The organism is Aeromonas rivuli (assembly GCF_000820045.1).
GTDB classification, from domain to species: domain Bacteria; phylum Pseudomonadota; class Gammaproteobacteria; order Enterobacterales; family Aeromonadaceae; genus Aeromonas; species Aeromonas rivuli.
Genome location: NZ_CDBJ01000065.1, coordinates 1 through 56,709, shown reverse-complemented (window position 1 = coordinate 56,709; position 56,709 = coordinate 1). Strand labels below are relative to the sequence as shown.

General features: G+C 60.1%; 56 protein-coding genes and 1 tRNA gene (1 of these 57 only partly in view). 18 read left to right on the top strand and 39 right to left on the bottom strand.

The genetic code is table 11. The features are described 5' to 3' along the window. Positions 1-171, top strand: the end of a protein-coding gene (locus BN1130_RS15390) for a GNAT family N-acetyltransferase (RefSeq protein ID WP_042043010.1). It extends 384 nt beyond the left edge of the window; only the last 171 of its 555 coding nucleotides appear in the window; the start codon falls outside the window, past its left edge; it ends in the stop codon at positions 169-171. Then, complete coding sequence (locus BN1130_RS15385) at positions 171-731, top strand: GNAT family N-acetyltransferase (RefSeq protein ID WP_042043009.1); 561 nt, start codon at positions 171-173, stop codon at positions 729-731. The genes BN1130_RS15390 and BN1130_RS15385 overlap by 1 nt, the downstream gene beginning before the upstream one ends. A gap of 80 nt (positions 732-811) precedes the next feature. Here BN1130_RS15385 and BN1130_RS15380 read toward each other — a convergent pair whose 3' ends face one another. Beyond that, entirely contained in the window at positions 812-1,075 is a 264-nt protein-coding gene (locus tag BN1130_RS15380) for a hypothetical protein (RefSeq protein ID WP_042043034.1), read from the bottom strand. Positions 1,076-1,473: 398 nt separating this feature from the next. Beyond that, entirely contained in the window at positions 1,474-2,640 is a 1,167-nt protein-coding gene (locus BN1130_RS15375; protein WP_042043008.1) for a multidrug effflux MFS transporter, read from the bottom strand. A 193-nt stretch (positions 2,641-2,833) separates the two neighbouring features. Here BN1130_RS15375 and BN1130_RS15370 point away from each other — a divergent pair, with 193 nt between their 5' ends. The 3 genes from BN1130_RS15370 to hemW all read left to right on the top strand — a co-directional run bounded on the left by BN1130_RS15370 (position 2,834) and on the right by hemW (position 5,637). Next, the gene (locus tag BN1130_RS15370) at positions 2,834-3,553 is read left to right on the top strand and encodes a metallophosphoesterase (protein ID WP_042043007.1); all 720 of its coding nucleotides are present in this window, start codon (positions 2,834-2,836) and stop codon (positions 3,551-3,553) included. Positions 3,554-3,753: 200 nt separating this feature from the next. Beyond that, positions 3,754-4,347 (top strand): RdgB/HAM1 family non-canonical purine NTP pyrophosphatase, encoded by a 594-nt coding sequence (rdgB, locus tag BN1130_RS15365; protein WP_042043006.1) that lies wholly within the window; start codon positions 3,754-3,756, stop codon positions 4,345-4,347. Positions 4,348-4,491: 144 nt separating this feature from the next. Continuing rightward, complete coding sequence (hemW, locus tag BN1130_RS15360; RefSeq protein WP_042043005.1) at positions 4,492-5,637, top strand: radical SAM family heme chaperone HemW; 1,146 nt, start codon at positions 4,492-4,494, stop codon at positions 5,635-5,637. Positions 5,638-5,727: 90 nt separating this feature from the next. On the opposite strand, the gene BN1130_RS15355 is transcribed toward hemW, so the two are convergent. Together BN1130_RS15355 and zntR are read right to left on the bottom strand one after the other, a co-directional pair. After that, a complete protein-coding gene (locus BN1130_RS15355; protein ID WP_042043004.1) occupies positions 5,728-5,967 on the bottom strand; it encodes an alternative ribosome-rescue factor A in 240 nt (79 codons plus the stop codon). Positions 5,968-6,113: 146 nt separating this feature from the next. Next, positions 6,114-6,548 carry a Zn(2+)-responsive transcriptional regulator gene (gene zntR / locus BN1130_RS15350; protein ID WP_042043003.1) on the bottom strand — a complete coding sequence of 145 codons (435 nt, stop codon included), beginning with the start codon at positions 6,546-6,548 and terminating at the stop codon, positions 6,114-6,116. A gap of 465 nt (positions 6,549-7,013) precedes the next feature. Here zntR and purH point away from each other — a divergent pair, with 465 nt between their 5' ends. Both purH and purD read left to right on the top strand, forming a co-directional pair. After that, positions 7,014-8,606, top strand: coding sequence for a bifunctional phosphoribosylaminoimidazolecarboxamide formyltransferase/IMP cyclohydrolase (gene purH / locus BN1130_RS15345; protein WP_042043002.1), 1,593 nt, complete (start codon positions 7,014-7,016; stop codon positions 8,604-8,606). A gap of 72 nt (positions 8,607-8,678) precedes the next feature. Continuing rightward, on the top strand, positions 8,679-9,968 hold the full coding sequence (gene purD / locus BN1130_RS15340; protein ID WP_042043001.1) for a phosphoribosylamine--glycine ligase: 1,290 nt from the start codon (positions 8,679-8,681) through the stop codon (positions 9,966-9,968). 82 nt (positions 9,969-10,050) lie between these two features. Here the strand turns inward: purD and BN1130_RS15335 are convergent, their stop codons facing one another. After that, the gene (locus BN1130_RS15335; RefSeq protein WP_198135291.1) at positions 10,051-11,259 is read right to left on the bottom strand and encodes an MFS transporter; all 1,209 of its coding nucleotides are present in this window, start codon (positions 11,257-11,259) and stop codon (positions 10,051-10,053) included. Positions 11,260-11,345: 86 nt separating this feature from the next. After that, positions 11,346-11,759 (bottom strand): Spy/CpxP family protein refolding chaperone, encoded by a 414-nt coding sequence (locus BN1130_RS15330; RefSeq protein WP_084218226.1) that lies wholly within the window; start codon positions 11,757-11,759, stop codon positions 11,346-11,348. A gap of 290 nt (positions 11,760-12,049) precedes the next feature. On the opposite strand from BN1130_RS15330, the gene BN1130_RS15325 reads away from it, so the two are divergent. The 4 genes from BN1130_RS15325 (at position 12,050) to BN1130_RS15310 (ending at position 16,158) form a co-directional block, all read left to right on the top strand. After that, positions 12,050-12,418, top strand: coding sequence for a cytochrome b562 (locus tag BN1130_RS15325; RefSeq protein WP_042042999.1), 369 nt, complete (start codon positions 12,050-12,052; stop codon positions 12,416-12,418). Continuing rightward, on the top strand, positions 12,399-12,953 hold the full coding sequence (locus BN1130_RS15320; RefSeq protein ID WP_042042998.1) for a cytochrome b/b6 domain-containing protein: 555 nt from the start codon (positions 12,399-12,401) through the stop codon (positions 12,951-12,953). Before BN1130_RS15325 ends, BN1130_RS15320 begins: the two co-directional genes overlap by 20 nt. Before the next feature lie 287 nt (positions 12,954-13,240). After that, positions 13,241-15,508, top strand: a complete 2,268-nt coding sequence (locus BN1130_RS15315; RefSeq protein ID WP_042042997.1) for an alpha amylase C-terminal domain-containing protein — start codon at positions 13,241-13,243, stop codon at positions 15,506-15,508. A gap of 179 nt (positions 15,509-15,687) precedes the next feature. After that, complete coding sequence (locus tag BN1130_RS15310) at positions 15,688-16,158, top strand: tetratricopeptide repeat protein (RefSeq protein WP_042042996.1); 471 nt, start codon at positions 15,688-15,690, stop codon at positions 16,156-16,158. Positions 16,159-16,207: 49 nt separating this feature from the next. Here BN1130_RS15310 and BN1130_RS15305 read toward each other — a convergent pair. The 5 genes from BN1130_RS15305 to rpsU all read right to left on the bottom strand — a co-directional run bounded on the left by BN1130_RS15305 (position 16,208) and on the right by rpsU (position 21,076). Then, positions 16,208-16,284, bottom strand: a tRNA-Ile gene (locus tag BN1130_RS15305). 166 nt (positions 16,285-16,450) lie between these two features. Further along, positions 16,451-18,346: an RNA polymerase sigma factor RpoD gene (rpoD, locus tag BN1130_RS15300; protein WP_269745814.1), complete on the bottom strand. Its 1,896-nt coding sequence runs from the start codon at positions 18,344-18,346 to the stop codon at positions 16,451-16,453. A gap of 182 nt (positions 18,347-18,528) precedes the next feature. Further along, positions 18,529-20,313, bottom strand: coding sequence for a DNA primase (gene dnaG, locus BN1130_RS15295; protein WP_042042994.1), 1,785 nt, complete (start codon positions 20,311-20,313; stop codon positions 18,529-18,531). Between the two features lie 89 nt (positions 20,314-20,402). Further along, entirely contained in the window at positions 20,403-20,846 is a 444-nt protein-coding gene (locus BN1130_RS15290) for a GatB/YqeY domain-containing protein (protein WP_042042993.1), read from the bottom strand. A 14-nt stretch (positions 20,847-20,860) separates the two neighbouring features. After that, complete coding sequence (rpsU, locus tag BN1130_RS21765) at positions 20,861-21,076, bottom strand: 30S ribosomal protein S21 (protein WP_005309452.1); 216 nt, start codon at positions 21,074-21,076, stop codon at positions 20,861-20,863. Positions 21,077-21,255: 179 nt separating this feature from the next. Here rpsU and tsaD point away from each other — a divergent pair, with 179 nt between their 5' ends. Further along, the gene (tsaD, locus tag BN1130_RS15285) at positions 21,256-22,269 is read left to right on the top strand and encodes a tRNA (adenosine(37)-N6)-threonylcarbamoyltransferase complex transferase subunit TsaD (protein WP_042042992.1); all 1,014 of its coding nucleotides are present in this window, start codon (positions 21,256-21,258) and stop codon (positions 22,267-22,269) included. 84 nt (positions 22,270-22,353) lie between these two features. On the opposite strand, the gene rpoS is transcribed toward tsaD, so the two are convergent. From rpoS to rlmD, 14 genes are all read right to left on the bottom strand, one after another. Continuing rightward, on the bottom strand, positions 22,354-23,331 hold the full coding sequence (gene rpoS, locus BN1130_RS15280; protein ID WP_042042991.1) for an RNA polymerase sigma factor RpoS: 978 nt from the start codon (positions 23,329-23,331) through the stop codon (positions 22,354-22,356). A gap of 46 nt (positions 23,332-23,377) precedes the next feature. Beyond that, complete coding sequence (locus BN1130_RS15275) at positions 23,378-24,451, bottom strand: peptidoglycan DD-metalloendopeptidase family protein (RefSeq protein WP_042042990.1); 1,074 nt, start codon at positions 24,449-24,451, stop codon at positions 23,378-23,380. A 10-nt stretch (positions 24,452-24,461) separates the two neighbouring features. Next, positions 24,462-25,043 (bottom strand): YqaA family protein, encoded by a 582-nt coding sequence (locus BN1130_RS15270; protein ID WP_042042989.1) that lies wholly within the window; start codon positions 25,041-25,043, stop codon positions 24,462-24,464. Continuing rightward, the gene (locus BN1130_RS15265) at positions 25,040-25,657 is read right to left on the bottom strand and encodes a protein-L-isoaspartate(D-aspartate) O-methyltransferase (RefSeq protein WP_042042988.1); all 618 of its coding nucleotides are present in this window, start codon (positions 25,655-25,657) and stop codon (positions 25,040-25,042) included. The genes BN1130_RS15270 and BN1130_RS15265 overlap by 4 nt, the downstream gene beginning before the upstream one ends. Before the next feature lie 4 nt (positions 25,658-25,661). Continuing rightward, a complete protein-coding gene (gene surE, locus BN1130_RS15260; RefSeq protein ID WP_042042987.1) occupies positions 25,662-26,408 on the bottom strand; it encodes a 5'/3'-nucleotidase SurE in 747 nt (248 codons plus the stop codon). A gap of 60 nt (positions 26,409-26,468) precedes the next feature. Beyond that, positions 26,469-27,536 carry a tRNA pseudouridine(13) synthase TruD gene (truD, locus tag BN1130_RS15255; RefSeq protein ID WP_042042986.1) on the bottom strand — a complete coding sequence of 356 codons (1,068 nt, stop codon included), beginning with the start codon at positions 27,534-27,536 and terminating at the stop codon, positions 26,469-26,471. Beyond that, positions 27,536-28,012 (bottom strand): 2-C-methyl-D-erythritol 2,4-cyclodiphosphate synthase, encoded by a 477-nt coding sequence (gene ispF, locus BN1130_RS15250; protein WP_042042985.1) that lies wholly within the window; start codon positions 28,010-28,012, stop codon positions 27,536-27,538. The genes truD and ispF overlap by 1 nt, the downstream gene beginning before the upstream one ends. 150 nt (positions 28,013-28,162) lie before the next feature. Then, positions 28,163-28,894: a 2-C-methyl-D-erythritol 4-phosphate cytidylyltransferase gene (gene ispD, locus BN1130_RS15245; protein WP_198135290.1), complete on the bottom strand. Its 732-nt coding sequence runs from the start codon at positions 28,892-28,894 to the stop codon at positions 28,163-28,165. Next, positions 28,884-29,192 (bottom strand): cell division protein FtsB, encoded by a 309-nt coding sequence (ftsB, locus tag BN1130_RS15240; protein WP_042042983.1) that lies wholly within the window; start codon positions 29,190-29,192, stop codon positions 28,884-28,886. Before ftsB ends, ispD begins: the two co-directional genes overlap by 11 nt. Positions 29,193-29,366: 174 nt before the next feature. Then, positions 29,367-30,665 (bottom strand): phosphopyruvate hydratase, encoded by a 1,299-nt coding sequence (gene eno / locus BN1130_RS15235; protein WP_042042982.1) that lies wholly within the window; start codon positions 30,663-30,665, stop codon positions 29,367-29,369. 91 nt (positions 30,666-30,756) lie between these two features. After that, entirely contained in the window at positions 30,757-32,394 is a 1,638-nt protein-coding gene (gene pyrG, locus BN1130_RS15230; RefSeq protein ID WP_042042981.1) for a glutamine hydrolyzing CTP synthase, read from the bottom strand. 141 nt (positions 32,395-32,535) lie between these two features. Then, on the bottom strand, positions 32,536-33,339 hold the full coding sequence (gene mazG / locus BN1130_RS15225) for a nucleoside triphosphate pyrophosphohydrolase (RefSeq protein WP_042042980.1): 804 nt from the start codon (positions 33,337-33,339) through the stop codon (positions 32,536-32,538). Between the two features lie 60 nt (positions 33,340-33,399). After that, positions 33,400-35,607: a GTP diphosphokinase gene (gene relA, locus BN1130_RS15220; protein WP_042042979.1), complete on the bottom strand. Its 2,208-nt coding sequence runs from the start codon at positions 35,605-35,607 to the stop codon at positions 33,400-33,402. A 153-nt stretch (positions 35,608-35,760) separates the two neighbouring features. Next, entirely contained in the window at positions 35,761-37,083 is a 1,323-nt protein-coding gene (gene rlmD / locus BN1130_RS15215; protein ID WP_042042977.1) for a 23S rRNA (uracil(1939)-C(5))-methyltransferase RlmD, read from the bottom strand. 230 nt (positions 37,084-37,313) lie between these two features. Between rlmD and barA the strand changes: the two genes are divergently transcribed. The 3 genes from barA to BN1130_RS15200 all read left to right on the top strand — a co-directional run bounded on the left by barA (position 37,314) and on the right by BN1130_RS15200 (position 41,504). Next, complete coding sequence (barA, locus tag BN1130_RS15210; RefSeq protein ID WP_042042975.1) at positions 37,314-40,028, top strand: two-component sensor histidine kinase BarA; 2,715 nt, start codon at positions 37,314-37,316, stop codon at positions 40,026-40,028. A gap of 84 nt (positions 40,029-40,112) precedes the next feature. Continuing rightward, positions 40,113-40,592 carry a YehS family protein gene (locus tag BN1130_RS15205; RefSeq protein ID WP_042042974.1) on the top strand — a complete coding sequence of 160 codons (480 nt, stop codon included), beginning with the start codon at positions 40,113-40,115 and terminating at the stop codon, positions 40,590-40,592. A gap of 3 nt (positions 40,593-40,595) precedes the next feature. Next, positions 40,596-41,504 carry an N-acetylmuramoyl-L-alanine amidase gene (locus tag BN1130_RS15200; protein ID WP_084218224.1) on the top strand — a complete coding sequence of 303 codons (909 nt, stop codon included), beginning with the start codon at positions 40,596-40,598 and terminating at the stop codon, positions 41,502-41,504. Positions 41,505-41,576: 72 nt separating this feature from the next. Here the strand turns inward: BN1130_RS15200 and BN1130_RS22335 are convergent, their stop codons facing one another. The 11 genes from BN1130_RS22335 to rpoE form a co-directional block, all read right to left on the bottom strand. After that, positions 41,577-41,729, bottom strand: coding sequence for a hypothetical protein (locus BN1130_RS22335; protein WP_157014043.1), 153 nt, complete (start codon positions 41,727-41,729; stop codon positions 41,577-41,579). Positions 41,730-41,915: 186 nt separating this feature from the next. Continuing rightward, positions 41,916-42,653 carry a pyridoxine 5'-phosphate synthase gene (gene pdxJ, locus BN1130_RS15195; RefSeq protein WP_042042973.1) on the bottom strand — a complete coding sequence of 246 codons (738 nt, stop codon included), beginning with the start codon at positions 42,651-42,653 and terminating at the stop codon, positions 41,916-41,918. Positions 42,654-42,745: 92 nt separating this feature from the next. Further along, entirely contained in the window at positions 42,746-43,456 is a 711-nt protein-coding gene (recO, locus tag BN1130_RS15190; protein WP_042042972.1) for a DNA repair protein RecO, read from the bottom strand. A 14-nt stretch (positions 43,457-43,470) separates the two neighbouring features. Further along, positions 43,471-44,376, bottom strand: coding sequence for a GTPase Era (gene era, locus BN1130_RS15185; protein ID WP_042042970.1), 906 nt, complete (start codon positions 44,374-44,376; stop codon positions 43,471-43,473). 58 nt (positions 44,377-44,434) lie between these two features. Further along, complete coding sequence (rnc, locus tag BN1130_RS15180; RefSeq protein ID WP_042043031.1) at positions 44,435-45,106, bottom strand: ribonuclease III; 672 nt, start codon at positions 45,104-45,106, stop codon at positions 44,435-44,437. A 2-nt stretch (positions 45,107-45,108) separates the two neighbouring features. Further along, entirely contained in the window at positions 45,109-46,032 is a 924-nt protein-coding gene (gene lepB, locus BN1130_RS15175; RefSeq protein WP_042042968.1) for a signal peptidase I, read from the bottom strand. Positions 46,033-46,035: 3 nt separating this feature from the next. Then, complete coding sequence (gene lepA / locus BN1130_RS15170; RefSeq protein WP_042042967.1) at positions 46,036-47,829, bottom strand: translation elongation factor 4; 1,794 nt, start codon at positions 47,827-47,829, stop codon at positions 46,036-46,038. A gap of 116 nt (positions 47,830-47,945) precedes the next feature. Further along, a complete protein-coding gene (locus tag BN1130_RS15165; RefSeq protein ID WP_042043029.1) occupies positions 47,946-48,407 on the bottom strand; it encodes a SoxR reducing system RseC family protein in 462 nt (153 codons plus the stop codon). A gap of 60 nt (positions 48,408-48,467) precedes the next feature. Further along, positions 48,468-49,448 carry a MucB/RseB C-terminal domain-containing protein gene (locus BN1130_RS15160; protein WP_042042965.1) on the bottom strand — a complete coding sequence of 327 codons (981 nt, stop codon included), beginning with the start codon at positions 49,446-49,448 and terminating at the stop codon, positions 48,468-48,470. Positions 49,449-49,489: 41 nt separating this feature from the next. Further along, complete coding sequence (locus BN1130_RS15155) at positions 49,490-50,071, bottom strand: sigma-E factor negative regulatory protein (protein WP_042042963.1); 582 nt, start codon at positions 50,069-50,071, stop codon at positions 49,490-49,492. Positions 50,072-50,093: 22 nt separating this feature from the next. After that, positions 50,094-50,675 carry an RNA polymerase sigma factor RpoE gene (gene rpoE / locus BN1130_RS15150; RefSeq protein ID WP_005898862.1) on the bottom strand — a complete coding sequence of 194 codons (582 nt, stop codon included), beginning with the start codon at positions 50,673-50,675 and terminating at the stop codon, positions 50,094-50,096. Positions 50,676-50,857: 182 nt separating this feature from the next. Here rpoE and nadB point away from each other — a divergent pair, with 182 nt between their 5' ends. Then, positions 50,858-52,465: an L-aspartate oxidase gene (gene nadB / locus BN1130_RS15145; RefSeq protein ID WP_042042961.1), complete on the top strand. Its 1,608-nt coding sequence runs from the start codon at positions 50,858-50,860 to the stop codon at positions 52,463-52,465. A 101-nt stretch (positions 52,466-52,566) separates the two neighbouring features. On the opposite strand, the gene BN1130_RS15140 is transcribed toward nadB, so the two are convergent. Both BN1130_RS15140 and BN1130_RS15135 read right to left on the bottom strand, forming a co-directional pair. Continuing rightward, entirely contained in the window at positions 52,567-52,950 is a 384-nt protein-coding gene (locus BN1130_RS15140; protein WP_042043028.1) for a protein YgfX, read from the bottom strand. Between the two features lie 13 nt (positions 52,951-52,963). Then, positions 52,964-53,233, bottom strand: coding sequence for an FAD assembly factor SdhE (locus tag BN1130_RS15135; protein ID WP_042042960.1), 270 nt, complete (start codon positions 53,231-53,233; stop codon positions 52,964-52,966). A gap of 112 nt (positions 53,234-53,345) precedes the next feature. Between BN1130_RS15135 and ygfZ the strand changes: the two genes are divergently transcribed. Together ygfZ and BN1130_RS15125 are read left to right on the top strand one after the other, a co-directional pair. After that, positions 53,346-54,257 carry a tRNA-modifying protein YgfZ gene (gene ygfZ / locus BN1130_RS15130; protein ID WP_042042959.1) on the top strand — a complete coding sequence of 304 codons (912 nt, stop codon included), beginning with the start codon at positions 53,346-53,348 and terminating at the stop codon, positions 54,255-54,257. A gap of 294 nt (positions 54,258-54,551) precedes the next feature. Continuing rightward, entirely contained in the window at positions 54,552-56,276 is a 1,725-nt protein-coding gene (locus BN1130_RS15125; RefSeq protein WP_052448241.1) for an ABC transporter ATP-binding protein/permease, read from the top strand. A gap of 107 nt (positions 56,277-56,383) precedes the next feature. On the opposite strand, the gene BN1130_RS15120 is transcribed toward BN1130_RS15125, so the two are convergent. Next, positions 56,384-56,709 (bottom strand): LysR substrate-binding domain-containing protein (locus BN1130_RS15120; protein WP_232302011.1); only part of this gene is annotated, 326 nt, incomplete at its 5' end.

Below are 56,709 nucleotides of genomic sequence, written 5' to 3'. Positions count from 1 at the left end.
GCAGAGATCAGCGCCGCCCTCGACAATGAAGCCAGCCGGGCGGTGTGCGAGCGACTCGGCATGCGCCTGGAGGGAATAGTGCGCCGGGCCGAGCGGTTGGGGGACAGGGTCGTGGATCACGCCCTCTACGGCCTGTTGCGGGATGAATGGCTACAGCAGAGGGAACTGTAATGGCGCTGCCTCATCTTGAGACGCCTCGTACCCGGCTCACCATATTGCCGCCGGAGCGGGCAGATCTGATGCTCGATTACCATCAACGAAATCGCCTGCACCTGGCCCCCTGGGAGCCCAAACGGGATCCTGACTTCTATACCCTGGGTTGCTGGTTTGCCCGGCTGCGAGAGAGTTACGGCCAGTTCTTCGCAGGCCAGGCGGTCAACCTGGTGGCACTCGATGCCAGTGGTGAGCGGGTCATCGCCACCTGCAACTTCACCCACATAGTGCAAGGCATGTTTCAGGCCTGCCATCTTGGCTACTCGGTGGATGAGGCCCATCAGGGTCAGGGGCTGATGCAGGAAGTGGTGCAAGGGGGGATAGATTATCTGTTCGGCGAGCTGGGGCTGCATCGCATCATGGCCAGTCACATGCCCGCCAACCTGCGCAGCGCCGCCCTGCTGGCTCGACTTGGCTTCGAGCGAGAGGGGTATGCCCGCGACTACCTGATGATCAACGGCCGCTGGGAGGATCATGTGCTGACCGCCCTGCTTAATCCGGCCTGGGCGCCGCGCTAAGCCCGATGCCCGCACAGATAACCGCAATAAAAACGGGCCCGGGGATGATCCCCGGGCCCGTCTCTTCAATCAAAGCACGCTTAGTTGGCTTTGGCATCGCTCACGGCGGCTTCAACCTTGTCGGCGGCCTTTTCTACGGCAGCGCCTGCATCGGCAGCAGCTTGCTTGGTCACTTCACCGGCTTTGTCAGCGGCTTGCTCAACAGTGGCGCTAGCTTCGCTGGCGGCTTTTTCTACGGTGGCAGCAACGTCAGCGGCAGGAGCAGGAGCAGGAGCAGCTTCTTCTTTCTGACCACAGGCGGTCAACATCAGACCCAGGATACCGGCTACCAGTACTTTGTTCATGTGCATACCCTCAAAAAATGGAGAGATGGCAGCGTTGCCATCACAGAGCACTTTGCCCCCCTTCGTACAGAGATGAATAAGGGAGCCAAGAGACGCGCGAAATATAACCCTAACGCTGGTTAATGGAAACGAGTATCACAATGATATTTTCTCACCCATTGGATGAAAAAACCTAAACAACCTTGATTATTTGATACAAAACATCAACAAAAAACGATTTTGTGAATGATTAATGCACATTCAGGTCGTCCGGCTCCTCTCTCTCGCTACCATTCGCCCCATCATGTGGAGTCTGGAGATCGGACAGCTTCTGACAGGGTGGCGGCTAAATCCGCCTTGAGGACCCGCTATGCAAACGGGGGCCTGAGCCCCCGTCTTGCACATCACCACCATCACACTCAGGCACTGGCGCAGAGGCTACGCCCACGCCGGGTCAGCAGCATCAGCAGAGGCGGCAACAATAACCACATGTGCAACGCCAGCTGGTTGAGGGGATCCGCAACCAGCGCCCCTGTGATACCTACCAGGGCACCCGCTCCGCTCATCTGGAAGAGCCCAAGCAAGGCGGCGGCCGTGCCAGCACAGTGACCAAAGGGAGCCAATGCCATGCCGGCGGCGGCCCCCAACACCATGGCAAAGCCGATGCTGGAGAGGAAGACCGGCCCCATCATGGCCAGAGGATGCTGGACATCTTGCACTAGGGTCAGCACCAGTGCAGACAGGCAGATCACCAGCAGCCCCAGGCGCAGGGTACGTCTGGCCCCGACCCAGGCGATGAAGCGGGGTGCCAGGAAACAGGTCGCGATATTGAGCACCGCATTGGCGGCAAACCAGCGGCTGAAGCCATCCATGTCCAGCCCCAGCTTGACCATCAACTGCACAGGCGCCGCGGTGACATAGGCCAGGATCACCGCCATCGCCAACATGCAGAGGCTGGCATTGAACAAGAAGCTGGGAGAGCGCAGTACCGGACTGTAACGAGCCCAGCTGATCAGGGTGCCCTCACTGCGGGTCTCATCGGGGCGGGTCTCCGGCATGCGCCACATCAGCCATCCCCCCACCAGGGCCGCATAACCGGCCATGAACCAGAAGTTGGCAGACCAACCCGCCTGGGCCGTCAGCCAGCCACCGAGCAGAGGGGCCAGCGCCGGGATGAAGCAGATGGCGCCATTGAGGTAGGAGATCATCTGGCCGCTCTTCTTGGGGCCATAGCTGTCACGCACCACGGAGAAGGCGGCAACTGACGTGGCGCAGGCGCCGAAGCCTTGCAGCACCCGGGCCAGCATCAGCTCACCCAGGCTGGCGGCAAAGCCGGCGGCCAGGGCGCTCAGGCCATAGAGCACGACGCCACACAGGGCGATCGGCTTGCGACCATAACGATCGGCCAGCGGGCCCACCAGCAGTTGGCCCAAGCCCATGCTGAACAGGAACCAGGTGATGGTGCCCTGCATCAGGGTCACCTCGGCCCCCAACTGCTCGGCCATCTGCGGGATAGCGGGCAGATAGATGTCGATGGCCAGGGGGCTGAACAACACCAGCAGCACGAGTAACAGGATCAGGGGCATGACTTACCTCAATACGGACCAGAAAAAGGCCAAAGCTGAACTAGAGTGGGGCGGCAGTCTACTGGCTCAGTGAAATGAACAGAAATGGTATTTACTCACTTATGTTATTCCAAATAGGAAAAAACATCCCCCTTGCCCAGCGTCCCCTGCTGACCGATAGTAACCCAAGCCCCCTTAACCTGCTGGAGGCCTCATGCCCCCCCATATCAGTGTCCCGGGTCGCACCCTGATCGTCGGCGATCTCCATGGTTGCCTGGGGCAGCTGCAGGCGGCGCTGGCCCGGCTCGCCTTCGATCCGGCGGCAGGAGACAGACTCTGCTCCGTGGGGGATCTCATCGACCGAGGACCGGATAGCCCAGGTTGTCTGGCCCTGCTCGACCAGCCCTGGTTTCATGCCGTACTCGGCAACCATGAGGCCATGCTGCTCGACGCCCTCACCCCTGAGGGGCTAGTCGGTGCTGGTCGCGCCAGACACCACGCCCAGGAGCGGGCTCGCTGGCGCCGCAATGGCGGCGACTGGTTTGATGAGTTGAGCCCCGCCGCCCAAGACGAGATAAGGGGGCGGCTGCCGCAGTTGGCCCGATTGCCCCTGGCGCTGACCCTCACCACGGCCCTGGGGCGGCGCATTGGCCTGGTCCATGCCGATCCCGTCAGCCATGACTGGGCCAAGCTCGATGCGACCTTTATGACCCGCCACCGGCGAGACATGCTGTGGGAGCGCAGTCGCCTCCAACGTTTACAGCGCGATCTCAACCAGCCGCCACAGTGGATAGCCAATGTCAGTCTGGTGGTGATGGGCCATACCCCGCTTGAGCATGGCTGGCTGCGTCATGGCAACCTCTGCTGGATAGACACTGGCGCCGTCTATGGCGGTGAGCTCACCCTGCTAGAACCCGATACCCTGACGCTGTAGCTGACCTCATCGATGGCCCCCGGCCCCTTGCCTGGACTCCCATCGGGCATGGGTGATCCGCTCATGGTGCCACTTCCCACCCCCTCTCCCTCCCATCTTGCTCCTTCTTTGCAGCCAGGCGGCGCAAACTCGCTAATTGCCGCTTTGACTGGCGAGGTCCTGCCCGTAGAATGCGCAGGTTATTTTTGCGGAGGTGTACGATGAACAAGCTTGTCCTGGCAACAGGGAATCAGAAGAAGGTCAAGGAATTGGCCGCCATGTTGGCCGATATGAAGATCCAGGTGATCCCCCAGAGCGAGTTTGCCGTGCCAGATGCCGATGAGACCGGCACCACCTTCGTCGAGAACGCCATCATCAAGGCCCGTCATGCCGCTCGCCTCACCGGCTTGCCAGCCGTGGCCGATGACTCAGGCCTGGAAGTGGATCTGTTGCATGGACGCCCCGGCGTCTACTCGGCCCGCTTCGCAGGGGCAGGAGCCAGCGACAGAGCCAATCTGGACAAGCTGTTGGCGGAACTCAACGGTGCCCCCGACTACCTCAAGAGCGCTCGCTTCTGGTGCGTGCTGGTCTATATGCGCCACGCCGATGACCCGACCCCCATCATCTGCCAGGCAAGCTGGGAGGGCCTCATCATTGATGCCCCCCGTGGTGAACACGGCTTTGGCTATGACCCCGTCTTCTTCGTGCCGGATCACGATTGCACCGCCGCCCAGATGCCAAGCGAGCTCAAGAACCAGCTCAGCCATCGTGGTCAGGCGCTCGCCAAGCTCAAAGCTGCCCTCGCCGCACACTGATGCCAGCTGTGTCATGGTCGATACGGGGGCCCAGGCCCCCGTTTCATTGCCCGGCTCGCGTCATTCGCACTGCCAACGCCCCCTTGTCCCCCACCCTGTCATACACTGGGGCTCAGGCCCCTCACTGGATCCCTGGATAATCCCATGCTGCAATTGCCGCCCCTCTCCCTCTATATTCATGTGCCCTGGTGCGTCCAGAAGTGCCCCTATTGCGACTTCAACTCCCACGCCCAGAAGGGTGAGCTGCCCCACATGGAATATGTGGCCGCCCTGCTCGAGGATCTGGATGGGGAGCTGAAGTGGGCCCAGGGCCGGGCGCTGCACTCCATCTTCATCGGTGGCGGCACCCCCAGCCTGCTCTCCGTCGAGGCGATGCACGCCTTGCTGGACGGGGTCCGGGCACGGATTGTGCTGATGGAAAACTGCGAGATCACCATGGAGGCCAACCCGGGCACCGTCGAGGCGGACAAATTCGCGGGTTTCAAGCAGGCTGGCATCAACCGCATCTCCATCGGGGTGCAGAGTTTCCAGCAGGAGAAGCTGACCCGTCTCGGCCGCATTCATGGCCCGGAGGAGGCCCGCAAGGCCGCCGCCCTGGCTCATGCCATCGCGCTGCCCACCTTCAATCTGGACTTGATGCACGGCCTGCCGGATCAGAGCCTGGACGACGCCCTCTATGACGTGCAGCAGGCCATCGACTGCGCGCCGCCGCATCTCTCCTGGTATCAGCTCACCATAGAGCCGAACACGGCCTTCGCCTCCAAGCCGCCGACCCTGCCCGATGACGACATTCTCTGGGACATCTACGAACGGGGCCATGCACTGCTCACCGCCCAGGGTTACCGCCAGTACGAGATCTCGGCTTACGCCAAGGAGGGTTACCAGTGCCACCACAATCTCAACTACTGGCGGTTTGGCGACTATCTGGGCATCGGCTGTGGCGCCCACGGCAAGGTGACCGATCTCGTGGGGCAAAGAGTGCTGCGCAGTGCCAAGGTCAAGCATCCCAAGGGGTATCTTGATCCGGCGCGGGACTACCTCGACAGCCAGTGGCAGGTCGAGGCGGCCGATCTGCCCCTCGAATACTTCATGAACCGCTTCCGTCTGTTCGAACCCGTGCCCAAGTGGGAGTTCGAGGCCTATACCGGCCTGCCCCTTGAGCGGGTCGAGACCATGCTCGACATCGCCCACAGCAAGGAGCTGATCGATGACCATGGGGATCACTGGCAGCTGACGGCGCTGGGTCACCGCTATCTCAATGTGTTGCTCGAACTCTTTATGGACGAGTAGCCACCGGGATGGGCTGATGCCATCTGGTCAGCACCAAAGAGAAGGGCGCCTCGGCGCCCTTCTCTTATCCGTTCGTCGGTAGAAACCCGCTCAGCAGCAGACGCGCATCATCCGCTGTTGGCCGGGCTCCCACCGCTTGCCATATTTGGCCTTGCGCTGGTAACTGCCTTTGCCTTTCTTGTTTTGCTCGACCCGGGCCCGAAACAGCGGATCCCCGAGCAGCGCCTGCAAGTGGTTATCTTTGATCTCGCCACGCTGATGGGCATAGTGCCCACCGCCACCTGACTGCTCCGTTTCCACGTTGAGCAGTGTTACTCTCTTCTTGGCCATCTTTGGCTCCTTCATTACCCCTTGGGGATCGCGAGTGTGAGCTTGGTCTTCCCTCATCGCCATAGGGAGGCAAGGGGGCGCCCGCTCAAAAACCCGGCAATCTTGTCATCAAACAGTGTGCGGCGCCACTCCTTGGGCCTTTTTCGTCAATCGTGGGCATGATGTTCATGCTGACCCGCGGTGCCGGACTCGAGCACCTCCAGGATGGCGCAATGCTCGGCGGAACGGGCCCCGCCGCAGCAGATCTCCGACAGCTCGCTGAGATTGCGGCGAAAACGCATCAGCTCGGCGATTTTCTCCTCCACCTGGGCGAGTTTGGCATCGGCCACCGCCTTGACCTCCTGACAGGTCACCTCGGCCTTGTGGGTATCAAGATCGAGCAGCTCACCAATCTCCGCCAGGGAGAAGCCAACCGACTTGGCGCGGATGATAAACTCCAGCCGCCGTCTGTCTTGCTCACTGTAGAGCCGATAGCCTGACTCGTTGCGGATGCTGGGTGCTATCAGACCACTCTTCTCGTAAAACCTCAGGGTATCCGCCTTGACCTTGCAGGCCTTGGCCAACTCTCCAATCCGGTACATTCATCCTCCTTCTGCCCAACCATCAGCGGCCTGCGCCCTTGAGCCAGGCTCAGCAAGCAAAAGCCATTTGACACCAAATATCGCTACTATCCCGCCTTTGTCCCGCAATTGCCAGCCAAGGCCCGAAAAGCCACGCCAGCGCCCCGACAGACAGCTCTTCCTGGCCTAAACCACTCAAATCACAAACGTTTGCCACCTCGACAGCGGAAAACGTTTAGCCCCTTGCCACATAAGGGGTTGCTGAAATAAAAAATCCACCATGGCTCACAATTTTTGTGTAGAATACGCGCCCACAAGAGAGCATCGCACCAAGCGGGCATTTCCTAAAACACTCTTGGCCAAGATGGCCCCAAAGAGTGATTTGCGAAATACCCCCACATCCATTTATTTGGGGACGCTCTGTGTCATCTTGCGCTTATCGCCTGCCTGCCATGGAAGTCCCCGCACCCTGAGGACGATAGAGTGATGGAACAAGCCAGGCCCATTCGCCGCGCACTGCTGAGTGTTTCTGACAAGACCGGCATATTGGAATTTGCCAAGGCACTCAACGAGCGTGGTGTGGCGCTGCTCTCGACGGGCGGTACCGCCAAGCTGCTGGCCGAGGCTGGCCTGCCGGTGACTGAAGTGTCCGACTATACCGGCTTCCCCGAGATGATGGATGGCCGGGTCAAGACCCTGCATCCCAAGGTGCATGGCGGCGTACTCGGCCGTCGCGGCCAGGATGAGGCCATCATGGCTCAGCACGGCATCTCCCCCATCGACATGGTTGTCGTCAACCTCTATCCCTTCGCCGCCACCGTCGCCAAGCCCGGTTGCACCCTCGCCGATGCGGTCGAAAACATCGACATCGGTGGCCCGACCATGGTGCGCTCCGCCGCCAAGAACCACAAAGATGTCACCATCGTCGTCAAGGCCGCCGACTATGGCCGGGTGATCGCCGAGATGGATGGCAACGACAACAGCCTGACGCTGGCCACCCGCTTCGATCTCGCCATTGCCGCCTTCGAGCACACCGCCGCCTACGATGGCATGATTGCCAACTACTTCGGCACCCTGGTGCCCAGCTACGGCGACAACAAGGAGGGCGACGCTGAGTCCCAGTTCCCGCGCACCTTCAACGCTCAGTTCATCAAGAAGCAGGACATGCGCTACGGCGAGAACAGCCATCAGGCTGCCGCCTTCTACGCCGAAGAGCAGGCCGCCCCCGGTTCGGTGGCCAGCGCCATTCAACTGCAAGGCAAGGCGCTCTCCTACAACAACATCGCCGATACCGATGCGGCCCTGGAGTGCGTGAAGGAGTTCCCGGAGCCCGCCTGCGTCATCGTCAAACATGCCAACCCCTGCGGCGTCGCCATCGGTGACGACCTGTTCGCAGCCTACGATCGCGCCTACCAGACCGATCCCACCTCCGCCTTTGGCGGCATCATCGCCTTCAACCGCGAGCTGGATGGCGCCACCGCCGCCGCCATCGTCGCCCGCCAGTTTGTGGAGGTGATCATCGCCCCCAGCATCAGCGAGGAAGCCCGCACCGCCGTGGCCGCCAAGCAGAATGTGCGCCTGCTCGAGTGTGGCCAGTGGGCCGCTGCCGCTCAGGGTTTCGATCTCAAGCGTGTCAACGGCGGCCTGCTGGTGCAAGAGCGCGACCATGGCATGGTGAGCCTGGCTGACCTGACCGTGGTCAGCAAGCGCCAGCCGACCGAGGCTGAGCTCAAAGACCTGCTGTTCTGCTGGAAGGTGGCCAAGTTCGTCAAATCCAACGCCATCGTCTACGCCAAAGCTGGCCAGACCATAGGGGTCGGTGCAGGCCAGATGAGCCGGGTCTACTCCGCCAAGATAGCTGGCATCAAGGCCGAGGATGAAGGGCTGGTGGTGGCGGGTTCCGTCATGGCTTCCGATGCCTTCTTCCCGTTCCGCGATGGCATCGATGCCGCCGCCGCCGCCGGCATCGCCTGCGTCATTCAGCCGGGTGGTTCCATGCGCGACAACGAGGTGATAGCCGCCGCCGACGAACACGGCATGTGCATGGTGTTCACCGGCATGCGCCACTTCCGCCACTGATCATTCATTGAGGGCTGCCCAGGCAGCCCTCTTCAGATCCGTAATCGTTATTCCTATGGGAGAGCCCAGACGATGAAAGTATTGGTAATTGGTAACGGCGGTCGTGAACACGCCCTGGCCTGGAAGGCCAAACAGTCCCCGCGGGTCACTCAGGTGTTCGTGGCGCCGGGCAATGCCGGCACCCAGCTTGAGCCCGGTATCGAGAACGTCGCCATCGAGGCCACCGACATCCCCGCCTTGCTGGCCTTTGCCAAGGAACAGCAGATTGGGCTGACCATAGTGGGTCCGGAGGCCCCCCTGGTGAAGGGAGTGGTGGATGCGTTTCGTGCCGAGGGTCAGACCATCTTCGGCCCGACCGCTGCCGCCGCCCAGCTCGAAGGCTCCAAGGCCTTCACCAAGGACTTCCTGGCTCGTCACCAGATCCCGACTGCCGCCTACCAGAACTTCACCGAAGTGGAACCCGCCCTCGCGTATCTGCGCGCCCAGGGCGCTCCTATCGTCATCAAGGCCGATGGCCTGGCTGCCGGCAAAGGGGTGATAGTGGCCATGACCCTGCAAGAGGCCGAAGACGCGGTGCAGGACATGCTCTCCGGCAATGCCTTCGGTGATGCCGGCGCCCGGGTGGTGATCGAGGAGTTCCTCACCGGTGAAGAGGCCAGCTTCATCGTCATGGTCGATGGTGAGCAGGTGCTGCCCATGGCCACCAGTCAGGATCACAAGCGGGTCGGCGACAAGGATACCGGCCCCAACACCGGTGGCATGGGGGCTTATTCCCCCGCCCCCGTGGTCACGGATCTCGTGCACCAGCGTGCCATGGAGCAGGTGATCATGCCGACCGTGCGTGGCATGGCCGCCGAAGGCAATCGCTACTCAGGCTTCCTCTATGCGGGCCTGATGATTGACCCCCAGGGCAATCCCAAGGTGATCGAGTTCAACTGCCGCTTCGGCGACCCCGAGACCCAACCCATCATGCTGCGCATGCAGTCCGACCTGGTTGAGCTCTGCCTGGCCGCCTGCCATGGGGAGCTGGAGGGTAAAGAGGCCCGTTATGATACCCGCGCGGCCATCGGTGTGGTGCTGGCCGCTGGCGGCTATCCCGGTGACTACGCCAGGGACTTGCCCATCAGCGGGTTGCCGAGCGAAGAGTGCGCCGGTGAGAAACTGTTCCACGGCGGCACCCGCTTTGCAGGCGATACCGTGGTCACCAGCGGTGGCCGGGTACTCTGCGCCACGGCGCTGGGTCAGACGGTGGCCGAGGCTCAGGCCCGCGCCTATCAGCTGGCCGATCGGGTCAAGTGGCAAGGGGTCTTCTGCCGCCGGGACATCGGCTGGCGCGCCATAGAGCGCGAGCAAGGGAAGTGAATCCCTAGGTGTGGGCAATCGCGCCCCCGCCACGAAAAAGGGCCCCTCGGGGCCCTTTTTATTGCGCTGCATTCCCGCAGGATCAATGCCGCCTCGGGGTTTTTCCCCGATTCAGACAGGCCAGCGCACTGAGCGCCAGGGCCAGGGCCGCGCCGCCATAAAGCCAGGCTCCGGGCAGCATGGGTACCAGCCAACCGGCTAGCAAGGGGCCCAGTCCTGCGCCCATGTCACGCCAGACCGCGTTGCTGGCCAGGGCCTGGATCCGCTGCTGTGGATAACGGGCCGCCACTATGGTGGCCACCAGAGGCAGTTGCACCGCTCGCAGCAGCAAGACCAGGCCGGCACCGACCACGAACCAGTCCAGGCCAAACAACAACAGCGCAAAGGAAGCCAGCAGCGAGCTGCCTACCAGCAGGGGCAGGGCGCCCCATCGCTCGGCGAGATGCCCTCCCAGCGGGCTGAATGCTATCTCGCTCAGGTAACGCACCGCCATCAGACAGCCGACCACCAGAATGGCGCCGCCACTCAGCTGGGATTGGGCCAGCAGGGAGAGACCAAAGATGAAGAGACCATCCAGGGTCAGCCCCTCGATAAAGGACCAGACCGCCATGCTGTCCGGGGCACGCAGCCGCCGTTTGCCATCGAGCGTCAAGGGGTGAGGGCGCTCGGGCAGACCCCGGGCCCAGACAAGGCCAATCAGGGCGGCAAGGGCCATCAGCAAGAAGACGGGCCTGGGGCCATAGCATTGCGCCAACCAGGCTCCCAGAGGCAGGGCCAGGGCCGGGCCTGCCGAGATGAGCGCCCGGGAGCGACCACTGCGTCGCGCCGCCCCCTGCATTTCGCTGGTCGCCAGAGATTGAGTGGAGAGATTGAAGGTGGCAAAACTCAGCCCCCACAGCAATCTGAGTCCAAGCAGGGCCCAGAAACCTGAGAGCAGGGTGTAACCAAGGGCGCAGAGCAGGGCACTCAAGGCGGCCAGGGTGCAGCAGAACCTGTCTCCCCGCTGGCCATAGAAACGCACCACGTTGCCATAGCCCAGAATGCGGATCAGCCTGTTGGCTGCCAGCAGGATGCCCGCCTCCAGCAAGCTGATGCCAAACAACTCGGCATGCATGGGCAGCAACAGATAGAGCAGGGTATCCCCGGGCAGGCAGAGCGCCAGCACGAGGGCGGCTCGCTTGGACTCTCGATCGGCAGCCAGGACGGCGCCCTCTCCATTGACCTGTATGTCCCACCCCGGCTCGACTTCGTTGTCCGGCAGGATAAAGCGTTGCGAAGAAAAGGCAACCACCCCCAGGCCGCAGGAGCCACCAAAGCAAAGAGCCTCGGCTGCCCATGGCGGCCGAGGCTCTTCCATCAATCAAGCAGGGCTGAGGATCAGTGCGGCGCGGAGTCCAGCATCTCGGCCAGTTTGACCTTCTGATCCGCGGTCAGCACTTTACTGATCTCGTAGATCTTCTTGGTGCGATAGTAACGCACCTCCTGCTGCACCTTGCCCACCTCGGCCAGTTCGCTACGGATGGCCCCATCGTCCCAGGTGCCATGCTTGATGGCGCCCTGCAGCGCCTGATTACTGAGTTTGCTCTGATCGATACCCGCAATCTGCTGGTCGCTCTCGGCGCGGATGGCCTTGATCTTGCTGACCTGATCCGGCGTCAGCTCCAGGGTCTTGACGATCATGTCTTCGATGGAGCCATGATTGACCGGGCCCGGCGCCTGGGCCATGGCGGAACCTGCAAACACCAGAGACAGAGAAAGGGCAATCGCGCTAAGGGAATGGGTAATTTTCATGAATGATTCGCTCACAAGGGTAAAGGTACCTGCTATCTATAGCGCGGATCGCGCCGGGAAACGTAAACCCTGGCTGAATGGCCCGCCATTCTCTTTCCCGCGCCCCCCCCCTTCCCGACCAATGAGATAGCCAAGAGCACGAGCCATCCAGGGTTGGGGCAAGGTTAATGCCCTGTCACCTTTTGTCACAAAAAAACCAACTATTCACAAACAGTTCACTGTCCCTCATGGCATCATGCAGGGTAAGAACCCAAACTAGGGTTCATTTGCAACCAAATTAAGGAGATCCCATGTTGAAAACTGCTCGCCTGCTACCACTGATGTTTGGTCTGATCGCCCTGCCCGCCCTGGCCGGTGATCTGGAGCAGCCGATGAAGAAGATGGGCTTCAACTACAAGCAGGCAACCAAGGCGAGCGATACCGCCGCCATGGAAAAATACATCACCCAGATGCGCAGTGAGATCGATGACGCCAAGACGCGCAAGATGCCAACCGCCAAGCAGGAGAAGTTCCTCGAGGGCCTCAACGAGGTACAGGGCGAGCTGGATGCCAGTCTGGCCGCTCTCAAGGCGGGTGATGAGGCCAAGGCCCGTGAGCACCTGGCCAAGGTCAATGACCTGAAGAAGGAGTACCACCAATATGCCAAGCAGAAAGGCTGATCCTTTTCGCTGGGACATCCTGGTACGCCTGACGCACTGGAGCCTGGCCGCCGCCTGTGTCGCCAACCTCTGGCTCAATGAAACGGGGGAGGAGTGGCATGAGTGGCTGGGCTACCTCGCCATGTCGGTCATCGGCTTGCGCCTGCTATGGGGGCTGACCCTGGCCAAGGGCTATGCCCGCTTGGCCGCCCTGATCCCCAGCGGGGAGGATTTTCGCCTGCAGGCCAGAGAGATGAGCGAGCGCGCCCCCGCGGCACCCGGCCATCACGGCAGCGGCAAGCTGGCGGTCTGGGCACTCTGGCTGCTGGTGCTGGCGACCGCCGGCAGCGGCTGGTTCCAGAACACCGAGACCGGCTTCGAGCTGGGAGCGGACGACTGGCATGTCTGGTGTACCTGGGCACTGCAGGCCATGATAGCCCTGCACCTGTGCGCCATCGTCTACACCTCCTGGCGTCAGCGCAGCAACCTGGTGACCCGGATGCTGCCCCGCCGCCGGCGCCGGGTGCCAGAGCGCCAGCAGGAACCCCACTCCTGAAGCAGACGGGCACCAGGGTGCCCGTCTTCCTTTCCCCGCTTGTCCAACCGCAAGGCCACCTCTTCCAGGCGGCCGCACCGGCTTTACCCCCTCAATGGCGCGACGCCCCCTCTTTTGCCCGGCCGCCATGAAAGCATTTTCATTCACAATTCTTAATTAATCTCTGCTGTTCGATTTTCAATTACCTCGATTTCATCAATGCTACTGAGCCGAACGAGGTAGTTTGCGGTCCGTTCGATATCAAAAGACAGTGACACGTCAATAACAAGATCGAAGGGAAAATCGTCATGCACAACACAGTGTTTCGAACCGCCATGCTCGCCGCGGTGCTGGGCTCATTCAGCCACACAGCCAGCGCCGAAGGGGTCATGGTCCATCTGTTCCAATGGAAGTTCAACGACATCGCCAATGAGTGCGAAACCGTACTCGGTCCCAAGGGATTCGGTGGTGTCCAGATCACGCCGCCCGCCGAACACAAGCAGGGCAGCCAGGTCTGGTGGACCGTCTACCAGCCCGTCAGCTTCAAGAACTTCAACAGCTTCGGCGGCAGCGAGGCGGAGCTCAGGAGCATGATCACCCGCTGCAATGCGGCCGGGGTCAAGGTCTATGCCGACGCCGTCTTCAACCAGCTGGCCTCGGGCACCGGGACCGCCACCGGCGGTGGCAGCTACCACTCGGGGCAATATCAGTACCCCCAGTTCGGCTACAACGACTTCCACCACAGCGGTGACATCACCAACTACGGCGACAGCAACAACGTCTGGAACGGTGCCCTCTACGGCATGCCGGATCTCAATACCGGCTCTCCCTACGTGCAGGATCAGATAGCCAGCTACATGAAGACCCTGCTGGGTTGGGGCGTGGCGGGCTTTCGCATCGATGCGGCCAAGCACATGGCCCCCGGCGAGGTGAAGGCCATACTCGACAAGGCGGGCAGCCCCAAAGCCTATCTGGAGGTGATAGGTGCAGGCGGGGAATCGGCGGACATCCAGCCGGGTCGCTACACCTACATAGACACAGTCACCGACTTCAAATACGGCACGGATCTCGCCGCCAACTTCAACGGCCAGATCAAGAACCTCAAGACCCTCGGCGAGAGCTGGGGCCTGCTCCCCTCCAACAAGGCCTTCGTCTTCGTGGTCAACCACGACCGCGAGCGCGGCCACGGGGGCGGCGGCATGCTCACCTTCATGAGCGGTGCCCGCTATGAGCTGGCCAACACTTTCATGATGGCCTGGCCCTATGGCTGGAAGCAGGTGATGTCGGGCTACCGCTTCGAGAACATGGGCACCTATGAAACCGACAAGGGGGCGCCGGGCAGCCCCCCCTGCACCGATGGCCAGTGGAACTGCGAGCAGCGCCGGCCAACCATCATGAACATGGCCCTGTTCCACAACAGAACCGAGGGGCAAGCTGTCAGTCACTGGTGGGATAACGGCAACAACCAGATAGCCTTCGGTCGGGGAGACAAGGGTTTCGTCGCCATCAACAACGAGAGCGGCAGCCTGGTGGCCTCGGTGCAGACCGGCCTGCCGGCGGGCGAGTACTGCAACCTGCTCGGTGGCAATGACTACTGCAGCGGGGGCTATGTCACCGTCGACGGCAGCGGCAAGGCCAGCCTGAACGTGCCAGCCATGAAGGCCGCCGCCATCATCGCCGGCTGCACCAAGGCCAGCCCCTGCGGCGGCACCGCCCTGCCTGGCAACAAGTTCAGCAGCATGAACCTGCGCGGCACCCACAACGCCTGGGGCAACACCCCCATGACAGTCGATGCCAACCGCGTCTGGTCCGCCACCCTGACACTGAGCGGCAGCGGTGACGCCACCGGTGCCCAGCGCTTCAAGTTCGACGTCTTCGGCAACTGGACAGAGAACTACGGCGACAATGAAGGGGACGGCATCGCCGACAAGGGCAGCAGCAAGGATATCCTGGTCAGCGGGGCGGGCAGCTACCGCATCACCCTGAGCGAAGGCGACCTGCGCTATACGATCACCCCCCTCACCAGCAACCAGGCACCGGTGGCCGCCCTCTCGCCCAAGGTCCTCAGCGTCAAGACGGGGGAGAGCGTGGTATTCGATGGCTCCGCCTCTCGCGACGATGAGGGCGTGGCAAGCTATAGCTGGTCCAGCGGCGGCAGCGCCCCCACTGAGACGGTCCAGTTCGATATTCCGGGCACCCATACCATCACCCTGACCGTCACCGATACCGAAGGGCTGACTTCCAGCGCCAGCGCCACCGTGACCGTCACTGACGGCAACGGTGCCTACAACAGCGTGCTGCCGACCCTGCAGTTCCGTGGTACGCCCAACGGTTGGGGATCGCAGGCCATGACGTTGGTCGCCGACAACCTGTGGGAAGCGCAAGTCAGTTTCGACGGCCAGGCAAACCAGCGCTTCAAGTTCGACGTCAAGGGTGACTGGACCCAGAACTACGGCGACACCAACAAGGATGGTGTGGCCGAGCAGGGTGGTGCTGACATCTTCACCCCGGTCAGCGGCCAGTACCGTGTGCGCTTCAACGATCAGACCCTGACCTACAGCCTGAGCGCCCAGTAAGCCGCAGAGGGAGGATGCCCCTATGACCCTCGGGCATTCCCATGGCCTCCTGCCCACAGGGCAGGAGGCCTTTCATGGGGCCAAGCACCATCACTCTTCTCTCCTCAGCCAGACGGCCACCGTTCCCTGTTTGCCGACCGGCAGGCATACTGCCTGTACATCCCCATGCAGGAGCGCATATGAAACTATTGGAAGCCCTCAGGGTCGAGGGGCGGATCGAAGAAGCTCGCCAGCACGGCCTGTTGCAACTCATCGAGCACCCGCTACACGCCGAGCTGCATTATGAAGTGGCCAGCCTGCACGACATGCTCGGGCGCGAGGCCCAGGCCATACATCTCTATCAGCAGGCCATCACCTTAGGACTCGCTGGATCTTCCCTGCGTGGTGCCCTGCTGGGGCTCGGCAGCTCATATCGCAGCCTGGGTCAGCATGAGGCGGCCCTGGTCACCCTGGAGCAGGGCTTGGCACTGTTTCCCCAGGCGAGCGAGTTCACGGCCTTTCGCGCCATGGTCCATTACAACCAGGGGCGTCATAAAGAGGCTTGCGAGGCACTGCTCGGTCTGCTTGCACAGAGTACAGCGGACCCTTCACTGACCCCGTACAAGGGCGCCATGGCACTCTATGCCGAGGATCTGGACAGGCGTTGGTGAGAGGCTAAAAACGACAAAACCGCTCAACATGAGCGGCTTTGTCTGAATTTGGTGGCCCCTCCCAGACTTGAACTGGGGACCTGACGATTATGAGTCGTATGCTCTAACCAACTGAGCTAAGGGGCCATGGGTATTGCTTTGCGGCGTGGATTATAGGGGATGAAAAAGTCCTAGTCCATAGCCAGATCAATCACTTGGCGACATTTTGTCCAATCTGGCCGCAAGTTCGTGATCCCTTTGGCATAAATAAAACAAAGCCCCGCATGGCGGGGCTTTGTCAGCAAGCGAGTCGTTACTCGTCGAGGAAACTGCGCAGCACTTCCGAGCGGCTCGGGTGACGCAGTTTGCGCAGAGCCTTGGCTTCGATCTGACGAATACGCTCGCGGGTGACGTCGAACTGCTTGCCGACCTCCTCCAACGTGTGATCCGTATTCATATCGATACCAAACCGCATCCGCAGCACCTTGGCTTCCCGGGCGGTCAGACCGGCCAGCACTTCGCGGGTCGCGTTGCGCAGGCTCTCGCTGGTGGCCGCATCGGCCGGCAGGGCCAGGGTGGTATCCTCGATGAAGTCGCCCAGGTGGGAGTCTTCATCATCACCGATGGGCGTCTCCATGGAGATAGGCTCCTTGGCGATCTTCAGTACCTTGCGGATCTTGTCTTCCGGCATGCCCATGCGCATGGCCAGCTCTTCCGGATTGGGCTCGCGACCCATCTCCTGCAGCATCTGACGAGAGATGCGATTGAGCTTGTTGATGGTCTCGATCATGTGCACCGGGATACGAATGGTACGGGCCTGATCCGCGATGGAGCGGGTAATGGCCTGACGGATCCACCAGGTAGCATAGGTCGAGAACTTGTAGCCACGACGGTACTCAAACTTGTCTACCGCTTTCATCAGACCGATGTTGCCCTCCTGGATCAGATCCAGGAACTGCAAGCCACGGTTGGTGTACTTCTTGGCGATAGAGATAACCAGACGCAAGTTGGCCTCAACCATCTCTTTCTTGGCACGGCGGGCCTTGGCCTCACCGATGCTCATGCGACGGTTGATGTCCTTGATCTGGGCGATGGACAGACCCGTCTCGACTTCGATCTGTTGCAGCTTGCCGATGGCACGCAGCACGTCTTCATCCATCTCGAGCAAGCGGGGCGACCAGGCTTTACCGGCTTGCTTCTGGTATTCGAACCAGGCGGTATCGCACTCATTGTTGGTGAAGGCAGCGACGAAGGTCTTCTTCGGCATCTTGGCCTGCTCAACGCAGAGTTTCAGGATGATCCGCTCCTGGATCCGCACCCGCTCCATCATCTCGCGCATGTTGTTGACCAAGCGATCGAACTGCTTGGGCATCAGGCGGAACTGACGGAATACGTCGGCCAGCTGCGCTATGGCAGCCTGGGTGTCGTCGTGGGCACGGCCATTGTTCTGGATAGAGAGGCGGGTGACTTCGTACTGGGCACGCAGCTCACCAAACTTCTCGCGAGCGACTTCAGGATCAGGACCTGTGTCCGCCTCATCGTCCGAGCTGTCGCCGTCTTCATCTTCGTCTTCATCTTCATCTTCATCTTCGTCAGCGAGATCGTCTTCGCTGAGTTCGGAGCCAATATGGGTCGCTGTTGGCGCCACATCATCGGCTTCGTTAGGGTCGATGAAACCCGAGATGATGTCGGACAGACGCAGCTGTTCGGCTTCAAATTTGTCGTACTGTTCAAGCAGATAGGTGATGGCTTCCGGGTACTCGGCGACTGAGCTCTGTACCTGATTGATACCGTCTTCGATCCGTTTGGCGATGTCGATTTCGCCTTCACGGGTCAGCAGCTCGACGGTACCCATCTCCCGCATATACATGCGGACAGGGTCGGTTGTGCGACCAATTTCAGATTCAACAGAGGCCAGTGCTTGGGCCGCTGCTTCGGCAGCGTCTTCGTCGGCGGTACCGCCTTCGGCCATGATAAGGTCATCGGCATCCGGTGCGTTTTCCACTACCTGGATACCCATATCGTTGATCATCTGAATGATGTCTTCGATCTGATCAGAGTCAACGATCTCTTGCGGGAGGTGATCGTTCACCTCGGCATAAGTCAGGTAGCCCTGTTCTTTACCTTTGGCAACGAGGAGTTTAAGCTGAGACTGCGGGGTTTGCTCCATAGAACTCATCCGGTTGGTGTTGCTAGGTTGCGCGAGCAATGCGCTGGTGCGCAAATAGCCAATTCTAATAGAAAACCGCCAGACATGCTATGTCTGGTTGCGGCGTCGGTCTGAGAAACCCCTGCCCGCTTTGTTTGTCGGGGCCAGGCGGTTATACGTTTTTGCATCTAATCCCGTCGATTCGGGCAACAATGTTTATATTGGGACCCACCACTCAAATATCAAGCCCCGATATCATTTCTTTTCTCACTTTGTACCTCTCTGATCAACATCATCAGCTCCTGGGTCTCCTCGGCAGTGAGTCCCTGCTGGGCCACCTTAGCCTGTAGCTCTTCGATCCGCTGCTTCAAGAACTGGTTGATGAAGCCGACAAAGGTGTCTTGCAACTCCCCCAGGATATCAGGCTCACGTTCGAGCTGGATTTCGAACAAGTCATGCATGGCGAGCTGGGCAAGGATCTCCCCCTCTTTCGTACCACGCCAGTGCTCGAGCAATATGCCCGTGGTAATGCCGGGTTGCGCCAGGATCTGTTGATGCAGCTTGAGCAAAAAGCCAATGCCTTGCAACCTGAGCCCCGCCAGCTCCGGCATGGCTGGTAGTTCGGCGGTGATGCCTGGGTATTGCACCATGAGCGCCAGTGCCCGGCGCAGAGGGGTCAGCTTGCCCCGGTGCGGCTTAGCCTGCTCCACCTTGGATGGGGTATGGCGAGAGAATAGTTCGGTGATCCGCTGCTGGTTTTCCCCCCAGCGCATCATGCTGGAGAGTCGGGTTATGAGTCCCTCGCGAGTGAAGCCTTCCGGGACGCGACGGATCAGTTCGGCAGCCTTGTTGGCCACCTCGAACTTGCCCGCTTCGCCGGAGAGTGCCGCATCCCGGGCCAGGCGCTCAAACATGAAGTCTGCAAAAGGCTGCGCCTGATCCAGCAACTGTTCAAAGCCTTCTTTCCCTATCTGGCGCACCAGAGAGTCGGGGTCCTCGCCATCGGGCAGGAACACAAACTTGAGCTCACGGCCATCCTGCAGATGAGAGAGGGCGTTATCTAGCGCCCGCCAGGCTGCTTCACGTCCGGCCTTGTCACCGTCGTAACAGCAGACCACCTCCGCCGTGGTGCGAAACAGGGTATGAATGTGATCGCTAGTGGTGGCCGTACCCAGCGCGGCCACCGCATAGTCAATGTCGAACTGACCGAGGGCCACCACATCCATATAACCTTCCACCACCAGGACGCGGCGTACTTCTTTATGAGCCTGCTTGACCTCATAGAGACCAAACAGCTCGCGGCCCTTATGGAAGATAGGCGTCTCGGGAGAGTTTAAATATTTGGGCGTACCCTCCCCCAGCACCCTGCCACCGAAGCCGATGACCCGGCCCCGCTTGTCACGAATGGGGAACATGATGCGATCGCGGAAACGATCATAGCTGCCCGGACCGCTGTCACGGGGGATCAGCATGCCACCGGTGATCAACAACTGCTCATGATCCCGACTGGCACCAAAACGCCGCCTGACCTGATCCCAATCTCCCGGGGCGTAACCAATGTTGAAGCGCTTGACCACCTCGCCGTTGAGCCCTCGTCCTTTGAGGTACTCCACCGCTTGTGGCGCACTCTTGAGGTTGCTCTCATAGAAGCGGGCAATCTGGTTCATCAGCTCAAACAGATCCTTGCTGACCGCAGGCTGGGATCCGGCAGCGCCACTGCCACTCTGTTCGCGGGGTACCTGCATGCCTTGCATGCTGGCAAGTTCATCAATGGCATCAGGGAATTCGAGGCCGTCATACTCCATGACAAAGCCAACGGCATTGCCATGGGCGCCACAGCCGAAACAGTGATAGAACTGCTTCTCCTGACTGACGGTGAAGGAGGGGCTCTTTTCGTTATGGAAGGGGCAGCAAGCCTGATAATTCTTGCCGGCCTTTTTCAGTCGTACCCGGGAGTCGATCAGCTCGACAATATCGGTACGAGCGAGCAGATCATCGATGAAAGATTGCGGGATCCGGCCTGCCATAACCATCCTGTTTCATGAGAGAAAAAATAAAAAAAGCCGCGCATTCCCAGGGAAGCACGGCTTCTTTCGACCAACAAGGGCTCTGCCTATTACGCCAGGCGGGTTTTCACCAACGCGCTGACGGCACCGACATCGGCGCGTCCCTGAATTTTTGGCTTCAAGACAGCCATGACTTTACCCATATCGGCCATGACGGCAGCACCGCTCTGGGCGATGGCTTGCACTATCAGGGCTTCAATTTCGGCAGCGGTCAGCTGCTGCGGCAGGAACTCCTGCAGCACCTGGATCTCGGCGGCTTCGACATCGGCGAGATCCTGGCGACCAGCGGCCTCATATTGGCTGATGGAATCACGGCGCTGTTTGACCATCTTGGTCACGACAGCGAGGATATCCTCATCATTTAGCTCAATACGGGAATCAATTTCACGCTGTTTTATCTCGGCCATCAGCAAACGAATCGTCCCCAAGCGAGCCTTATCTCTGGCAAGCATGGCGAGTTTTTGTTGATCCTTGAGCTGATCTTTCAGAGACATGGCAGAAACTCTAATTAGTACAGGCGGATACGACGAGCGTTTTCGCGAGACAGCTTCTTGGCGTGACGCTTGACGGCAGACGCTTTGGCGCGCTTACGGATAGTAGTCGGCTTCTCGTAGAACTCACGGCTACGAACTTCAGACAGGATACCGGCCTTTTCGCAAGAACGCTTGAAGCGACGCAGAGCAACGTCAAACGGCTCATTTTCACGGACTTTGATTACTGGCATGTGCCTTTCACCTCAGTGATAAATTGTTAGCTGATCATCAGTCGATCAGCATGTCTTAAAATGGTGCGAAATTATACTCTGGACAGGGAATAAAAGTAAACCCGCAGAGATCGCTCTGGTTTAAAAAACCCGCGAAGGTTACCATAGCCGTCTCATTTTAGCAGTGAAATTTTTTAGCAATGCGTGTATTGGGCATAGAGACATCCTGTGACGAAACCGGGATCGCGATCTTCGACGATCAAAAAGGGATCCTTTCCCATCAGTTATACAGCCAGGTCAAGCTGCATGCGGACTACGGTGGCGTCGTCCCCGAACTCGCCAGCCGGGATCATGTTCGCAAGACGATCCCCTTGATCCAGGCGGCATTGCTGGAAGCTGGCCTTGGCAAGGATGACATCGATGGCATCGCCTACACCGCAGGTCCCGGGTTGGTCGGCGCCATTCTGGTCGGTGCGACCATAGGCCGCTCCCTGGCCATGGCCTGGGGCAAACCTGCCATCGCCGTGCATCATATGGAAGGTCATCTGCTGGCTCCCATGCTGGAAGAGACGGCGCCCGAGTTCCCCTTCGTGGCGCTGCTGGTTTCCGGTGGTCACTCCATGCTGGTACGGGTCGACGGCATAGGCCGTTACCAACTGCTCGGCGAATCCATTGATGACGCCGCCGGTGAGGCCTTCGACAAGACCGCCAAGCTGATGGGGCTCGATTATCCGGGTGGCCCCCTGCTCTCCAGGCTGGCAGAGAAGGGCGTCACCGGGCGCTTTAAGTTCCCGCGCCCCATGACCGACCGCCCCGGGCTCGACATGAGTTTCTCCGGTCTCAAAACCTTCGCCGCCAACACCATAGCCGCGCAAGGGGATGATGAGCAGACCCGCGCCGATATCGCCCGTGCCTTCGAAGATGCCGTGGTCGATACCCTGGCCATCAAGTGTCGCCGCGCCCTGAAAGAGACAGGGCTGAATCGCTTGGTTGTGGCCGGCGGTGTCAGTGCCAACCGCCATCTGCGCGCCCAGCTGGCCGACTTGATGGCGACTCTCAAGGGCGAGGTCTTCTACCCCCGCCCCGAATACTGCACCGATAATGGCGCCATGATTGCCTACGCGGGCATGCAGCGACTCAAAGCTGGCGTGTTTGAACCACTGGAGGTCAAGGCAGTGCCACGCTGGCCGCTGGATACGCTGCAGCCGGTTTGAATCACGCTGGCGATACATATAGAAGAAGGGGCCATTAGGCCCCTTCTTGCATCTGTTGCTTTGCGATCCCTCACCGGCACGCCGCTAATTGCTGCGGAACAGCGCCTCGATAGAGAGCCCCTGCCCCACCATGATCTCTCTCAGACGACGCAAGCCCTCGACCTGGATCTGACGAACCCGCTCCCGGGTCAGGCCAATCTCGGCCCCGACATCTTCCAGGGTGGCAGGCTCATAACCGAGCAAACCGAAACGGCGTGCCAGCACCTCGCGCTGCTTGGGATTCAGCTCCTCCAGCCAGTGGACTATGCTGCTGCGCATGTCATCTTCCTGGGACTCCAGCTCGGGACCCATGCCGCGCTCATCGGACAGCACATCGAGCAGCGCCTTGTCACGATCCCCACCTATCGGGGTATCGACCGAAGTGATCTTCTCGTTGAGCTTGAGCATACGATTGACGTCGGCGACCGAGCGATCCAGGGCAAAGGCGATATCTTCGGCCGTGGGTTCATGGTCGAGGCGGTGGGACAGTTCACGGGCGGTACGCAGGTAGACGTTGAGTTCCTTGACCACGTGAATGGGCAGGCGAATGGTACGGGTCTGATTCATGATGGCCCGTTCTATGGTCTGGCGGATCCACCAGGTGGCATAGGTCGAGAAGCGAAAACCCCGTTCTGGGTCAAACTTTTCCACGGCACGGATGAGGCCGAGGTTCCCCTCTTCAATCAAATCCAGCAGCACCAGGCCACGATTGTTGTAGCGTCTGGCAATTTTGACCACAAGGCGCAGATTGGATTCAATCATGCGTTTGCGAGCCGCCTTGTCGCCGCGCAGGGCACGACGGGCGTAATAGACCTCTTCTTCGGCGGTGAGCAGGGGAGAGAATCCTATCTCTCCCAGATAGAGCTGGGTGGCATCCATCACCTTGTGCAGATCCGGCGCCAACAACTCTTCGGAGATAGACTCCTCGGTGTCGGCTGTCGCCGTCTCTGTCACTTCAGCCTCTTCAACCTCCAGCTCCTCATCGAACTCTGCATCCTGCATAACCAGTTGTTCTTGGCTCATGGTGTGTCTCCCTGACCTGAACCAGAGTTAGCACTACGCTCTGGGGTTAACGCTTTGGCAAGTATCCCATTGGATTGATCGACTTGCCTCGGTACCGGATTTCAAAGTGCAAGCGCACATCCGGCGCATCCGTGCTTCCCATATCGGCAATAACAGCCCCACCCTTGACCACATCTCCTTCCCGGACTCGCAGCGCATCGTTGTGTGCATAGGCCGAGAGGTAGTCGTCGTCATGTTTCAGGATGACAAGCTTGCCATAACCTCTTAATGCGCTTCCGGCATAGACCACTTTACCGCCACTGGCGGCGTAGACGGGTTGCCCCTTCTGGCCAGCGATGTCTATGCCCTTGTTTCCCTGTTCAGCGACAGAGAAGCCTTCGACTATCCGACCCTGAGCGGGCCAGTGCCAAGCGAGGCGCGATGATGAGGCATTGTTATTGTTCTGTGTGACACTGTTGTTATTTTGTACTGAAGTGCCAGCGTATGCTTTTGGAGCAGGCTGGGCAACGCTTTTATTGGTCACAAATGCGCTGGTCGTACCTGTGCTGACCGGGGTGGTCGCAGTGCTGGTTGGGCGGCTGCTTGCCACCGCCATGGTGGTACCGGATGCGGCTGCCGAACCGCCCACATTGAGGGTCTGGCCGACGTTCAGATTGTAGGGCGCACTCAAGTTATTACGCTGTGCCAGGGTCTGATTGGCTACACCAAACTGGCGGCCTATGCTGCTCAGGGTGTCACCACGGCGCACCTGATAGGTACGCGCGGCGCTCCCGCTGCTGGTACTGCTGACCATCACCGGACTGCCTTCGGCGCCATCCAGCCGGATCACCTGGCCTGGATGTATGTTATAGGGCGCACCTATGCCATTCAGGTTGGCCAGGGAGGGCACGTCGCTACCCGCATTGAATGCGATGGAGTAGAGGGTGTCGCCACGCTTGACCGTGTAACTGCGCCCCGAAATCGTCGGTTTGCTTATGCTTCCCTGCCGGCTTGGCACCGCGCGCACCGAGCCCTCGCTTGACAACCCCTGTACCGGCGCTGGGGTTGTGCTGGAAGAACAGGCTGCCAACAAACCGGATAAGAGGGTAACGGCACACCCCCGCCATATATGCCCATTCATAAAAATATCCTTAACGACTAAACCAGAAATAGGCCGCGACAGCCAGGGCGATACAGATCCAGCCAAGCAGATCGACATAGTGCATCAGCTTTTGCTCCATCCGCTCACCACCCCAACGCATCAAACCCGCCACCAGGAAGAAACGCATGCTGCGCCCGATGAGAGAGGTGATGATGAAGGGAAGGAGTGCCATATGGAGCAACCCTGCCGTCACGGTAAATACCTTGTAGGGGATGGGGGTGAAGCTGGCAATGAAAATGACCCAGATCCCCCATTGTTCAAACCAGTGCTGGGCCAGGGCAATCTTGTCCTGATAACCGACGGAGACCACCAGAGGCTGCACCACGGGATCCCAGAGTGCATAACCCAGACCATAACCCACCACGGCCCCCAACACTGAGAAGAAGGTCGCCAGGGCCGCGTAGTGCCAGGCTTTGTGCGGCTTGGCCAGCGCCATGGGCGCCAGCATCACATCAACCGGAATGGGCCAGAAGATTGACTCGATGAAGGCGGTGATCGAGAGGTAATAGGGGGCATATTTATGGCGGGCCCACTGCATCACCAACACATACAGGCGAGAAAACAGCTTCACTCAACATCTCCGTCAATAAGGGGCACAAAACGCACCGGCTCCAGGACTCGACTGGTCAACTGGGAACCGTTGCGTTCGATAAGTTGCAGGGTCTGATGACTGTCCCCTACCGGTAAAATCATGCGGCCGCCATCGGCCAGTTGATCGGTGAGGGCAGTCGGCACTTCACTCGCCGCCGCGGTCACCAAAATGGCATCAAAGGGTCCCTTGCTCGGCCAACCGAGCCAGCCATTGCCATGTTTGGCCGAGACATTGTGCAGATCCAGCTGCCTGAGCCTGCGTCTCGCCTGGAACTGCAAGGACTTGATCCGCTCTACCGTATAGACCTGTTCAACCAGGTTGGCGAGCACCGCAGTTTGATAACCAGAGCCAGTGCCAATCTCCAGCACATGGGCCGGATCGTTTTGCATCAGCAACTCTGTCATCCGCGCCACCATGTAAGGCTGGGAAATAGTCTGCCCCTGGCCAATGGGCAGGGCGGTATTATCCCAGGCCTTATGGGCCATGGCCTCATCCACAAACAGCTGGCGTGGCACCTTGGCGAGCGCGGCGAGTACACGAAAGTCGCTGACGCCCTGGGCAATAAGCTGATTTAAAAGGCGCTGTACTATCACACCTTCATCCCTGTTGTTCCAACCATGCCCCCAACCCGGCCAGACTGCCGTGAGCAGTCATGTCGATGGTCAAGGGAGTAATAGAGACATAGCCCTGTTCGACAGCCGCAAAATCCGTGCCCTCGCCCGCATCTTGTTGCGAGCCGGGCGGGCCAATCCAGTAGATAGTCTGGCCGCGAGGATCCTGGGCGCGGATCACTGACTCGGCCCGGTGGCGATTACCGAGCCGGGTGATCTTGATGCCCTTGATCTCGGCGAGGGGCAGGTCGGGCACATTGACGTTGAGGATCTGATTGGCCGGCAGCGGAAACTGCATCAAGCCTTTGACCAGCTGGACGGCGTAGTGAGCGGCCGAGGCAAAATGCGTCCGGCCCACCAGGGAGATCGCCAGGGAGGGGTAACCCAAGTGGCGCCCCTCGGTCGCCGCAGCGACCGTGCCCGAATAGATGACATCGTCACCCAGGTTGGCACCGTGGTTGATCCCGGCCACCACCATGTCGGGTTCGGGGCGTACCAGTTCGTTGACCGCCAGGTGCACGCAGTCGGTCGGCGTGCCCTTGACCGCATGATAACCGGTTTGCGGGATACAACTGACCCGCAAAGGTGTCTCCAGCGTCAGGGAGTGACTCGCACCGCTGCGATTGCGATCCGGCGCGACCACTATCACCTCGCCGCAGCTGCGCAGCGCCTCGCTCAAGGCATGAATGCCCTCGGCATGAACACCGTCATCGTTACTCACCAGAATGCGCATCTGTGCTCTTCCTGAAACCATCAAACAAGGGAGGGCCGAGAGGCCACCGCTGCCACGTCGTTATTCCACAGAGGGCGCATCATTGCCATCTGCCTGATTCCTGACCCCATGATCGGCCTCTTCAGCCTGCATCAATTCGCGCACCACGCTGGTCGCAAAGGCACCGGCCGGCAGGAAGAACGAGAGGGTCAGGGCCTCGGCATCCAACGTCCAGCTCATGGCTTCCGGCTTGAGCAAGAGCGGACGTCTGTCCTGATCCAGCCCGGCCTTCTCCAGGCCATCACACCAGTCGTGATAAGGGGCCAACGCCGCCTGTTCAAATTCGGCGGCGGCGCCCTGGCTCGCCAGACGGCCACGCCCCCACTGAGGGGCGGTCAGCTGCACGTCGCCTGAGGCCAGACGCGCAGCCAGTTCAGGGGTCACGCTCTCTTCACTGAAGATGGAGTGGCTGCCCTTGAGCATCACGCAATCCCCGGCCAGCAACTCGCTAGCCAGTCCCTGCTCGACGCGGGCGCTGACGATAACATTGAACAGCATGCTGCGCGCAGCAGAAAGGTAAAGAGAACGCTTGTTGCGATCCTTGATCCGTTTGCCGGCAAACATCGCCTTGGCCGCGTCCAGATTGCTGCCACCCCGACCGAAGCGCTGCTCACCATAGTAGTTCGGCACCCCCTGCGCGGCGATGGCCTGCAGGCGAGACACCAGACTGTCAGCTTGCTCCAGAGCAGTCAGACGCAGACGAAAGTGGTTGCCCTTGAGGTAACCGACCCGCAGCTTGCGGTTGTGGCGCTTGGCCTGCAGGATCTGGATGCTGTCGCTCTCGATCACCGACAGGTCCGGCGCACCTTTGCCCGGCAGGTGAATACCGAACCACTGCTCGGTTACCGCATGGCGATCTTTGAGGCCAGCCCAGGTCACCGCATTGCGATTGACCCCGGCAGCATCGGCCAGCAGGCCTGCCACCCAGGCAGTGTTCTCGCCCGTCTTGCGCACTCGCACGAAGATATGTTCCCCCTCGCCGCAAGGCTCGAAGCCGAGATCCTCGACCACCACGAAATCACTGGCCTGGGCCTTGAGAATGCCACGGGCCTCTGGGGTACCGTGCAGATATGCGAGTTGTTGCGACATTATTGTTTCACCAGTAAGACGACGGCTTCGGTGGCTATGCCTTCCTTGCGCCCCGTAAAGCCCAGTTGTTCGGTAGTGGTCGCCTTGACGTTCACCCGGTTCAGTTCACATTGCAGATCGGCGGCCAGTACGGCGCACATGGCCTCGATATGAGGCGCCATCTTGGGGGCCTGAGCAATGATGGTCACGTCCAGATTGCCGATGACATAGCCCGCCTGCCGTACCCGCACAAAGACATCCCGCAGCAGGATACGGCTATCAATACCTTTGAATTGCGCCGCCGTATCGGGGAAGTGGCGGCCAATATCGCCGGCACCTATGGCACCGAGCAGGGCATCGCTCACCGCGTGCAATACCACGTCGCCATCCGAGTGAGCCAGCAACCCCTGTTCATAGGGCACGGCGACACCGCCCAGCATGCAGGGGCCAACCCCGCCAAACTTATGTACATCAAAACCGTGGCCGATGCGGATCATGCTTGACGCCCTCCTGACATGCAGGGACCTGCCCCATTAATCTTGTGTGTATAAACACCGTGGTCGATGCGGATCATCCTTGACGCCCTCCTGACATGCAGGGACCAGCCCCATCAATCTTGTGTATATCAACACCCTGGCCGATGCGGATCATGGCTGCTCCTTACTCCTAGTGGCCAGCTCGTCTTGCTGCTGGCGTAAAAACAGCCCGGCCAGGGCGAGATCCTCGGGCCGGGTCACCTTGATATTGTCGGCACGCCCTTCAACCATGCGTGGCACATGCCCGGCCCGCTCCATGGCGGACGCTTCGTCAGTGATGAGGGCGCCTAGCGCCAGCCCCTCCTCCAGCGCCCCTTTGAGGGCTCGGGTCGCAAACAGCTGGGGGGTGAGCGCATGCCAGAGAGCTTCCCGCGGCACGGTGGCGATGATGTTGTCCGCCTCGTCGCTGCGCTTCATGGTGTCGCGCACCCGGGAGCCAAGAATGGCACCGTCCGGGGTCAGACCAACCGCAAGCAGCGCATCAATATCCGCCGAAGTGAGACAGGGACGGGCAGCATCGTGGACCAGTACCCAGTCACTCTGCACCTGATGCAAGGCATTGAGTACCGAACGAGCACGATCACTGCCGCCGGATACCCGCAGGATACGGGGATCCCGAGCCAGCGCCAGGGTCTCGAACCAACGGTCATCGGGGGCCAGTGCCAGCACTATGTGGGTGATAGCCGAATGGGCCAGCAGCCGGAGCAGGGTATGTTCCAAAATGGTCTTGCCAGCCAGGGACAGGTACTGCTTGGGATACTCGGCCCCCATGCGGCTACCTATGCCGGCAGCAGGCACCACGGCCGTCAAGCCGAACGGCGCCGGGGGACAGTTATTCATCATCGTCGCCGCCAGCAGGCTCATCCTTCTTGTTTGGGATGATCCGGTAGAAGGTCTCTCCCTGCTTGATATAACCGAGATCGTTGCGCGCCAGCTCTTCGATGGCTTCAAGGCCCGAAGTCAGATCGTCAATCTCACGATAAATCAGACTATTACGATCTTTAAGCGCCAGATTGTCCTGCTCTTGCTGATCGATGGCATTGGACATTTCATGGTAATCGGACAGGCCGTTTTTCCCCAGCCAGAGGTGATATTGCAAGCCCCCCAACAGGAGGAACAGGATCAGGGTGAATAGCCGCATGCACTGGGTCTCCTTCCAAGCGGCCTAGTTTCCCATATTCGTGGGAAAGACAAAAGAAAGCAGATGCATCTTGGCCCGGCCGCTGATGAAAAGCGCCAGCTTGGCGTTAAAAATAAAAAAGCCCCGCCAGATGGCGGGGCTTTCAACAGCGTGACGCTGAAGTGCAGGCAGAAATTACTGACCTTTCACTTCTTTCAGACCGCGGAACGGAGCCTTGGCACCCAGGGCTTCTTCGATACGGATCAGCTGGTTGTACTTGGCAACACGGTCAGAACGGCTCATGGAACCGGTCTTGATCTGGCCAGCAGCAGTACCTACCGCCAGGTCGGCGATGGTCGCGTCTTCGGTCTCACCGGAACGGTGGGAGATGACGGCGGTGTAGCCAGCATCTTTGGCCATCTTGATGGCAGCCAGGGTTTCGGTCAGGGAACCGATCTGGTTGAACTTGATCAGGATGGAGTTGGCGATGCCGTTGTCGATGCCGCGCTTCAGGATCTTGGTGTTGGTTACGAACAGGTCGTCACCCACGATCTGGATCTTGCTACCCAGCTCTTTGGTCTGGTAGGCAAAACCGTCCCAGTCGGATTCGTCCAGGCCATCTTCGATGGAGACGATCGGGAACTTGGTGGTCAGGTCGGCCAGGTAGTCAGAGAACTCGTTGGAGGTGAAGATACGACCTTCTCCCTTCAGGTTGTACTCGTTCTTCTCGGCGTCGTAGAACTCGGAAGCGGCGCAGTCCATGGCCAGGGTGATGTCGCTACCCAGCTTGTAACCGGCAGCAGCAACGGCTTCGGCGATCACTTCCAGCGCTTCGGCGTTGGATTTCAGGTTAGGCGCGAAGCCACCTTCGTCACCAACAGCAGTCGCATAACCTTTGGACTTCAGTACTTTGGCCAAGTTGTGGAAGACCTCGGCACCCATGCGGATGGCTTCTTTCAGGGTCTTGGCGCCAACTGGCTGGATCATGAACTCCTGGATGTCGACGTTGTTGTCGGCGTGCTCACCACCGTTGATGATGTTCATCATGGGCAGCGGCATGGAGTAAACACCCGGGGTACCGTTCAGCTCGGCGATGTGGGCGTACAGCGGCAGGCCCTTGGCAGTGGCGGCGGCTTTGGCGTTGGCCAGGGAGACGGCCAGGATGGCGTTGGCGCCAAACTTGGATTTGTTCTCGGTACCGTCCAGATCGATCATGATCTGGTCAATAGCGGCCTGATCCTTGGCATCTTTACCCAGCAGCGCTTGGGCGATCGGGCCGTTGACGGCTTCGATGGCTTTCAGCACGCCTTTACCCAGGAAACGGCTCTTGTCGCCGTCACGCAGTTCCAGCGCTTCGCGGGAACCGGTGGAGGCGCCAGACGGAGCGGCTGCCATACCAACAAAACCACCTTCCAGATGAACTTCGGCCTCAACGGTCGGGTTACCACGGGAGTCGATGATTTCACGACCGATCACTTTAACGATCTTGGACATGTGTATTTCCTCAGGTTTCGTAAAAAAACAACAAAAGGCATTTCAAAAAAAGCGGTTGTGGCACATTGCCTCAACCGCGTTTGATTTTCAATTACTTCAAATTGCGCTTCTGATACTCACCAGCGGCCTTAACAAAGCCTGCAAACAAGGCGTGACCATCACGGGGAGTCGAGGTGAACTCCGGATGGAACTGCGCCGCCACGAACCAAGGGTGATCCGGGATCTCGATAATTTCCACCAATTTCTTGTCGGCGGAGAGACCGGTCACTTTCAAACCCGCCGCTTCAATCTGCGGCAACAGCTTGTTGTTCACCTCATAACGGTGGCGGTGACGCTCGTATATGGTCGGGCTGCCGTACATCTGACGCACCTTGGAATCTTCGACCAGGTGGCAGAGCTGGGAACCCAGACGCATGGTGCCACCCAGATCGGATTTCTCGGTACGAGTCTCGACATTGCCCTCTTCATCAACCCATTCGGTGATGAGGCCGACGACCGGATAAGCGCAATCTTTCTTGAATTCGGAGGAGTGAGCCCCTTCCAGGCCAGCGACGTTACGCGCAAACTCGATCAGCGCGACTTGCATGCCGAGGCAGATACCCAGATACGGGATCTTGTTCTCACGGGCATACTTGGCGGCCAGAATTTTACCTTCCACGCCGCGCTCGCCGAAGCCACCCGGGACCAGGATAGCGTCCAGGCCTTCCAGTTGCTCTGCACCGCGGGTCTCGATGTCTTGAGAGTCGATGTAACGAATATTGACCGACAGCCGGGTCTTGAGACCACCGTGCTTGAGTGCTTCGTTGACGGACTTGTAGGCATCGGGCAGGGAGACATACTTGCCCACCATGCCGATGGTCACTTCGGCAGTCGGGTTGGCTTCTTCATAGATAACCTGTTCCCACTCGCACAGATCCGCCTCTTTGCACACCAGACCGAAACGCTCGATGAAGTAGTTGTCGAGGTTCTGGGAGCGCAGCAGGGCCGGGATCTTGTAGATGGAGTCGACGTCCTTCATGGAGATGACGGCGCGCTCCGGCACGTTGCAGAACAGGGCTATCTTGGCACGCTCGTTGGCCGGAATGGCACGGTCGGAGCGGCAGATCAGCACATCCGGCTGGATACCGATGGAGAGCATCTCCTTGACGGAGTGCTGGGTCGGCTTGGTCTTGACTTCACCGGCAGCCGCCAGGTAAGGGACCAGGGTCAGGTGCATAAACATGGCGCTGTCGCGACCCACTTCTGCCGCCAGCTGACGCAGGGCCTCGAGGAACGGCAGGGATTCGATATCGCCCACTGTGCCGCCCACTTCGACGATGGCCACCTGATGGCCTTCGGCACCGGCAATTACCCGCTCTTTGATGGCATTGGTGATGTGCGGAATAACCTGGATGGTGGCACCCAGATAATCGCCACGGCGCTCTTTACGCAGCACGTCGGCGTAGATACGGCCTGTGGTGAAGTTGTTGCGACGGGTCATCTTGGTGCGGATGAAACGCTCGTAATGGCCCAGATCCAGATCGGTCTCGGCCCCGTCCTCGGTTACGAACACTTCACCGTGCTGGGTCGGGCTCATGGTGCCCGGATCCACGTTGATGTAGGGGTCCAGTTTCATGATGGTCACATCCAGACCACGGGCTTCCAGAATGGCTGCCAGAGAAGCTGCGGCAATGCCTTTGCCGAGGGATGAAACAACGCCACCAGTTACAAAAATATATTTTGTCGTCATGCTGAACCTGAAAGAAGTTTAGGGATTTTTAAGGGGTGCTTCGGGGATGAAGCAGGACGGGGAAACAGTATACCAAAACCCCCTCTCCCAAACAATGAACAAAAATCTATCAGGCCCGGGCACCGCACGCCTTGCGCCAAATCAACTTTGCTCGGTTTGCTTGGCTTTGTCCCAGGCGGCATCGAGTTTTTCCAGGGAACAATCGGTCATCTTGAGCCCTTCTGCGGCGATAAAGTGCTCAACTTGACGAAAGCGGCGCTCGAACTTGGCATTGGCGCCGCGCAGCACTTGTTCGGGATCCTTGCCCAAATGACGGACCAGATTGACGGTGGCAAACAGCAGATCGCCGAGCTCGTCGCTGACCCTCTCCTCGTCCACATCCGCCATCAACGCCTCTTCCATCACCTCGTCGATCTCCTCGTGGATCTTGTCCACCACGGGGCCGAGGGTCTTCCAGTCGAAACCGACGGTGGCGCAGCGCTTCTGGATCTTGGCGGCCCGGCTCAGGGCCGGCAGGGCGAGGGGGATATCATCGAGCACGCTCGACTTATCCAGCGCCGCACGCTCCTTGGCCTTCTCCGCCTCCCAGTTCAGCTTGACTGCCTGTTCGTCATTCAGGTCTGCATCGGCGAACACATGAGGATGACGGCGAATGAGTTTTTCGCTCACCGCCGCAACGATATCGGCGAAGTCAAACAAGCCCTGCTCCTTGCCAAGCTGGGCATAGAACACCACCTGGAACAGCAGATCCCCCAGCTCCCCTTTCAATCCTTCCCAATCCTGAGTCTCTATCGCATCGGCCACCTCATAGGCCTCCTCCAGGGTGTGGGGCACTATGGTCTGGAAGCTCTGCTTGAGATCCCAGGGACAACCGCCCTGCGGGGAGCGCAGTTGAGCCATTATTTCGAGCAGTCGGGGCAGGTCGTAGCCTTGGGTATTGGACATGGGGTCTTCGCTTTCGATTCGTCAAAAGAGTGACCGGCCACACGGGCCGGTCAGCGGAGTTTAGAGGCGCTTGGCGCTGATCACGTCGTTAAGCTGGCTGAGCTTGGCCAGGGCGCGGTTGAAGGCGTTGATGTTGTAGATCTCCAGCTCCATATCGATTTCGGCGGTCTGATCCTTGACGTTGGAGCGCGAACGCACCCCCATCACGTTGATCTTCTCGTTGGCGAGCACTGTGGTGATGTCGCGCAGCAGGCCGGATCTGTCGTTGGAGAGGATGCGGATGGTCAGGCCGTAGCCGCCGGAGTAGTTCTCACCCCAGACCGCATCGATAAGTCGCTCAGGATTGCGGCGAGACAACTCTTTGAGCTGCTCGCAGTCATCCCGGTGGATCGAGACGCCACGGCCCATGGTGATGAAGCCCTGGATGGCGTCTCCGGGGATCGGTTGGCAGCAGCGGGCGATGTGGGTCATCAGATTACCCACCCCTTCCACGACGATGTGATCCTTGGGCTTGGTGCGGAAGGGCGTATTGGCCTTCTGCTCCAGCTTCGCCAGCAGGCGGCGATCTTCCTCTTCCGCCGATGGCTTGTTGTAGCGGGTATCGAGGTAATTGAGCAGCTGGTTGATGCGGATATCACCGCTGCCAATGCCCGCCAGCAAATCGTCGAGCTCTTCGGCGTTGAAGCGCTCCAGCGCCTGCTTGTCCACCTTGGAGAGGGTCAGGTTATGCCTGTCCAGCTCTTTATCGAGCAGCTCCTTGCCGGCGGCGACATTCTTGTCCCTGTCCAGCTTGCGGAACCAGGTGGCGACCTTGGCGCGGGCCCGGCTCGAACGCAGGAAACCGGCATTGGGGTTCATCCAGTCCCGGCTCGGGTTCGGCTCCTTCTGGGTGATCACCTCGACCTGATCCCCGGTCTGCAAGGTGTAAGTAAAGGGCACTATCCGGCCATCTATCTTGGTACCTATGCAGCGGTGGCCGATCATGCTGTGCACGTGATAGGCAAAATCGAGGGGCGTGGCGCCCGCCGGCAAGTCGATGACATCCCCTTTCGGGGTGAACACATAGACCCTGTCCTCGAACACCTGACTGCGCAGATCTTCGAGCAGGGAGCCGCTCTCGGAGAGATCCTCCTGCCAGGCGAGCAGCTTGCGCAACCACTCGATCTTGTCTTCGAAAGTGGTGGTCTTGGCAACCTGGGCCCCTTCCTTGTAACGCCAGTGGGCCGCGACGCCGAGCTCGGCATCCTGGTGCATCTGGTCGGTACGGATCTGGATCTCCACCGCCTTGCCCTCGTTGCCCACGACCACCGTGTGGATGGACTGATAGCCGTTGGGCTTGGGGTTGGCGACATAGTCGTCAAATTCGCGGGGAATATGGTGGAAGTGAGTGTGTACTATGCCCAGCGCCGCATAGCAGTCCTGCAACCGCTTGGTGACGACCCGCACCGCGCGCACGTCAAACAGTTCGTTGAATTCGAGGTGCTTCTTCTGCATCTTGCGCCAGATGCTGTAGATGTGTTTCGGACGGCCATAGACCTCGGCCTCGACCCCGGCCTCTTGCAACGCATCGCGCAGGGATTGTACGAATTCGCGGATGTAGCGCTCGCGGTCCAGGCGCTTCTCGTCGAGCTGCTTGGCGATCTGCTTGTAGGTCTCCGGGTGCAGGTAGCGAAACGCGAGATCCTCAAGCTCCCACTTTAGCTGACCTATGCCGAGCCGATTGGCGAGCGGTGCATAGATGTTGGTGATCTCCTGGGCCATCAGCACCCGGGTCTCTTCATCCGCCAGCTTGGCTTCGCGCAGACAGGCTATCCGCTCCGCCAGCTTGATCACCACGGCGCGCACATCCTCGACCATGGCGAGCAGCATGCGCCGCACATTGTCGACCTGCTCCGGTGAGGTCTCGCTGCGATGCAGGGTCTGCAGGGAGCGGATGGCCTCCATCTCCAGCACCCCTTCCACCAACTTGGCGATCTTGGTGCCGAAATCCTCTTCCATCCGGGCCGCCGGGATAAGGCCGGTCTCGACGAAGGGGTAAAGGATGGCGGCCTTGAGGGTGGCGACGTCCATGTTGAGCATCATCAAGATGCCCACCATTTCCACGCCGCGCACCAACAGCCGGGAAGTGTGCTCCTCCTCGCCCTGACTGACGCAATACTGGTATACGGTTCGCAGCTGGTCTTTCTCAGCTTCACCGAGGGAGAGGGAACGTATCCACTCATCCAGGGTGAAGTTGTCTTTCAAATGAATATCGCGAACCGCAACCATGGTATCAATCCTTAATTATTGGGGCCCAGGCTGACGCCTGCCCCCGCACTTTGACGAGACTCGCCTCAAATGGGGATGCAACAACCGAATTTCAAGCCGGAGATACTGCCCAGCTGTGGTTGTCCTCCTTGGCGAGGTATCAGATTACTGCAATCACCCCAGCTCGAACAACGCCATGGATTCGAGATGGCCTGTGTGCGGGAACATATCCAGCATGCCGAGTTGACTCAGGCGATAGCCTCCTTCGATCAGCACCTTGCTGTCCCGAGCCAGGGTGACCGGATTGCAGGAGACATAGACCACCCGCTTGGGGGAAAGTTTCACTACATGCTCCATCACGGCCAAGGCGCCGGGGCGAGCGGGATCCAGCAGCACCAGATCGAAGCCTTCCCTCGCCCAGGACATGCCGGCGATATCGCCGCTCAAATCCGCCTTGTAGAAGCGGGCATTGCCAATACCGTTGCGCTCGGCGTTCTGAGTGGCGCGCGCCACCATGGCAAGATCCCCTTCCACCCCGACCACTTCCCGGGCCTTGCGAGCCAGCGGCAGGGTGAAGTTGCCTATGCCACAGAACAGATCCAGCACCTTGTCCCCGGCCCCCACCCCGAGCCAGTCGATGGCCTGGGCCACCATGGCCTGGTTGATGCCACCATTGATCTGGATAAAATCACCGGGAGCGAATGCAAGAGCCAGGCCATCTAGTTGATAAGAGGGGGCAAACCGCTGACTTAGCGCTTCTATCTGCTCATCTGCCGCCTGCAGATAGAGGTCGATGCCATGCTCCTCGGCAAATGCCAGCAACAGGGCGCGATCCATCTCGTTTGGCCGACCGGTGTGACGCAGCAACATGAGCACTCCCTGCTCGGCCTGGATCAGCTCTACGTGGCCCAGTTCGCGCTGACTCTTGAGCCCGTTCAGGCAAGCACGCAGCGGGGCAATCAACACCGAGAGGGGGTCGGCCAGCACGGGGCAGCTGCCTATCTCGACCAGGTCGTTGGACTGGCGACGGCGAAAGCCAAGCCGGGTGCAGCGGCCATTCTTGTCAAACTTGATGGCCAGGCGACAGACCCGGCGGTAGGCACGGGACTCCCCTGCCAGGGCGGGGGCCAGCTCAGGGGCCTGGATGTTGCTCAGGCGGGAAAAGAGGCTAACCAGCCCGGCCTGTTTGGCGGCGAGCTGATCGGCACCGCTCAGATGCTGGGCGTTGCAGCCACCACACTCGCGATAATGGCCACAGAAAGGCACGATACGGTTCTCGGCCGGGCTCACCACCTGCTGCAAGACCGCATGCGCGTACTGTTTCTTGTCCTCGGTGAGGCGTACCTTGACCCGTTCACCGGGCAGGGCCCCTTCCACGAAGACGGCTTTACCCTGATGACGGCCGATGCCGACGCAGTGGTGGTCCAGACTGTCTACCGTAATTTCAATACGTTGGAGCTGGGTGGATTTCTTTTGGGGCTTGAAAAACTGGGCCATAAAACTTGGTGCCTATAGGTGGCTATGTCATGATTGTGGAATCTGCAGCAGGCTATTGTCCCACAAGAATAATAGTATGACCAAATCCGGCCTGCGGGCCCGCGCACCGTCGCTCAGCCTCTTGCCTACCCGGCGCTTCGGGGGACTATTCCCATGACCACATCCGGCCTGCGCGCTCATGCCGTGTCATTGACAATCTTGCCCACCCTGCTCATCGGGGGACCATCCGCATGACCAAATACGGCCTTCGAGCCCGTGTACTGGCCTTTACCATATTGCCGACTCTGATCATTGGCGGCCTGATGGCGGGTTATTTCACCTTCCACCGCTATCAGCAGCTGGAAAACAACCTCATCGATCAGGGCATCAACATCATAGAGCCCCTGGCCATCGCCAGTGAATACGGCATGACTCAGCACAGTCGTGAGTCCCTCAAACGGCTGATTGGCCTGACTCACCGCAAGAACTCGCCGCTCATCAAGTCCATCGCCGTCTTCACCCAGGACAACCAGCTGTTCGTGACGTCCAACTATCACCGCGACTTCACCCGGCTGCGGCTGCCGGACGGCAGCACCATCCCCGAACTCACCAGCGTCACCCTCTATGGGGACGACATCATTCTACGCACCCCGATCCAGGCCGAAACCAGCCTGGATGGCTTCCCGCTGCCCAGCGACGTCGAGCCCCCCGTCATTGGCTATATCTCGATGCAGATGACCACCGACAGGGCCATGATCTTGCAATACCGCGATACCTTCTTCGCGGTGGTCATGGTGCTGATCGGCATCGCCGTCAGTACCTTGTTCGGTTTCCGACTGGTCAAGAGCGTGACTCAGCCCATCACGGACATGGTGAAGGCGGTGCACAAAATAAGGGAAGGGCGGCTCGATACCCGGGTCAGCGGCCAGCTCACCGGTGAGCTGGACATGCTGAAAAATGGCATCAACGCCATGGCCAAGGCGCTCTCCGAATACCACGAGGAGATGCAACAGAATATCGATCAGGCCACATCAGACCTGCGTGAGACCCTTGAACAAATAGAGATCCAGAACGTCGAGCTCGACATGGCCAAGAAGCGGGCTCAGGAAGCGGCCAGGGTCAAATCCGAGTTCCTCGCCAACATGTCTCACGAGCTGCGCACCCCGCTCAATGGGGTCATCGGCTTCACCCGCCAACTGCTCAAGACGGCGCTGACCCCGAGCCAGACCGACTACATGCAGACCATAGAGAAGTCGGCCCGCAACCTGCTCGGCATCATCAACGACATCCTCGACTTCTCCAAGCTGGAGGCGGGCAAACTGCAACTCGAGCATATCCCGTTCAGCCTGCGTGACACCCTCAACGAGACCATGCACCTGCTCGGCCCCAGCGCCCACGACAAACAGCTCGAGCTCTCACTTCGCGTCGATACCGAGGTGCCGGATCATCTCACCGGCGATCCCATGCGGCTGCAACAGGTGATCACCAACCTGGCAGGCAACGCCATCAAGTTCACCGAGCAGGGCAACGTGGATGTCCACATCAGCCAGAGCGGCCCCCTGCACCAAGGCACATTCCGCCTCAATGTGCAGATCCGCGACACCGGCATCGGCATCTCGCCGGATCAGCAGCGCCAACTGTTCCAGGCCTTCAACCAGGCCGACTCCTCCATCTCCCGACGTTATGGGGGCACGGGGCTGGGCCTGGTCATCACCCAGAAACTGGTGCAGCAGATGGGCGGTCTCATCCGCTTCGAATCCGAGCTCGGACAGGGCTCCGTATTCACCTTCAGCCTGGATCTGGAAGTCTCGCCCCTGCCCCAGGCCGATCAGCTGCCTCTGGACCGCATCCGTGGCAGGCGCGTCTGGTTGCTGGAGCCGGATCCCTTCGCTCAGGCCTCTCTGTGCGCCCTGCTGAAGGAGTGGCTGCTGGATGTCGTGCTGGTCGAGCCCAATGCCCCCTGGCCCACCATCACCGACCAGGACATAGTGGTGATCGGCAGCAGCCAGCGCCACAGCACAGAATCGGTCTTGGCCCGCCTTGACGATCTCAAGGGCCAGCAGAATCGTATCGTGCTGCTGAGCAGCCACGAGCCGGCGCTGTATGAGAAGATGCACCAGCATGGGGCCCAACATTGTCTCTCCAAGCCCATCAATCACCGCAAATTGCTCCATGCTCTGCTCTCCCCTGAGGCGGTCAGCAACGCGCCTTTGGCGCTGCTCCTGCTCCCGCTCCGCCAGATTGAGGACATCAGGGTGCTGGCGGTGGATGACAATGCCGCCAACCTCAAACTGATTGCCGCCATGCTCAAGGATATGGTCAGCCAGGTGGTGCTGTGCAAGAACGGCAAGGAGGCGGTCAAGCAGGCCCAGAGCCAGGGCTTTGACATCATCTTCATGGACATACAGATGCCGATCATGGATGGCATCAGTGCCACTCAGGTGATTCGCAGTCAGTCCCTCAATACCGAGACCCCCATAGTGGCGGTGACGGCCCACGCCATTCCGGGGGAGCGCGAGCGCCTGATCCGCCAGGGCATGGACGACTACCTCGCCAAGCCCATCGACGAAGGCATGCTGGCTCAGCTCATCAAAGACTTCGCCCACAGGCGTCACCAGAGCAGTACCATACAGCAGATAGACTGGACTCTGGCCGTGCGCCAGGCCGCCAACAAGCCTGAACTGGCCAAAGAGATGCTGACCATGCTGCTGATAAGCTTCGACGAGCTCGATCCCCTGCTGGATGCAGCCATCCGGGGTGAGGCCGAACAGCAACAGGTGCTGGATCAGATCCATCGGCTCAATGGCGGCTGTGCCTATTCCGGCGTGCCAGGCCTGCAGCGCCTGCTCTCCCAACTCGAGCAGCAGTTGCGTGATGGCGCCGCCCTGGCCGAACTGGAGCCCGAGCTGCTGGAGTTGCAAGACGCCATCGAGCAGGTGCGTGCCGAAGCGCCCCGCTACCTTTGAGGGAAGCCGGCGCAGTCCTGGCCGCTTTTTCTGACGCCACCTCCGGCAAGTGGTACAGTTGCCCGCTTTTTTACAGGAGTCATCATGACCAACAACGATATATTGCGCCGCCTGCGTTATGCCCTCAGCATCAGCAACGACCAGATGGTCGAGATGTTTGCCAAAGGCAACCTGCCCGTCGATCACGCCCTGCTGCACAGCTGGTTGCTCAAAGAAGCCGCCGAAGGGGAAGAGCAGGAAGCCGGTTTTGTCGCCTGCCCTGACGCCGCCCTCAGCCAGTTCCTCGACGGCATGATCGTCGTGCGCCGTGGTGTACGCGAAGACGCGCCGCCCCAGCAGATCCCCAACCGGATCAACAACAATCTTATCTTGCGGAAATTGCGCATCGCCTTGAACTTCAAGGAAGATGACATGTTGGCAACCCTCAAGGCGGCCGACTTCAAGCTCTCCAAGTCCGAGCTGAGCGCCCTGTTCCGTTCCAAGGATCACAAACACTACCAGGATTGCGGCGATCAGATACTGCGCAACTTCCTGCTTGGCCTGACTGCGCAGCTGCGCGGCTGAGTCATGGCTGCGCCGTCGCTCCCCCACCAGATCCGCTCCCTGGGGTGGAGCGCGGCGCCGCTCTCTCCCCTTGTACTCTGCTGTAGCCTCCTGCTGGTGCTCCTCGTCCTGCAAGGTTGCAAGCCCGCCCACTATCGGCTCGAACACCAATATCAGAGCGCCAGCCAGGATGGCCGCATCGCCTTCCTGATCCTGCACTACACGGATGAAGATGATGACCACTCCCTGCGCCTGCTCACCCAATCCCCCTACAAGGTCAGCGCCCACTATCTGGTGCCCCGCGCCCCGGATCGCAGCCCCCTGCCCATCTATCAGCTAGTACCGGACAGCCAGCGCGCCTGGCATGCGGGCCGCAGTCGCTGGCACAATCAGGCCGGGCTTAACGCCAGCTCGCTGGGTATAGAGATAGTGAACCTGGGCTACGACACCAAGGAGGCTCAACTGCCGATTGATGCCCGCCACTGGCAAGCCTTCACCGAGGCGCAAATCGCCGCCGTTGGTGCGCTCAGTCAAGATCTCGTTGAGCGCTATCACATCCCCCCGACCCATGTGCTGGCTCATAGCGACATAGCGCCGACCCGCAAGCTGGATCCCGGCCCTCGTTTCCCCTGGCGGCGCCTCTCTCTGGAGTACGGGGTGGGCGCCTGGCCCGATGAGGCGCGGGTGGCGGTATTGAACGCCGAGCTGGAACAGGCTCCCCAGGGGCGCTGGGATGCCGCACGCTGGCAGCAGGCGCTTGCTCGCTATGGCTATGACCTGCCCCAGAGCGGTGATTGGGATGCCCCAAGCCGGGATGCCCTGCGCGCCTTTCAGCTCCATTTTCGCGCGGCCAGAGTCGATAGCGAACCCGACAATGAGAGTCAGGCCATCCTGATGGCCCTGCTTGAGAAGTACCATCCAGTCCCCCCCTGAGTCGCGAGTCATGATGGCCCTGCTTGAGAAGTACCATCCAGCGCCCCCTGAGTCGCGAGTCAGGTCATCTCCCTAATGGCCCTGCTTGAGAAGTACCACCCAGCGCCCCCCTGAGTCGCGAGTCAGGTCATCTCCCTCATGACCCTGCTTGAGAAGTACCATCCAGCGCATCCCTGAGTCGCGAGTCAGGTCATCTCCCTGATGGCCCTGCTTGAGAAGTGCCATCCAGCGCCCCCTGAGTCGCGAGTCAGGTCATCTCCCTGATGGCCCTGCTTGAGAAGTACCATCCAGCGCATCCCTGATGCCGAGCGCCAGACTAGCTCCAGCCCTGCCCTCCCCCAAAAAAGAAACCGCCAGCGGGATAGCCCGCTGGCGGTTCATCGAGAGACATGTTGTGGCCGATTGAGGGTATCAGACGCTGGCGCGCGCCTCCTGCATCAGGACGCGCATGTCGGCGACCGCCTTGGCCAGACCATCGAAGGCGGCACGGCCTATGATGGCGTGACCAATGTTGAGCTCATAGATCTCGGGGATGGCGGCGATGGCCTGAACATTGTGGTAGTGCAGGCCGTGGCCAGCATTGACCTTGAGTCCTTTATCGGCGGCATAGGAAGCCCCGGCGGCGATGCGCTTGAACTCGGCGCAGCGCTCACTGTCGGTGGGAGCATCGGCATAGCGGCCGGTGTGGATTTCGATAAAGGGAGCACCACTCGCCACGGCCGCGTCTATCTGCTGATAATCCGCATCGATAAACAGCGATACCTTGGCACCCACCTCACTCAGCCGACGCACCGCATCGGTGATTTTATCGAGCTGACCCGCCACATCCAGACCACCTTCCGTGGTCACCTCGGTGCGCTTTTCCGGCACCAGGCAGACGAAATGCGGCTTGATACGGCAGGCGATCTCGATCATCTCCTCGGTCACCGCCATCTCCAGGTTCATTCTGGTCTGGATGGTCTGACGCAGGATCTCGACATCACGGTCGGTAATGTGGCGTCTGTCTTCGCGCAGGTGAACCGTTATGCCATCTGCCCCTGCCTGCTCGGCGACGAAGGCGGCCTGCACCGGATCCGGGTACTGGGTGCCCCGGGCGTTACGCAGGGTGGCAATGTGGTCTATGTTCACGCCCAGATAGATATCGCTCATTAACAACTCCTTGAAAGTCTGTATAAAAATCCACTACGGACCGGGTTGGTCGCCCTTGGGCCAACCCGCCTCTGAACAGAGTCCATGATCCCTCAGGCCGAGACGCTACTCTTTCGCTTGATAAACAGCTCCCGGCTCTTGAGTTGCCGCTTTCCCAGGTAGGGTTGCAGCGCCAGGCGGCTGAACCGTTTGGCCGCCTGCAACAGTGCCGGGCTATCGAAACGCCCCTCGGCGAAGGCCAGCAGGTGAGCGCCGAGGAACAGGGTACGGGGATCTGCCGTGCGCTCGCAAGCCACGAAACCGAGTTCGCGCTCGAAGCCATACAATAACTCGGGCCTTATGATGCTCTCATCGTCGGCGGCATATTCAAAATCCACCGCATAGCCGAGGGATTGCAGCAACAGAAACTCGAAACGACGCAGGGGCAACTCGGGGGTCTCGCCATCGGTGAGCGCCATCAACGCGCGGGCATAGCCATCGAACACCTCGGGAAAGGGGGTGTGGGCTTCGAGCAGGTAGTAGACCAGCTCGTTGAGATAGAGACCGTAGAACAGCAGGTCGCCGCTCAGACGCAGGGAGTAGTCCGGGCACTCGACTGCGGTCAGGTTTTTGAGATCCCCCTTGCCACGCCAGGCAATGGTGAGCAGGGAGAACGGCTGCAGCAGCCCTTTTAGAGGGGAACGCGGCCCGCGAGAACCGCGAGCCACCAGGGTAAATCGGCCACTATCCTGGGTAAATACCTCGACCAGCTGACTGGTCTCCCGATAGGGCCGACTGTGGATAACGAAGGCCGGTGTCAGCAATCGATCATCACCACTTAATCATCACCATAGCCAAGGCTGCGCAGGGCGCGCTCATCATCGGCCCAGCCCGACTTGACCTTGACCCAGAGCTCCAGGTGCACCTTGTTCTGGAACAGGCGTTCCATGTCGATGCGCGCTTCTGTGCCTATGGTCTTGATCCGCTCACCCTTGTTGCCGATGACCATCTTCTTCTGGCCATCGCGCTCCACCAGGATCACGCCATTGATGTAGTAGATACCGTTATCTTCGACCTTGAAGCGCTCTATCTCCACGGTCACCGAGTAGGGCAGCTCCTCGCCGGTGAAGCGCATCAGCTTCTCACGGATGATCTCGGAGGCCATGAAGCGGGACGAACGGTCTGTCACGTAATCTTCCGGGAAGAAGTGCACGTTTTCCGGCAGCAGATCCTTGGCCCACTCGCGGATCTTCTCCACATTGGTGCCCTTCTCGGCACTGATGGGCAGGATATGGGAGAACTTCATCTGCTGACCGAGCCACTCCAGGTGGGGCAGCAGGTCTTCCTTGTCCTTGACGTTGTCTATCTTGTTGACCGCCAGCACCACGGGACAGGGCAGATGGCGCAGCTTGCCAAGCACCATGTCGTCATCCTTGGTCCAGTGGGTGCCGTCGACCATGAACACCACCATGGCCACGTCCCCCAGAGAACTGGTGGCGGCACGGTTCATCAGCCGGTTGATGGCCCGCTTCTCTTCGATGTGCAGACCCGGGGTATCCACAAAGATGGTCTGATAGTTCTCCTCGGTGTCTATCCCCAAAATCCGGTGACGGGTGGTCTGGGGTTTCTTCGAGGTAATGCTCACCTTCTGGCCAAGCAGCTTGTTGAGCAGAGTGGACTTGCCCACGTTGGGGCGGCCCACGATGGCGACAAAGCCGCAGTAAGTGGTATCTGTATCCGTCATGACAGTTTTTCCAGTGCCTGTTGTGTTGAATGACCGCAGCCTCTTGCATCAATAGCAGTCATGACAGTCTTTCCAGTGCTTGCTGCGCCGCGGCCTGCTCGGCCTTGCGGCGGCTGGTGCCGACCCCAATAAGTGGCTCATCCAGGCCATCCACCTCACAGTGCACGGTGAACTCCTGATTGTGCGCCTCACCCTTGACCTTGGTCACAGTGTAGGTCGGCAAGGATTTGCGGCTTCCCTGCAGTATCTCTTGCAGGCGGGTCTTGGGATCCTTCTGCTCTATGCCCGGCTTTATCTCGTCCAGGCGGCTGGCATACCAGCTCAGCAACAAGGTCCGCACCGCCTCGAGATCGGTATCCAGATAGACGGCGCCTATCATCGCCTCGACCGTATCGGCCAAGATGGATTCACGACGATAACCGCCGCTCTTGAGCTCGCCCGGCCCCAGGATCAGGTGATCCCCAAGCTCGAACTCGCGGCCGAGTTCGGCCAGGGTCTTCTCGCGCACCAGGGTGGCACGCATCCGGCTGAGATCCCCTTCCGCCGCTTGCGGGAAGCGGTGGAAGAGCGCATCCGCAATCACCAGGCTGAGGATGGAGTCCCCGAGGAACTCCAGACGCTCGTTGTGGCGGGATCCTGCGCTTCTGTGGGTCAGGGCGCGGGTCAACATATCCTTGTCCGAAAAGACATGCCCGAGACGGGACTGCAGTCTGTTCATCTTGATATTCATCATTACTTTATTCCGCCGATGCGGTTGAAGCGCACGTCGGTCGGCACCCAGCTTGGCAGCCAGGAGCTCTCGTCGCGCTCAAATTCGAAACTGATCCAGATGGCAACCGCCTTGCCGACCAGATTCTGCTCGGGCACGAAGCCCCAGAAACGGCTGTCGGTACTGTTGTCACGGTTATCGCCCATCACGAAGTAGTGACCCTCTGGTACGACCCATTCATCCGGGTAGGTACCGGGCTGGCGATAGTAGCGATCCACCAGATCCGGCATCAGGGGGTTGCGCAGGGTATCGTGGCTCACACTACCCAACTGCTCGGTAAAGCGATCCAGGGGGATACCCATCTGGCTGAATTCCCCACGCTGGTCGAAGCTGACATCGAGCTTCTTGAAACCCGGGCACGTTTTCCCTGCCTGCTCCTCGCACTTGGGACGGATCATGATCTGCTTGTTGCGATAGATGACCCGATCGCCGGGCATGCCGACCACTCGCTTGATGTAGTCAATCCGGGTATCCAGCGGATACTTGAATACCACCACATCGCCGCGTTGTGGTTCACCGGTTTCGAGGAACTTGGTGTTGCTGACCGGATCCTTGAGGCCGTAGGCAAACTTCTCCACCAGGATGAAGTCGCCCACCAGCAGGGTCGGCATCATGGAGCCCGACGGGATCTGGAACGGCTCGAACAAGAAGGAGCGCAGTATCAGCACCAGGGTGATGACGGGGAAGATCCCCGCCGTCTGCTCTATCCATACCGGCACCGGCGCCACCTTGGCGAGGGTCTTCTCATCCAGTCCTGCACCGCCGTGGGCACGGGCCATGGCAATCTTGGCGGCCCTTTGCTTGGACCACACCAGCTTGTCGATACACCAGATAATGCCGGTCACCGCACAGACGATGACCAGGATCAGGGAAAACGTACTTGCCATCGATTAATCCTTTCCTACGTGGAGAATAGCGAGGAAGGCCTCTTGCGGCACGTCGACACGACCGATGGACTTCATCCGCTTCTTGCCTTCTTTCTGCTTGTTCAGCAGTTTCTTCTTCCGGCTCACATCGCCACCGTAGCACTTGGCAGTCACGTCTTTACGCAACGCCTTGACGGTGCTGCGGGCGATGATCTGGCTGCCAATAGAGGCCTGAATGGCAATATCGAACATCTGGCGCGGGATCAGCTCACGCATCTTCTCCACCACCTGGCGACCGCGATACTGGGCGTTCTCCTTGTGGGTGATGATGGCCAGGGCGTCGACGCGATCGCCGTTGATCATGATGTCGAGGCGCACCATGTCGGAGGTTTCGAAGCGCTTGAAGCCGTAATCCAGGGAGGCGTAGCCACGGCTGGTAGACTTGAGGCGGTCGAAGAAGTCGAGCACCACTTCCGCCATGGGGATGTCATAGGTCAGCGCCACCTGGTTGCCGTGGTAAACCATGTTGGTCTGCACGCCACGCTTCTCGATACAGAGGGTGATGACGTTGCCCATGTACGCCTGCGGCAGCAGTATGTTGCACTCGGCGATAGGTTCGCGCATCTCCTTGATGTTGTTCAAGGCAGGCATCGCAGCCGGGCTGTCGATGTGGATGGTCTCGCCGTTGTTCAGCTCTATCTCATAAACCACGGTCGGTGCCGTGGTGATCAGCTCCAGATCGTATTCCCGCTCCAGGCGCTCCTGGATGATCTCCATGTGCAGCATGCCAAGGAAGCCACAGCGGAAGCCAAAGCCCAGCGCGGTCGAGCTCTCTGGTTCGAAGAACAGGGAGGCGTCATTCAGGGAGAGTTTGTCGAGCGCATCACGGAATGACTCATAGTCATCGCTGGAGATGGGGAACAGACCGGCATAAACCTGCGGCTTGACCTTCTTGAAGCCTGCCAGCGCCTTGTCGGCACCATTCTTGGCCTGGGTCAGGGTATCGCCGACGGGGGCGCCGTGGATGTCCTTGATGCCGCACACCACCCAACCTACCTCGCCGCAACCCAGACCCTGGGTGTCGACTTGCTTGGGAGTGAAGATGCCGATGCGATCCACGCCCCACACCTGTCCAGTGCTCATCACCTTGATCTTGTCGTTCTTCTTGAGTGAGCCGTTTTTGACGCGCACCAGAGAAACCACGCCCAGGTAGGAGTCGAACCAGGAGTCGATGATCAGCGCTTGCAGCGGGGCATCGGGATCTCCTTCGGGAGGCGGGATACGGGCCACGATCTCTTCGAGCACCAGATCGACCCCGAGGCCGGTCTTGGCGGAGCAACGCACCGCTTCCATGGCGTCGATGCCGACGATATCTTCGATCTCTTCGGCGACCCGCTCGGGTTCGGCGGCAGGCAAGTCTATCTTGTTGAGCACTGGCACCACTTCCAGCGCCATTTCCATGGCGGTGTAGCAGTTGGCCAGAGTCTGTGCCTCAACCCCCTGACCGGCATCGACCACCAGCAGTGCACCTTCACAGGCAGCCAGCGAGCGGGATACCTCATAGGAGAAGTCCACGTGACCCGGGGTGTCGATAAAGTTCAGCTGGTAGGTGTTACCGTCTTGAGCCTGGTAGTTCAGGGTCACACTCTGCGCTTTGATGGTAATGCCGCGCTCGCGCTCCAGGTCCATGGAGTCAAGCACCTGAGCCTGCATCTCACGGTCGGACAGGCCGCCACAAGTCTGGATCAGACGGTCCGACAGGGTCGATTTACCGTGGTCTATGTGCGCAATAATCGAAAAGTTACGAATGTATTTCATCGAGCAGGGATCACTCAAATTAGGTTAGGGCCGGATATGGAGGCAGGATTTTACTGGATAACCCGCTAAACGGCCAATCTTTAGTCGGCGGGTAGGCCAGGTGCTGGCCAACATGGTTATGACAGGGTGCGAGTGGTGAGTACCGCGCCCAAAATGCGGGGACCGTAAGCCCCCTGGTCGAGACGGTTTGAATAGAAGCGAACCAGCAGGAATCCCAGGGCACCTCCCCCCAGGCAGCTGAGAATGGTGATGCCCTCGCCTCCCTCAAGCAGGGGGGCCAACCAAAGCTGGCCGAGCAAGGCTCCGACGAGCAGACAGAACAGGGGCAACACATACACCAGGGCGGCACCACGCAGCAGACTCTGCTGAGGGATGCCGAGCCGCACCTGCTGACCCACCGCCAGCGTCATGGTTCTCGGTACCCGGATCCGTTGCTGACGTAGGGGAAAGGCCTTGGCAACCGTCCCGGTACCGCAGTTGGACTGCTGCTGGCAGCCACTGCAGGCGGAACGCCGCTCGCACTCAACCCAGATGTGTTGTTCGTCAATGGCGACCACTGTCGCCACCTCTTCGCTCATCTCATCCAAGGTTAACGTCCTCTCTTCTCTGATCCCGCCCACCATACGTCATCAGCACGCCTACTGCACTGTCTCGTTGCGGGTCAGCGGGCGCACCGACTCGGCGATACGCTTGGCGGTATCGGCCGGAACCTCACCCACCACAGTGATCTCGACCCCGACATCGTTGACGAAACTCACCAGAGAGGTTGCCCCCTGGCGGATGAGTTGCTGACGCACCGCCTGCTTGGGATCGACCCGGACCACGTAAACGGAGAGATCGACCAGACCATCGGAGAGCATCATGTAATCGACCGGGGTACTGGTGGTCACCAACTGATGCTTGTCCTGAGAGAGTACCTTGAAGCCCTCTGGCAACCAGGTGATCTGCCAGTTCAGGGTCTGCTGGGGAGCCGGATAGGCATCCTCCAACGCCAACGCCTGAGGCAGCTGGCTGCTGGCCAGGGTCACCAACCAGGGGGATGGCGTCGTCATCAGATCGAGATCCACCCCCAGCACCTGCTCGACCAGGTTACCCTCCTTGTCGATCATGTCGGCACGCAGCAGCAAGTGGCTCTCTTCATCGAGCCAGAGCACGAAGCCGTACTTGTCCGCTTCCTTGGGCACCATGCGGATCACTTGGGAGACACGACCTGCCACCCGGCTGCGACCGGCGACCACCAGATCATAGCTACCCAGCACCCGTGCCAGCGGCATGCTGACCAGGGTGGACCAGATACCGGGGAAGCGACCGCCTTTGAGGGTATAGGGTTCGTGGGTGTTCTCGAAGAAGGTGAACTCATTTTGGCGCTGCAGGTACTCCACCGCCTTGCCATCCAGATAGCTCAGATGAGCCACCTCTTTGCCATCAATGATGGCGTGGCTGATCCGGAGCGGTTCGATCCGCCCCTGCCTCGCCTTGACCATGGAGAGTTCGAAATTCTGTTGGGTAGAGGCACTCTGCATCTGCTGCAACAAGGCCTCGGCCGACATTTCGTCGGCCGAGGCCTTGGCACAAATCAGCAGGACAGATGCCAGCAGGATACGGCTGGACTGGCGCACGTTAGCATTCCTGAGAGAAGAGGGTGATGGCGGATAGGCCCTTATTCCTGAACCTGCTTGTCTTGCAACAAGCGCTGCTGCAACTGGTGATCGCGCAGGAAGGCATTGATACGCGCCCGCTGCTCATTCATCTGCTGCTCGTTCAATGTTTGCTGACGACTTGCTCGGTCACCCTCCTGGGCGTAGTGAACGCTTACCGGTGCGGCACTGCCGCCGACGGGTATGGTGTTCAGCACAGGATTGGTCTGCATGGCAGGATCCTGACCCTGATACTGCTGCACCCCAAAGATGACGGCAGCGGCGACCGAGGCGGCAATGGCATACTGACCAAATTGCTGGCCCGCGCGGCGCAGGAAGGGGATGACGCGACCGGGTTGCCGCACCGGCTGAACAGGTGCCGCGATCGGAGCCAATACGGTAGGCTCCTCATCGAGTGCCAAGGCTATCTTGTCGCTGAGATCCAGCTGCAGATTGAGCGGCAGATCTCCCCGCATGGCATCACCGATCAGATGGTAACGGCTCCAGGTATCCCGCGACTCGGCATCCATCGCCAAGAAGTCGAGTTCCTGTACATCACTCAGGTCACCATCCATCAGGGCCGAGATTTGCTGTTTATTTGCCATAAGTTAACCTGTCTTCCCCAGTTTAATTCTCAGTCAGAGGTTTCAGCTTTTTATCGATTGCGTCCCTCGCCCTGAAGATGCGGGATCTCACCGTACCCACAGGACAATCCATGATTTCTGCAATCTCTTCATAGCTCAGCCCTTCCAATTCACGAAGGGTGATAGCTGTCCTCAAGTCCTCAGGCAGCGCCTCTATGGCGGCAAACACTGTCCGTTTTATCTCGTCGGTCAGTGCCAGATTCTCCGGGGTGGCGACCTCTTGCAGGGCTTCTCCACCAGCGTAGTATTCTGCCTCGTCAGCCTCCACGTCACTGCTGGGCGGCCTGCGCCCTTGGGAGGTGATGTAATTCTTGGCCGTATTGACGGCAATTCGGTACAACCAGGTGTAGAAGGCACTCTCGCCACGGAATGTCGGCAGCGCCCGATAGGCTTTGATAAACGCCTCTTGCGCTACATCCGGCACATCGCCCGGATTATTGACATACCTGGCTACCAGGTTGACCACCTTGTGTTGGTATTTCTTTACCAACAGGTTGAACGCGTTTTTATCGCCACGTTGGACTCGCTCAACCAGTTGTTCGTCCAGTAAATTCTGGTCGCTCATCAGGCCGTAAGACCCCCATTAAGGTTATCGTTTTTCTTTTCCGGCCCTTCCTAAGCGCACAAGTTCAGACAGGGAGAATCAGAGAAAGTTCGCTTTAGTTGAAAAAAAAGTGATGCGTGCTGCACCGTTACCCTTGCTTGGGCTACCATGGTGCCAGTTCTTTATCCAGGCCAATGATACTTATGAAAGCAAGTGTTGAATACCTTTGCGACGTTCTCATCATTGGCAGCGGTGCCGCCGGTTTGTCTCTCGCGCTGCGATTGGCCGATCAGGCAAGAGTCCTGGTTCTGAGCAAGGGGCCCATCAGTGAGGGGGCCACTCTCTATGCGCAAGGAGGCATCGCTGCCGTGTTTGACGAAACCGACAGCATCGAGTCCCACGTCAGTGACACCCTCAACGCAGGCGCAGGCCTGTGTGACCCCGGTGTCGTCGAGTTCACCGCCCGCCATGCCCGCGACTCCATCCAGTGGCTGATCCAGCAGGGCGTCCCCTTCGATCAGGAAGAAGATGACCACGGCGAGTCCCACTATCACCTGACCCGGGAAGGGGGCCATAGCCATCGCCGCATCTTCCACGCCGCCGATGCCACCGGCAAGGCGGTGCAGACCACACTAGTCGATCAGGTACGGGCTCATCCCAATATCCAGCTGATGGAGCGCTTCAATGCGGTCGATCTCATCACCACCCGCAAGCTGGGCCTGCCGGGCAACAAGGTGCTGGGTGCCTACGTCTGGAACCGCAACGCCGAACAGGTCGAGGTGATCCGCGCCCGCTTCGTGGCCCTGGCCACGGGGGGCGCCTCCAAGGTCTACCAATATACCTCCAACCCGGATGTGAGCTCGGGGGATGGCATCGCCATGGCCTGGCGCGCCGGCTGCCGGGTCGCGAATCTGGAGTTCAACCAGTTCCACCCCACCAGCCTATTCCATCCGGACGATCCGAACTTCCTGCTGACCGAAGCACTGCGTGGCGAAGGCGCCTATCTGCGCCGCCCGGACGGCAGCCGTTTCATGGAGGATTTCGACGAGCGGGCCGAATTGGCACCGCGGGACATCGTCGCCCGTGCCATCGACCATGAAATGAAACGCCTGGGCGCAGACTGCATGTATCTGGACATCAGCCACAAGCCGGCCGATTTCATCATCAAGCACTTCCCGACCATCTTTGATCGCTGCCTCGCGGTCGGCATCGACATCACCAAAGAGCCGATGCCCATCGTCCCTGCCGCCCACTACACCTGTGGTGGCGTCATGATAGACAACAATGGCCAGACCGACATTCCCGGTCTCTATGCCATCGGCGAAGTGACCTATACCGGGCTGCACGGTGCCAACCGCATGGCCTCCAACTCCCTGCTCGAATGCGTGGTCTATGCCCACCAGGCGGGCGCCGATATCCTGGCCAAACTGCCGATGAGCGTGGAGCCACCGAGCCTGCCTGCCTGGGATGAGAGCCTGGTGGACAATTCCGACGAGCAGGTGGTTATCCAGCACAACTGGCACGAGCTGCGGCTGATGATGTGGGACTATGTGGGCATAGTGCGCACCAACAAGCGGCTCGAGCGGGCCAAGCGCCGCATCGACATGCTCAAGCAGGAGGTACAGGAGTACTACGCCAACTTCCGGGTCTCCAACAACCTGCTGGAGCTGCGCAACCTGCTGCAAGTAGCCGAACTCATCGTCAACTGCGCCATGCAGCGCAAAGAGTCCCGCGGCCTGCACTACAACCTGGACTTCCCTGATTTGAAGCCCAACCCCAAGCCAACCGTGTTGACCCCGGACAGGGATTGACCCCGCCATCACAACAGACCCCGCCGCGTGCGGGGTCTGTTGTTATGGGAGAGCGGCCACCCTCTGTGCCTTGATAACCAGGCTGACAGCCCCTCCCCTCGCTACTGCCCCTTGCGCCCTGGATGGAAGTGCACGGCCCGGGCCAGGGCACGGTAGTGCTCGGGGGCCAGGGCATCGGCGAACAGCCAGAGGCGAGCCTGCCCACCCCGCTCTCCCAGTATCTGTAGCCAAAGGGCGCCGGGCAAGATGCAGCTGCGCGGCCCAATCCGGTAACGCTGCCCCTGCCAATGGAGCCACTCCCCCTCCCACCGCAAGGCTCCCTGGGTTTGGTGGGCCTGACGCTGTGCCAACCCCAACCCCAGCAGCCAGCACGGCAGAAACAGCCCCCATAATCCGCCCTGGATCAGCGACGAGACGGGCCAGAGCAGCAATAAAAACAGCGCCAGCAGACAGAGCTGCTGGCGCCGGGAGACGGTCACGGGGATCTGCACTCAGGCCTCAGCGCTGGGCGTCGTGACGGGCCTGATTGCGCCGGAGGATCAGCGGGATCATGGCGGCAAAGGCCGGATCATCCGGTGTCCCATGGCCCATGCACCACTTGAACAGATCAGGGTCATCGCTCTCCAGCAGGCGGATGAAGGTCAGCTGATCGGGCTCGCTCAGGCTGTCGAACTCGTGTTCAAAAAACGGCATAAAGATCACATCCAGCTCGAGCATGCCGCGACGGCAGGCCCACTTCAGGCGGGATTTCTCGATAGGGCTCAACATGGCACTCTCCTTACAAAGACCCGTGGATGGTAACAGCAGGATTTTCCGGCTGACAAACATTCCTTACGTCTTTACCATGCAGGTCACATACTTTTGTCTCAGGAATGCGATCGTGAGCCTGCAACCCCCTGTTTTCCCGGCCGAGCCAACCCAATTCTCCCTGACCGATTACGCTGTTGTCCGCCTTACGGGCGAGGACAGAGTCAAGTACCTGCAAGGTCAGGTCACCTGTGATGTCAGCGCCCTGGCGCCGGGGCAGAGTAGCCTGGGTGGCCATTGCGATGCCAAGGGCAAGCTGTGGGGGGATTTTCGCCTCTACTGCCTGACCGACAGCCTGCTGCTGCAAACCAAGCGATCTCTGCTGGCACGCCAGCTGCCGGAGCTGAAGAAATTTGCCGTGTTCGCCAAGGTCGATATCCAGCAGAGCGACTGGACAAGTCTGGCCATCGCAGGCACGGGCACAGATGGCTGGGTCGCCACCCAGTTCGGCCTCGGCGAGACCGGCCTCATCCCCCAGGGCATGGCGGTGCGGGTCGCCACCGATCGCTGGCTGCTGGTGTGCGAGCAGGATCCCGCCCTGACCTTGCCCAAGGGCGAACCCGCCCTCTGGTGGGCACTGGATATCCAGGCGGGTATTCCCCATCTGGAGGCGGTGCATCAGGGGGAGTACATTCCCCAGATGATCAACCTGCAGGCCCTGGGCGGCATCAGCTTCACCAAGGGTTGCTACATGGGTCAGGAGACGGTGGCCCGCGCCAAGTATCGCGGTGCCAGCAATCGCTCTCTGTTCGTGCTGGCCGGTGAGGCGACAGCCCCTGTGGCGAGCGGCGACACCCTGGAGCTGCAACTGGGCGAGAACTGGCGCCGTGGCGGCCTGGTGCTCAATGCCTGGCAGCAGGATGGCCGAGTCTGGCTCACCGCCGTGCTGCCCAAGGATACCGAGGCCGACGCCGTCTATCGCCTCAAGCAGGAAGAAGGCTCACGCCTGCACCTTCAGCCCCTGCCCTACTCGCTGGAAGATTAAGCGGCCCCCCTCTCGCTTGCCAAGGCCCCTCAGCGGGCCTTTTTACTGGCTGACCGCCTCCCTGCCCGCCCCGACCGATCCTTTGACGGACTCACCACCTGGCCCGCAAAGGACGCTCGCCCAGGGTGGCTCATAGACTGCCCCTAACACACACTCCCTCTGCACGCCTCGCCTGCCCGCCATGCCCTGCAACTCAGCGGCAATTAATTCTCGCCTGAACCATGTGACCCGGCCCGGACTCCAAACCATATCGAAACCCGCTTTCACACCTCCCTCTCTGCACAAGGTGACGACATGAACAAGACCTCTTCCTGGGCCACCAGCTGGCGCCTGCTCACCCCTTACTGGCGATCCGAACAACGCTGGCACGCCCTCGCCCAGCTAGGCGCCATCATAGGGCTCACCCTCGCCATGGTGTACCTCAACGTCAGGTTCAACAGCTGGAACAACCTCTTCTACAACGCCCTTGAGCGCCACGATTTCGCCACCTTCAAGACCCAGCTCTGGCACTTTGCCGCCCTGGCCATCGCCTTTATTCTGGTCGCCGTCTACAAGATCTATCTCACCCAGGGCCTGCAAATGCGCTGGCGCCTATGGATGACCAGCCACTATCTGGATCGCTGGCTGGCGCAGCGCAGCTACCTGCATCTGGAGCGCAGCGCCGAACTGGATAACCCGGATCAGCGTATCGCCGACGATCTGGGCTCTCTCACCGATGGCGCCCTCTCCCTGGGATTGGGACTGCTCTCCAGCCTGGTCACCCTCTTCTCTTTCGTGCATATCCTCTGGGGCATAGGGGGCAGCTTGACGTTTGCCTTCATGGGCCAGACCCTGAGCATCCCCGGCTACATGGTCTGGTTCGCGCTGGCCTATGCCCTCGTGGGCTCCTGGGTCATCTGGCGCTTCGGCCGCCCCCTGGTCGGGCTCAACGTTCAGCAACAACAGAGGGAGGCCAATTTTCGCTTCGGGCTCATCAGGGTGCGTCAGCACGCCGAGGCCATCGCCCTGCAACGGGGGGAGGGGTTCGAGAAGCAGCGGCTCAATGGGGAGTTTCATGCGGTGCGGGATAACTGGTTCTCCATCATGGGGCTCAGCAAGCGACTCAACATGGCCAGCACCTTCTACAGCCAGTTCGCCACCATATTCCCCATTCTGGTGGCCGCTCCCCACTATTTCGCCAAACAGATAAGTCTGGGGGGACTGATGCAGACCGCCTCCGCCTTTGCCCAGGTGCAGGGTGCCCTCTCCTGGTTTATCGGCGCCTTCGATCAGCTGGCGAGCTGGAAGGCCTGCCTCAACCGTCTCGGTCAGTTCGAGCAGGCCATCAGCCAGCCGACGCCCAGTCCCCTGCAGCTGACGCCGGATCGGGACTTCGAACGGCCATTACGGATCCAGGATCTCCTCCTCGAGACGCCGACCGGCATGCCGTTGCTGCATCTTGATAACCTGGTGCTGCAACGGGGTGAGCATCTGCTGCTGAGCGGCCCCTCGGGCTGCGGTAAATCGACTCTGCTGCGAGCTATCGCCGGACTCTGGCCCCATGCCAGAGGCGAGGTCTCCACCCTGAGTGCCCATGAGTGCTTCTTCCTGCCCCAGCGCCCCTATCTGCCGCAAGGCTCCCTGCGCGCGGCACTCTGCTATCCGGAGCCCGAGGGTGCCTATGGCGATGAGGAGATAGGCCAGGTGATGGAGCTTTGCCTGCTCGCCCCTCTGCTCCCCGAGCTCGACCAGGTGCAGGATTGGCAGCTACGCCTCTCGCCGGGGGAGCAGCAGAAGATCTCCCTGGGCCGCGCCCTGCTGCACAAACCACGCATGCTGTTCCTCGATGAGGCCAGCAGCGCCCTGGATGAGGCCGCCGAGAGCAGGCTCTATCGGCTGCTGCTGACCCGGCTGCCGGATACCACCCTCGTCAGTGTGGCGCACAGATCCAGCCTGCTGCCCCTGCATGGCCGTCATCTCGACTGCCGCCCTGACTCAGCGGGCGCTGTTAGCCTGGTGGCGGTGCCGCTACCCGCTTAGCCGCCCCGGGCTTGCCATACGGGGAAATATGACAGAGGCTGCCCCGATCCCTTGGAGCTGCCTCGCTGTCGGGCAACAGCAATCAAGGCCGAGGCTTTACGCCCCCTTCAGTCCCGGAACACCTGACGGGCGTGGCTCACCAGGGCATCCTTGAGCCAGCGGCCAGCGGGCCCCAGGGATCTATCCCGGCGCCACAGCAGCTCCAGCCCCAGGCTCTGCTGCGCGAGGAAGTCCACCGGCAAGAGCACCACCTCCCCCCGGGCCAGGGGCCCCTGCAACAGATATTGGGGCACGGATCCCCAGCCAAGGCCGCGCTTGGTGAGCTCGAGCAGGCCCCAATCCCCCTCCACCCACCAGACATTCGGCGAGAAGCGAAAGCGCTCCCGCTCCCCGCCCCCCCACTCACCCTCTGGCGACCTTGGCCAAGGTGGGG

Coding starts and splice junctions, on each gene's coding strand:
- BN1130_RS15385 (WP_042043009.1), top strand. CDS start 171: ATGGCGCTGCCTCATCTTGAGACGCCTCGTACCCGGCTCACCATATTG.
- BN1130_RS15380 (WP_042043034.1), bottom strand. CDS start 1,075: ATGAACAAAGTACTGGTAGCCGGTATCCTGGGTCTGATGTTGACCGCC.
- BN1130_RS15375 (WP_042043008.1), bottom strand. CDS start 2,640: ATGCCCCTGATCCTGTTACTCGTGCTGCTGGTGTTGTTCAGCCCCCTG.
- BN1130_RS15370 (WP_042043007.1), top strand. CDS start 2,834: ATGCCCCCCCATATCAGTGTCCCGGGTCGCACCCTGATCGTCGGCGAT.
- rdgB (WP_042043006.1), top strand. CDS start 3,754: ATGAACAAGCTTGTCCTGGCAACAGGGAATCAGAAGAAGGTCAAGGAA.
- hemW (WP_042043005.1), top strand. CDS start 4,492: ATGCTGCAATTGCCGCCCCTCTCCCTCTATATTCATGTGCCCTGGTGC.
- BN1130_RS15355 (WP_042043004.1), bottom strand. CDS start 5,967: ATGGCCAAGAAGAGAGTAACACTGCTCAACGTGGAAACGGAGCAGTCA.
- zntR (WP_042043003.1), bottom strand. CDS start 6,548: ATGTACCGGATTGGAGAGTTGGCCAAGGCCTGCAAGGTCAAGGCGGAT.
- purH (WP_042043002.1), top strand. CDS start 7,014: ATGGAACAAGCCAGGCCCATTCGCCGCGCACTGCTGAGTGTTTCTGAC.
- purD (WP_042043001.1), top strand. CDS start 8,679: ATGAAAGTATTGGTAATTGGTAACGGCGGTCGTGAACACGCCCTGGCC.
- BN1130_RS15330 (WP_084218226.1), bottom strand. CDS start 11,759: ATGAAAATTACCCATTCCCTTAGCGCGATTGCCCTTTCTCTGTCTCTG.
- BN1130_RS15325 (WP_042042999.1), top strand. CDS start 12,050: ATGTTGAAAACTGCTCGCCTGCTACCACTGATGTTTGGTCTGATCGCC.
- BN1130_RS15320 (WP_042042998.1), top strand. CDS start 12,399: ATGCCAAGCAGAAAGGCTGATCCTTTTCGCTGGGACATCCTGGTACGC.
- BN1130_RS15315 (WP_042042997.1), top strand. CDS start 13,241: ATGCACAACACAGTGTTTCGAACCGCCATGCTCGCCGCGGTGCTGGGC.
- BN1130_RS15310 (WP_042042996.1), top strand. CDS start 15,688: ATGAAACTATTGGAAGCCCTCAGGGTCGAGGGGCGGATCGAAGAAGCT.
- dnaG (WP_042042994.1), bottom strand. CDS start 20,313: ATGGCAGGCCGGATCCCGCAATCTTTCATCGATGATCTGCTCGCTCGT.
- BN1130_RS15290 (WP_042042993.1), bottom strand. CDS start 20,846: ATGTCTCTGAAAGATCAGCTCAAGGATCAACAAAAACTCGCCATGCTT.
- rpsU (WP_005309452.1), bottom strand. CDS start 21,076: ATGCCAGTAATCAAAGTCCGTGAAAATGAGCCGTTTGACGTTGCTCTG.
- tsaD (WP_042042992.1), top strand. CDS start 21,256: ATGCGTGTATTGGGCATAGAGACATCCTGTGACGAAACCGGGATCGCG.
- rpoS (WP_042042991.1), bottom strand. CDS start 23,331: ATGAGCCAAGAACAACTGGTTATGCAGGATGCAGAGTTCGATGAGGAG.
- BN1130_RS15275 (WP_042042990.1), bottom strand. CDS start 24,451: ATGAATGGGCATATATGGCGGGGGTGTGCCGTTACCCTCTTATCCGGT.
- surE (WP_042042987.1), bottom strand. CDS start 26,408: ATGCGCATTCTGGTGAGTAACGATGACGGTGTTCATGCCGAGGGCATT.
- truD (WP_042042986.1), bottom strand. CDS start 27,536: ATGTCGCAACAACTCGCATATCTGCACGGTACCCCAGAGGCCCGTGGC.
- ispF (WP_042042985.1), bottom strand. CDS start 28,012: ATGATCCGCATCGGCCACGGTTTTGATGTACATAAGTTTGGCGGGGTT.
- ispD (WP_198135290.1), bottom strand. CDS start 28,894: ATGATGAATAACTGTCCCCCGGCGCCGTTCGGCTTGACGGCCGTGGTG.
- ftsB (WP_042042983.1), bottom strand. CDS start 29,192: ATGCGGCTATTCACCCTGATCCTGTTCCTCCTGTTGGGGGGCTTGCAA.
- eno (WP_042042982.1), bottom strand. CDS start 30,665: ATGTCCAAGATCGTTAAAGTGATCGGTCGTGAAATCATCGACTCCCGT.
- pyrG (WP_042042981.1), bottom strand. CDS start 32,394: ATGACGACAAAATATATTTTTGTAACTGGTGGCGTTGTTTCATCCCTC.
- mazG (WP_042042980.1), bottom strand. CDS start 33,339: ATGTCCAATACCCAAGGCTACGACCTGCCCCGACTGCTCGAAATAATG.
- relA (WP_042042979.1), bottom strand. CDS start 35,607: ATGGTTGCGGTTCGCGATATTCATTTGAAAGACAACTTCACCCTGGAT.
- rlmD (WP_042042977.1), bottom strand. CDS start 37,083: ATGGCCCAGTTTTTCAAGCCCCAAAAGAAATCCACCCAGCTCCAACGT.
- barA (WP_042042975.1), top strand. CDS start 37,314: ATGACCAAATACGGCCTTCGAGCCCGTGTACTGGCCTTTACCATATTG.
- BN1130_RS15205 (WP_042042974.1), top strand. CDS start 40,113: ATGACCAACAACGATATATTGCGCCGCCTGCGTTATGCCCTCAGCATC.
- BN1130_RS15200 (WP_084218224.1), top strand. CDS start 40,596: ATGGCTGCGCCGTCGCTCCCCCACCAGATCCGCTCCCTGGGGTGGAGC.
- BN1130_RS22335 (WP_157014043.1), bottom strand. CDS start 41,729: ATGGCACTTCTCAAGCAGGGCCATCAGGGAGATGACCTGACTCGCGAC.
- pdxJ (WP_042042973.1), bottom strand. CDS start 42,653: ATGAGCGATATCTATCTGGGCGTGAACATAGACCACATTGCCACCCTG.
- era (WP_042042970.1), bottom strand. CDS start 44,376: ATGACGGATACAGATACCACTTACTGCGGCTTTGTCGCCATCGTGGGC.
- rnc (WP_042043031.1), bottom strand. CDS start 45,106: ATGAATATCAAGATGAACAGACTGCAGTCCCGTCTCGGGCATGTCTTT.
- lepB (WP_042042968.1), bottom strand. CDS start 46,032: ATGGCAAGTACGTTTTCCCTGATCCTGGTCATCGTCTGTGCGGTGACC.
- lepA (WP_042042967.1), bottom strand. CDS start 47,829: ATGAAATACATTCGTAACTTTTCGATTATTGCGCACATAGACCACGGT.
- BN1130_RS15165 (WP_042043029.1), bottom strand. CDS start 48,407: ATGAGCGAAGAGGTGGCGACAGTGGTCGCCATTGACGAACAACACATC.
- BN1130_RS15155 (WP_042042963.1), bottom strand. CDS start 50,071: ATGGCAAATAAACAGCAAATCTCGGCCCTGATGGATGGTGACCTGAGT.
- rpoE (WP_005898862.1), bottom strand. CDS start 50,675: ATGAGCGACCAGAATTTACTGGACGAACAACTGGTTGAGCGAGTCCAA.
- nadB (WP_042042961.1), top strand. CDS start 50,858: ATGAAAGCAAGTGTTGAATACCTTTGCGACGTTCTCATCATTGGCAGC.
- BN1130_RS15135 (WP_042042960.1), bottom strand. CDS start 53,233: ATGTTGAGCCCTATCGAGAAATCCCGCCTGAAGTGGGCCTGCCGTCGC.
- BN1130_RS15125 (WP_052448241.1), top strand. CDS start 54,552: ATGAACAAGACCTCTTCCTGGGCCACCAGCTGGCGCCTGCTCACCCCT.